The following is a 57671-nucleotide window of genomic DNA, read 5'->3' as shown; positions in this document are numbered from 1 at the left end:
AGCAATAATGCAGTCGATGCGAGTGTGCCACGTTTATCCAGTGGCAAGTCCTACACCGATATTCCCGGTTTTAATGCTCAAGGTGATATCTACGATCCAACGCTCTATGTCGAACCCCATTCAGGTGGGCAAGACTATTTTGATGACTATGCTTATCGTCTGGCTGTTGGTACCCGTCAGGAGGCATTTGATCTCATGGGGGCTTACGCTTACCGCAAGAAAGGTAACCATTTCGCAGGGAAACATCAGGATGGTTTCTACTCTCGTGGTTCGGATAATCTTCAAGACAATATGATTCCTGATATGGCCAACATCTATAAGCCAGGGGATGAACTGCCCAATACTTCAAGCGAAATGGAATCCTGGTTAGCAAAAGCCAAGTTCAAATTCAGTGATAACCACAGCCTCTCATTTGGTTACCGCGATACATCCACTACCTATGGCGAAATATTCCCGTCACGAATTTCATGGGAAAGAGCTGTCGATGAAGGTGTGCCGCAATGGCCATTAAGTGAAGTAAAAGCAAAAGCGTATAACGTCGAATACGAGCTCAACCCTGAAACCAATCGTTGGGTCGATTTGTATGCCAGTGTCTGGAGAACGGATACCGTCAGTGACACCTACACGGCAGGTGGTTACCCCAATGAACCTTATGATAACAATGCCTCGGGTAATACCACTCTTCGTAATACAGCACTAAGAAATGCCAAAGAAGATCGTCGTGGTGTCACCTTGAGCAATACCTTTGCTTTGATGGATAACCTCGATCTGACCGTGGGCGGCCGTTATCAGCATGAAAAATTACGTTCTGATGATCGTTATGATCCGACGGGTAGCTTCCGAATGTATCCCAAAGCTGGACGTCGTCAAGAAAAAGAAATGAATTTCAACTTTGCCTGGAAACCCACACACTTTCTTAGTGTGGATGCCGGCATGCGTTATTCCTCTTTCTGGACGTTTGATGATTTTCGTAAAAGCCAATTGGATGCGGGTAACACCAGCCTCAATAGTTATGCACCGACTATAGGAAGAACCATCCACGTTGAATATGACAAGGTGATTACTCAGGCTGATGTCGATCCAGAAATACAGAATTGGGAGGATAACCGTGCCTTCTGGGAGTCAATGGGGGCTGACGTAGACGCCTTCATCCAGCAGATTCAAGATACTGTAGGTACAACGGAAACAGCATCCTATGAAAGCGTCTGGAAAGTCGGTAAAGATGGCAAATATTATAGAAATAATCACCCCTGCTTAACGGCTGATGTCGATGTGACGGCTTGTCATAAGGGGGCGCAGGTCATTGGCAATGTGCAAACCATTAAAAAGGTGAAACACCTTAAAGGGGATGGTTGGGCTCCAGTTCTATCGGTTGCGATGGATCTGAATGACGATAGTCGTATCTATGCTCGCCATAGTCAGGCTTATCGTTTCCCCAGTTTATTTGAAAATACCATTAGTTTTTCAGCCTCGCTACCTAACCCGGATTACGAGTTAAAACCAGAGCATATCTATAACTACGAAATCGGCTATGTGCATAACCTGGCAGGCGTTTTTGATGCGGATTATGCCGATATCAAACTCAGTTATTTTTATAACCGCACTGAAAACGTTATCGAGCGTGACCCTAATATGAACTTTAGCAATCTCGAAAAACAAACGCTGGAAGGGATTGAGTTTCAGGGTCGCTATGACAACGGCAGCTTTTTTACCAACCTGAGCCTGGCCTATAACTTCGAAAATGAAGTCTGTGATGAGTCATCTGCTGTTGTGCTCGATTATCGATCCACCAGTAATTGTGTTGAAGATGGCTTTGTCGGTGGTTATCTGGTAAGCATGGCCATGCCGGAATACACCGCAAACTGGACGCTGGGCGGGCGATTTTTCAATCGTAAATTAGAGCTAGGAAGTCGTGTCACCTATTACTACAAACATGAAGATAAGTTTGAAAGTAACTATCGCGATCCTTCTGACATCACTTTCTTCGCCAATACACCACTGTCATGGGACACCATCCTGTTATTTGATGCCTATGCCAGCTATCAGTTAAACGACGATATCAGTGTTGAACTGACCGGTACTAATCTCAGCAATGAGTACTACATCGATCCGATGAGTCGTTCTGCTATCCCCGCCCCAGGGCGCACATTCAAACTCAGCCTCACGGCTAAATTTTAATCATGAGACAAGGAGGTGGTTTCTCAAAAAAAACAGTGTTACCGAATAACTAACTATTTTTTAAATACGAGGACAATATGATGAAAACATTACAAAAACTATCAATTCTTGCTTTAGCTTTAGGTTTTACTGGTTTGGCTCATGCCACAGAGTCTGGTCAGAGCTATTTAGGGGATATTACTGTCGGAGGAACAACAAGTACGACGCCTGATCACCCTGGCACAACAGGAGCACCAGGTGTTGGTGTTACCGATTTTCATAACGGAGCTATGGTAAGTTTTTCTGGTCTGACCAATATGGTTAGTGCTGATGGCAATGGTATCTATACGATTACACCCGCCATGATGCCACCTTCACACTCTGCTTTGGGTTATTTTGATTTCGCTAAAGTATCAGGGGAGGAGGTTTATTTCGGTGAGTGGTCACAAAATGGCACCACAAATGATCCAACGCGTGTGGTTTATTACTCTGGGGATGATACAGGCACCACCATGCCAACCACTGGTACAGCGGCCTACACCGTTAAAGGTATCAACAATTACAACGGCTCTAACTTACTGACAGGTACGCTGAATGCTAACTTCGGCACAGACAACCTATCCGGCTCAATGAGCAGAACTGGTCTTAGCATTGCTATCAACGCCTCAATTGACAGCTCGGATGCTAGCTTCTCAGGTGACGCTTTAGCTAATAGCTCAACTATGGGTACCACTGAAGGTCACTTCTATGGTGCTGATGCTGCCGCTTTAGCAGGGATTGCTAAATTTTCTAACCGTGATTATGACACTGCTTTTGGTGGTGCGAAGTAATCATTGTTAGTTCAAGGATGAAATATGGCCAGATGCTTTCGGGCATCTGGCTTTTTCCTTTTCATGAGTTTCAACATGATGTTTGATGTACACCGATCTAATTACTCCCTCACTTCAAGATGGGTAGCGTTTTTGTGCCTGACCGTTTTATCGTTAACCAGTCCGAACAGTTGGGCAGATGATAAAGACACGTCTCTTCGTTTGAATCAGGGTATTGAGTTACGCGCTGATCAACAAGAGCAGGAAATCCTGAAAGATGAGGATTATCTACGAGGAGAACGCCCCAGTTTAATCATTGATGGTCAGTCATATACTGTTCAGCACAACAGTAATGATGTGGGTCGTGCCCTGTATGTGTCATTGCAGAAAAAACAGTGGTCATCGGTGAAGTTTTTTCTAGAAGAATATGAAGAGTTTGCTGATGCAGATCCTATGCTGCTCGCTTATGCACGCGGTGCTATTGCTCGGATGGAAGGTAATCTGGAACGAGCAGAAACAGAATACCGCCAGCTTCTCGACTTAAAACCTGACTTTTTACCCGGTCAGTTAGAGCTGGCACGTGTACTGTTTGAAAATAGAAAAGATGCAGACTCTGATAAAGTATTTAGTACTATTCAACAGATACTCAACCCCGCCGATGCTCGTCAGCAAGGCGTTAGCACCACAGTGGATAGTTTTTTGCAGGCGTTAGATAGACGTCAGTCCTGGCAAGGTTCGTTTTCGATTGGCCCCACTTGGGTTGATAACTTAAACCAATCATCTGAGAGTTACAGTTGTTTACTCTATTTTGGCAATGTCTGTTTTTACGAACGCGAGACACCCGAAGCGGTGGAAGCACATGGTCTGGACTACGAAGCCACACTGAATAAACGATTTGCTTTGTCCGGTCATCATGGCCTATTTTTTCGTTCGTTATTATTTGGCCAAAGTTACAAAGACCACTCTGATTTTAATGAAAGCCAAATTACCTCACAGCTCGGTTATAGCTACCACACTCAACGCAATCAATTTTCACTAGCACCGTCTTTTGATTTCTCTCGTTATGGTCATCGATCCATGTATGGAGCCTGGGGACTACATAGTGAGTGGTTACATTATGTGTCCGATCGTGTGCTGTTTAAACTTGAAGCCGATTATAAAGATCAGCAATATCGACAAAAAGACTACGCTGCTTACAACGGTGATATTTGGTCAGCTTATGCCACCGCCTGGTATGTATTCCCTGATCAATGGACGCTATTTGGCGGGGTGGACTGGACCAAGAAAGAAGCAGAGACAGAACCCTTCGCTTATCAACAATATGGCATAAGAGCAGGTGTCTCCAAAGAGTTTAGTGACAACATCAATGCCGTCCTTTTTGCCTCTGTGCGTCAACGCAAACATGATGAATTTAACGCTTTACTGGGTGAGCAGCGTGAAGATATTGAACAGAACTACACCCTTATTGTGCGGTTCCCCGGACTGAGTTTTTATGGGCTGGAACCAAACCTTACCTTCAAACATCGCAAAGTACATAGCAATGTAAATTGGCTTTATTCCTATGATAGGAATAGCGTCAGTTTGAAATTGGAAAAACGGTTTTAAACCATTTAAAAATCAGCCAAAAGCAGAAAATAATCAGGATTATTTATGTTGATACCACCCCCATTTTTTATCTTATTGGTTTGTCTTGTTTTCAGCTCATTAAGTGTGCAAGCTGCTGAGCAAAATGAATGGCAAAAATGGCAGTCTGAAGCGTCCAGCGCCTATCAGGCGGGCAATTATGAAACCGCTGAAACAGCCATCCGCAAAGCCATTGCTCGTGCTGAAAAAGCTGATAATGGCGATATCTACAAAGCCAGTAGTCTTAATCTATTAGCCTTTATTCAGGAGGCAAAAGGTCAGCCTGAGCAAGCAATGGCCTCCTTATCAAACGCAGTGACCTTAGCCAAAAAAGCATCAGCTTCGCCTGATGAACAGCTAGCCACCTTATTATTTAATCAGGGCGTGTTATTGCAAAAAAAACATCAGCTAAATAAAGCCGATAGCGTGCTGGGTGAATCAATAGAACAATTCCAGCTCAGCCAGAGTGATGGTAACGGCAAGTTGTGGCAGGCCATTTTATTAAAGACGCAAATCCTAGTCTCACTAGGCAATCAGCAGCAGGCATTAAAACTGGTTTCAACCACGTTATCTGAATCAATGGATAAAAAAGGTGCTCAATTACCCTTATCGGTAGAAAGCGATTTAGTGATATCAGCCGCTAACATTCAATTAAAAGAGGGGCAGTATTATCAAGCCATCACCTCACTTGAACAGATGAAAAAGAAACTCAATGGTGAATCAAAACTGGCTGATAAACGGTTGTCAGAATTACTGAATTTACTCGCCATAGCCTATGACAAATCTGGTCAGACTGATAAAGCAGCTGCAATCCGAAAGCAAAGTCTCAATGCACAAAATGATGCCCCCGCCTCGATGGCAACAGTGATGCAGCTCAATGAATTAGGCTTATACCAACAGCAGCAAAATCATCTTGAGCAGGCAGCACAGTATTATCAGCAAGCCTTGTCACAACTTAAGTTATTGAACAAAGAACACAGTATTGAGCAAGCCACCATTTTAGGTAACCTCGGCGCGTTACAACTGGCGACACATGATACAAAAGCGGCTGAAGCGTCTTTATCGGAGAGCTTAGCGTTATATCAAAGTTTGCAAAAGCGGCCAGTTGAGGCAGCTGGCATCGCTGGTTATCTCGGCACTTTGTATTACAACAAACGGCAATTTGCTAAGGCCGAAACGGCTTTTCTCACCGCCGTAGAGAACTTGCAAAAGACTCAATCTGCAACAAATGAAACCCTGCTACTGGCTTTGCAAAATATACAGTCGCTTTATATCGCTTGGGATAAGCCTAGTAAAGCCGCTCAGTACAATCAAGCCATCCAGAAGATTAAACAACAACTTCAATAAAAATCAGCGGATACATTACGGAAATTGGCAACTGCTTCGGTATATCAAATAACACAGACTTTTATTTACAGGATAAACCGATGACAGATCAACTGACTCTTTCAAACGCCTTACGCAATGAAACACATGATTTACATGAAGTACTGGATAAACGCGTGATGCAACTAAATCCGTTTGCAGATAGCGAACATTATCGGGGCTTTCTGCGTATGCAATTACGCCTTCATACTGCAGCAGAACCGCTCTATCACAATACCAAGCTCTTAAACTTACTGCCTGACTTGAGTGGACGCAGCCGCCTTAATGCGGTTTTATCGGACTGTGAGGATGTCGAATTGAATAAAACGCTGATGACCGAAGATCAGCGTATAGCGAGCTATATCAGGATCGCAGATGAATATGAAGGCATTGGCTGGCTATATGCGTTGGAGGGTTCAACGCTAGGCGCGGCGATGTTACTCAAACATGTCAAAAATCAACTGAACTTATCTGAAACCTTTGGTGCCAGCCACATGGCAGCACACTCAGACGGACGCGCCACTCACTGGAAACAGTTTAAAGCAATGTTAGATCAGCTTGAGTTAACACAAGCACAACGTGAAAAAGCATTAGCGGGTGCAACACAGGCTTTTATTTTTGTCACTGATGCCGTTAACGATGTAATGATAGATGATGCTGTAGCGAGTTAAAACCATGGTTATAACGTTATTGTGGCGCCTTTTCGCACTGATTTTTCTCAGTATTGCCTTCGCAGGCTTGATATTACCGGGCTTACCTACTACCGAGTTTGTCTTGATGGCACTCTGGTGTTCGGCAAAAGGCTGGCCACAATTGCACCACTGGTTATTACATCATCCACGGTTTGGTCATCTGATTCAGCAATGGCAGCAACATCGAGCAATACCCCGTCGTGCCAAAGTGATAGCTCTAGTGTCGATGACGATAAGCTGCTGTTTACTGTTTTTAAGTGGACTACCTCTCTGGGTGAAATGTGTGAGTTCAAGCATGATGGTGGCCGTGTTGTACTGGTTAATCACCAGGCCAGAACCATCAAGCATCACGAGTTAGTCTGATGAGAGTGAGGCAGCAAGACATGTCTGCAAACCTTTGGCGATATATTTTTCCACTGAGGATACAGAGACATTTAACTGTTTAGCAATGTCCTTATAGCTCATGCCATCCAGCTGTCTCATCAATAAGGCTTGGCGCACATTGGCAGGCAGACGATGTAGTAAGCTATCAATTTGGGTTAAGGCTTCTATCATCAGTGTTTGAGTTTCAACCGAATGGGCTGTGTCCTCGGGTTGTTGTTTCAGATAGTCCAGATAGGCTTCTTCAACACGACGACGGCGAAACACATCAATCACCAGACCTTTGGCAATATGCGTCAGATATTTACGAGCATCTTTTTGCTCGGGTAATCGGCCACTCGTGAGTATACGTAGATAGGTATCCTGAATCAGGTCGGCGGTGGTTTCAGGGCACCCCATTCGGCGTTGAATAAATACCGATAACCAACCACGGTGCTCCAGGTACAGATTTTCGATAGTGTCTGTATGGGTAGCACGCATGATGATCTCCTTAAACTTAGTAAAAACTACAAATCTTAACAAGAATCATTATCATCTATAAACTAAAAAAATGCAAATGCCACTTTTAGATAATAGTTAATTGATTTTTATTGGATTTATCCCCACGTGATTGCACCCTTAGCGCTAATCCGAGTGACTTAAGTATGGATAAATTCCGTTATTCATTTTTAGCCAAGATCACCCCCTGTTTGTCGAAACATCACGGCAGTATGGTGGCAACCAGTTCTGAAGGAGTGAGTTTGAAGCGTTTTTTAAAAGCCGTAATAAAGTTTGAGGGGTGAGCATAACCGGCTATAAAGGCAGCTTCACCAATGGATTTCTTGTCGACCAATAATGCTTTTTTTGCCATATCCAGACGTCGTTGGCGACAGTAATTATTCACCGTTACCCCATAGGTCGTTTTAAACTTACGCTGTAAAGTGCTCACACTCAGCCCTATCGCTGAAGCCATTTCTGCAACGGTCATGGATTGCATCAGCATGTCATCAATTTGATGTCTCAGTTGGTTTTCCTGTGATGCAGTAGCATAGAATTGACTTGTCTCTTGTGGCCTTTCTGTTCGATGAAGTGAGGTTAGTACCTTTAAATTTTCAGCGATCAGTTGAAAGATGATCGCCTCTTTCAGTAACTCATCCTGAATAGTCGTGTGTTGGGCTTTAAATAAATAATCACTGGCCAGCTTTGCAACCACATCAGAAGCTTGCCAATGGTAAAAAGCAGCATGAGCTTGAAATAGCTGTTGAATATGCTGCCTTTCGTCTGGTGTAGTCGCTCTTTCCTCAAGCCATTGTCGTTCGATAAATATATTGAGTTTATTCACATGCATACCGCGTTCGAAACGGCGACTAAGCATTTCAGGTTGATTAATAATAAAAGCGGAACACTCCACACGGCCCTCACCAAGACAACCTAGCTGATAACGTTGCGAGCCAAGCGAAAATGACACTTTTCCATCAAATAAGATGGTCATGCTGATCGCAGGAGGCAGTTCTGCAAAACTGGTTCTATCCGCCATTTCTATTAAGTTACCGGCATGCACAGACAGACCATGTCGATCAAAATGATGATGAAAGAGGCCTTTTAAAACGACTTCATCCTGTGCCGTGTCTTCTGAAAAGCTGACGTAACGCACATTCATTCGGTTCAGCTCAGACAGATAAATCATATTATCCAGTCTCGCTGTCACCTGATTATCTTGTTTGTTTGGTGAATAGTCACTCTGTTCAGCTACTGTTAGGGCTGTTTTTTCATCATTTGATAGCACGCTTTCGACTGACTGGTGATTTTTCATAACACTATGACGTTTGCTCATAACTCTTTTTGGGAACTTGCTCTATAGCCACATTATATAATGATAATGATTTTCATTTACAAACAATAACAAGAAAATCGGTCTATGCATAATGTTAAGGGGATTTATGAACAAACATATCTTAGCCATCGCAATATCAGCCTGTATGAGTACACAAGTCTTTGCTGACGACGCGGTAAACAGCAACTCAAAACAGAGCAACCGTGTTGAGTTAGGCAGCATCACTGTTGAAGGTGAAAAACAAACACGGACTTTGAAAGACACAGCTTCTTCTGTTTCAGTCATTGATCAAGAAGCATTGAAATCAAACCAATACCACACCTTGCGTGATGCTATTTCTTCTGTACCGAATGTTGTTGTACAAACCGGTGCTGTAGCGAATGTTCGTGGTGTTTTAGGTAATGGTGCTGCAGGTGGCTTTAATGCCGTAACAGGTGGAGCCAGTGCTCGTTTTTCAACATTGATTGATGGTGTTAACCAACCTTTTATCGCTGACTTAGTCGGTGATTCTGGCTTGTGGGATATTGAGCAAATTGAAGTCTTCCGTGGCCCTCAATCTACCAATAATGGACGTAATAGTATCGCTGGTGCCATGTATATCAAGACAGCTGATCCAACGTTTGATTGGGAAGGTAAAGTGAGATTGGGCTACCGTAATAACGAACGCTATATAGACAAAGCGGTCATGCTGTCTGGTCCTGTTATTGAAGATACATTGGCATTTCGTTTTTCTGGTCAGTTAATTGATGGACAAACCGATACCAGCAACGAACCCTATGAAAGTAATCCAACCAATATTGATTTGAATGAGCTGGATACCAAACAAGGTCGCTTCAAATTACTTTGGACACCGACTGATGATTTGGAGTTAATGTTCACTCACTCTCAATACACTGAAAAAGGTGATGGAGGCCGTCGTTATTTTGAAGATACTGACACCGATGCGTATTTCAAAACCTTTTTCCGTGATATGGACACAGAAAGTGTGATGAACAGCATTGATGCACATTATCAAATCAACACGAGTACTTCTTTGGACATCAAGCTGGCTCAACTAGACTACCAATATGCGTTTGAAACCTATCAAGCGGATCCTGCTGATACACAAAATCTGGATATTGATGATAAAAGCAGAAACATTGATGTGAAGTTAAATTTTGGTGAAGGTAGTCATGATTTTAGTGGTTTCGTTGGATTAGATTTTTATAAACGCGACCAAGACATCAACAGCATCGGTACTGTCTATAGCGGCGATGACACCACTGACTCAAAAGCGCTTTATGGTGAAGTTAACTTTGGTTTAAGCGATAAATTAATTTTAACGACTGGATTACGTTATCAGGATGAGTCGCAAGAACGTGATTTTAACTATGCTGGACAACCATATGCGTTGAATGAAGACAATACGATTTTGCTACCCAAAATAGCGTTGAAATATGACATCACGCCAGAAACTCGGATCGGTGTCAGTGCAGTAAAAGGGTATAACTCTGCCGGTGGTGCACTATCACTCACGGACAATGCTTATTACTATTTTGACGAAGAAAAAGTGAAGACTTACGAGGCATTCCTTCGCACCAGCTTTGATGATAACCGCTACGAAGTCCATGCGAATGTGTTCTTCAATGACTTTGATGGTTATCAAGGTGTGAATTCGCTTCGCCGCATTGACAATATCAAGAAAGTGGAAACCTACGGAGCCGAAATAGAGGGTACAGCCTGGGTGACGGATAATCTTCAAACTCGTCTAGGAATCGGTTTATTACACACCGAAATCAAAGATGCTGGTGACGACTATACAGGGCTTGATGGTAATGAACTTAACTCAGCCCCCGATAAAACGGTCAATTTTGCCGCTACCTATTATGTGTCTGATGATTTTGATCTCGGCGGTAATATTCAATACACCAGTGGTTACTTCAGTGATGTGGAAAATACGAAAGAGCGTGAAGTCAGTGGCTTTTCTTTAATAAACTTACGTGCCAATTATCGTATTGCTGATCTGGAGTTGTCGGCATTTGTTAACAACCTGACCGATAAACGCGCTCGCCGTTCTCGTGAACCTGTTGGTGCTAGAGTCCCGGTAGCGTATGCAGACTTTGTTGAGGCGCGTAATGTCGGTATCTCTGCCACGTATTCATTCTTTTAAGCCTTAGTCACGGGTAAAACCAAGCAGCCGTTATTGACGGCTGCTTTTATTTTTAGAGATCCCAAAGTATGACCATTTATCCTTATCTTGCGCTAATGCTGTCGTTCGGCGGAAGTGTGTGTGTTTATTTAGCCTCGCGGCATCAATTTTGGTTGAGCAAGGTCTGGCCTGCATCCTATTTAAGGCGAATTGGGCTTTTATTAATGAGTATAAGCCTGATATTAGTCATCACCACCATGCAGCTCGTAGCAGGTGTGTTCATGATGCTGATATGGGTAATGCTTCTCTTGGTCTTATTCCCCTATATAGGTGCCTGGAAATCACTGAGGAGAGCACGCTAATGACAAGCACGCCATTTCGAGCAGACTGGATCAGTAAATCCCTAGCCGGCATCGTCTTAGGCTTTTTTGCTGCGATGTCGATATGCGGTTTGTTTTTTCTTTTGCCACTACAGATAGGTCGAAGTGGTGAAGCTCAATTAATCATGTGGTTACTTGGCCCTATCTGGCTCACCATTCTCAGCACCTGTTTTTTGTTTCGCTCTGGTGCTCGTGCCTGGTTTTGGCTGGGACTAACTAATGTTGTGCTGTATGCACTGTATTTTCTATTTAAATCCTTCTGAGATGACTCCCACATGAAAGTAAAAGCAGACATTATTCGTACCTATAAATCGCTGCACACCTGGGTGGGTATTATCAGCGGCATGGCCTTGTTCATCGCTTTTTATGCTGGTGCATTAACCATCTTTAAAGAACCCATTACCCATTGGGCTACACCGCCTATTCAGCAATCAGAGCGTATTGATCTAGAAAAAATACCCTCTGTGCTTGATCAGCTGGTTGAGTCAGAGCCATCCGCCGCACGAAATATACAAGTGAATTTAGACCCCGAAACACATCACACTCATCAGATCATGTGGACAGTTGAAGGTGACAAAGGCGGCGATCATGATGTGTCCTCACTGCGTTACTTCAGCGCCCATTTAGATAAACAGCAAACACTCGTCACAGAAGAAGTCAGCCCAGCCCCTGTTGCTCAATTTATTGATACCCTGCACCGGGTGGTTGGTCTGCCGGTTGATAGTGATCCTAATCGCTGGATTATGGGTGTTTTTGCCATTTTGTATGTCTTGGCACTGGTATCAGGCTTGATTATTCTGCTACCTATTCTGGTCAAAGAGCTGTTTGCGTTCCGTCTGGGAAGAAAACCAAAACGGGTCTGGCTCGATGCCCATAATGTGGTCGGTGTGACCAGTTTGCCCTTTCACTTGATTATGGCGATCACCGCTTTTGGTTTTGCCTACCATGATCTTATCTATGACGCTCAGGATAAACTCATTCATGAAGGCCAGTTACGTCAGGCGTTATTTTCAAGTGCCCCGAAGCCGAATCCTGAACAAAGTACTGATCCTGCAATGATGTTGTCACCAGAACGATTGCTGGCCACCGCCAGAGAAGTGGCGCCGTCGTTCGAACCTTATCAGCTGCAATATTCAGGTATAACCACACCACGAGCTAGTGTCATGATCTGGGGGCATGAAGCACATGCCATTGCTCCCCGGGCTCCGGGAGGCTTCATTGCGATCAATCCATATTCGGGAGAAGTGCAATCGACCGATTATTTACCAGGCCAGCAGCTGGGAGAAATGGTAGCAGTCAGTAGTTTTTTTGCTTTGCATTTTGCTACCTTTGGCGGCTCACCTATACGTTGGGCATATTTCATTCTGGGTCTAGCCGGAGCATGGCTGTTTTATACTGGTAATTTACTCTGGGTGGAAAACCGCCGTCGCCGAAGTAAGCCCGATGGAACATTATTCACTCAACGAAAAGATGTAAAAGTGATGGCCTCACTCACGGTTGGCATTTGCCTGGGCAGTGTCTGTGGCATTTCTTTGATGCTTGCCAGCAGTAAATGGTTAGCATTAGAGTCCCAGGCCACCTACGCTCATTTCCAATGGGTGTATTACTTTATGTTTTTTGCCGCAATCGCATGGAGCTTCATACGTGGTGCTGCCCGGAGTTTGGTTGAGTTGCTGTACTTAGCTTCTATGCTTACTGCTGCGATGCCACTTACCAGCTTACTGAGCATCCTCATTCCATCAACAGGGCTGTGGATGCATACTGAACTGGACACTTTGATGGTGGATAGTGTGGCACTCATGCTAGCTGTGAGTTTTATCATGCTTGCCAAAGCAACATCTCAACGCGTGTATCATAGTCAAGTCACCGACAGCGTCTGGTCATACCGTCCAGCCATTCGCTCTGTATAAAACGGGCATTTTGTCGACGTTTTCTGATCGTGTTTTCACTATTGGCATCCACTGTTTTTGTACAGTACAGTGAAGGCTTATCAAAAATAAATAGAAACACACAGAGAGAAACACTATGAGCAGACTCTATAACGAAAAACATCGGGCTCTTCAGGACTTATTCAATAGCCGGGAGATGGCCGATCGGGTCGAGGAAGTGGCGCTAGTCACAGAAATGGATGAGATGGCCAAAGACTTTATCGAAAGCCGTGATATGTTTTTTCTGACAACGGTGGATGAGCGTGGTCGGCCAACGGTGTCTTATAAAGGCGGTGAAGCCGGCAGTTTTATCAAAGTGTTGGATGAGAAAACCATTGCGTTTCCCAGCTATGACGGCAATGGTATGTACTACTCCATGGGCAATATTCAGGGCAATCCAGAAGTCGGTTTATTGTTTATTAATTTTGAGACACCGCATCGCATTCGTGTGCAGGGTACAGCAACGGCATCGAGTGACGATCCATTGATAAAAGAGTGGAAAGAAGCCGAAATGGTGGTACGCGTGACTGTTTCTGAACTATGGCAAAACTGCCCGCGCTATGTTCACCGCTATCAGAAAGTGAAAGAGTCACGTTATATTCCTAAAGAGGAATGCAAAACACCTATCGCCACCTGGAAACGTATTGATAGCCTGCAAGATGTATTACGTGAGCATGAATTAAACCAGGTAGCCGAAGAAGGTGGCACCATGCCGATTGAAGAATGGATGGAGTATATTCAGTCGGGTGATGAGAAAGCTTAACCTCTATCAAACATATTTCTTCTGAGTACAATTAGCTGCTAATAAGCCAACTCTAAATATGCGAAAAACAGATAAAAAGTTAGATAACACCATACGAGCATCGTTAACTGATGTCTGTGAGCAGGCGTTGAAAGATATAGATGGTTTTCGGTGGTTAACCCACTTGGTGAACTATGACAATTACCCAAAGAGCTTAAAGGTAGTCTGTGTGTTTGATACAAACCAGAATTTGAATAATTACCTTGAGTCTGATGAAAGTCTAAGCATAGAGTCACTTATTCATTCTGAATTTCAGGCTATGGATATCAAGCTAAAATGTTTTTCTAATCATATTTCGTACGATAGCGAAGAAGCCTGTCATCAACAGCATAATGGCAACTGGGCTATCAGACTGGATTAATAGGTCTGCCGAACTAGCCTTTTTATTTTTTCTAAAGCAGTATTTTTTGCTTACGTTTTAAGTTGTCAGTTATAGCTCAATATAAACCAACTAGCGTTATAGACACATTGATCTATGCGACTGTAGTTTATACTGCACAGTATCTTTTCTTGGATACATTTGAGTGATACACCTCGAACAATGAAAATACCAAAACAAATTCAGCCACTTGTTGATGATGGTCTTGTGGACGACGTGATTAGTCGTTTAATGAGCGGAAAGGAAGCCGATGTCTACGTTGTTCGATGTGGTGATGACATTCGCTGTGCCAAAGTTTATAAAGATGCCGTCAAGCGAAGCTTTAAAAAAGCTGCCCAATATCAGGAAGGTCGAAAGTACGTAACAGTCGCCGCGGCCGCGCCATGGAAAAAGGCTCAAAATTCGGTCGTAAACAGCAGGAAGAAACCTGGCAAAATGCCGAAGTGGATGCGCTTTTTTTGCTGGCAAGTGCCGGCGTGCGAGTGCCTCAACCTTATGATTGCTTGAATGGCGTGTTATTGATGGAGCTGATCACTGATGAGGATGGTGATGTGGCACCTCGCCTCAATGATGTGTCCATGTCTGCTGAACAAGCCATCGAAGATCATCTCCTGGTCATGCACTCGGTAAAAAAGATGCTCTGTGCTGGCTTAGTTCATGGCGACTTGTCGGAATTTAATGTGTTGGTGGATGAAAATGGCCCAGTCATTATCGACCTACCCCAAGCCGTAAATGCCGTGGCAAATAATAATGCACAAGCCATGTTAAATCGCGATGTGCAAAATATGACACGTTATTACGCCCAGTTCGCACCCGAGTTACGTCAAACCCATTACGAAAAAGAAATATGGTCATTGTTTGAGAATGTCAAGTTACAGCCCGAAACAGAACTCACAGGCCTGTTTGAAGAAAGCACTGAGGCTGCCGATGTAGATGCTGTGATGCTTGAAATTAAGGCTATTCTGGCTGAAGAACAAGAAAGAAAACTACGCTTACGTGATGAGGATGATTAATCGGCTATAGACCAATATGCCCTGTTTGATAGTTTGAAGTCTCTCCTTCAATGCAACTCAATGCCAGGGGTGAAGTCGAAAGACGCATAGCGGTGATCTTATTGCGTTCCATCAAACTCACCATTCCGACGAACCAAGCAGAAGTGTATTTAAATCTATGAAAAAAGTGACCTTATTAATTCTCTTTCTGTTGATCATCATCGGTGCCTTAAGCCTGATGCCATCGAATACCAGCATTACCTATAATGGCGAGCAAGTCACGGGACCATTAAAACATCTGATAGAAGCCGGTGGCATTGTTTTTGTGCCCATCTTATTACTTTGCATGGGTATATTGATGGCCTTCATGTTCACTGGCATTGGACTTGTCATTTTGGGTTTCCTGGTGTTTTTCTGCCTGGTCTCTTTTTCTATGATCTTCCCGTTTCTTCTGCCATTCCTCATCCTGTTGTTCATTGTCTGACTGGTTTTTGCATTCACACGCAAAGATAAAACGAAAAACGGCAGTCCCTCAGAATAGATAACTCGCTACCGACCAAAGAGAATTAAATAGCTCTATAAATAAAAAGCCATCACACTAGATGATGGCTTTTTTGGCCTCACTAAAAGTCTAATGAATAACCGACAGTTAGCGCTCTACCACGACCTTTGAAGTTACGTACGTCAGAGCCATAACTGGTTTGTGATGAGTAACTGAAATAATCCTTATTCAGCAGATTCGTTACGCCAGCATGAATCTTACCGCTAGAGAGTTTATACGCCATGGTGGCATCAATCAGGCCATAGGCTTTGAACTGCTCTTCTTTCTTACCCGCTTCTTCATCAAAGTTACGATCGAAGTTGTAACTCGCTTGTACAAATGACGATTCATATGGGTAGTGATATTGCTATGATGTGTTGAATGATAAAACAAAGGAGGCGTTTTAACACTGAGTTCAAGCTGATCTGATTGTCAATCAGAATTACATTATTCCTTAAGCCTCTCTGGGTGGATTTAGGTGAACCTACTAAAAGCATATAGAGGTTGTTCAGCACCACAGTTTGAAGCACTAACCTCTGATCAGAATCGTATTTCAGAACTGAAAACTCTGGCTAAGAAGCAGGTGTAGTTAATTGAAGAAAGGGCTACTAATTTAATAATGTAGGTCGAACCCGTACCTACACTCTGAAAGACCAGCTGAAAAGGCTTAGCACGGTGAGATTGATTTGTTCGCTGTTTGGTATGAGTCTCATTAGCTTTAATAAACAACAGCAATGTCGCTGTCAGCCGAATGTAGCCAGAATACAGTTATAGAGTCAAGTTATATAAACTATTCAGCAAAAGACATAACTGTGTAGATGGACAGTCGAACACTTGTATATCTGATGCGAGACTAAATAAAATACGAGAACTGGCTAAAACTTGAACTTCTGATTACAGTTAGTTATAAGAAATTACTATAAATGCCCATTCATTATATTATGAAATAATAGCAATATATTAAATGGACTTGAATGCATTAGCATTTGTACATGGAGCTTCAATGAAAAAGATTGAATTCAATTATTTTTATTTAATTATTTTTATCATTTTTTCACTAACGTTGAGACTATTTTTTATTGATAAAAACCCATATTGGATGGACGAATCCTATACGTCTTGGTTTACGAATCAGAGTTATTACAATTTAATTTTCTGGGTACCAACCTTCGAGTCTCACCCACCTTTCTATTACTTAGTCACTAAATTATGGAATCATTCGATAGGTCTTTTTTTCAATTTACCAGAAAGATATTTTTCATTACTCACTTCTATATTTTTATTTTATACCTCATATCAAATAAGCAGAGTTTTATGCTTTGATGATAGACAATTTTTCTTAAAATTATCAATATTTATGTTTATTGGACTTAGTCCAGTTATTGCTTGGTACTCGCTCGAGGCAAGACCGTATCTTCTATTGATGTTGTCTTATTCAATTGCAATTTATGGATTTTTTTCAATAATTTTAAACAAAGATAAAAGTTCATACAGAGCGTGGATAATACTTTCTCTAGGGACTTTAATTACAAATTGGTCTCATAGCACAGGACCTATTTATTCTTTCGTTATTTATGTTGCTTTACTTAATAACTATTACTTTAATAGAAACGGAATTCACATAAAATTTTTAGTCGGCTCTGTAATTGCTGTTTTTATTTTTTCGCTTCCTTTACTTTACATTATCATCCAACAATTGCAGGGGTGGAGTTCCAGCACTTGGATTCCTGAGCCTGATATTAACTATATCTTGAACGTTTTAAAGTTTTTATATTTTCCTCACTCTCATAGTGGCTATGGATATATAGAGGTTATTTTTAAAGCATTGATGACTGGCTTATCAATTTATGGATTGTATAAAATAACTAAGGATAAAAATTACCAGTATTTTTATTTGATATTTTTTGCTATTTCCATTCCAGTCATAAATCTCATAATATCGAAAATTGGTCCAAATATATTTCTAGATCGCACATTAAGTCCAGTGATTATTCCATATTATATTTTTCTATCAATAAGCATTACATCGATTGTTAACCGCCGAATAAGGTACGGGCTGTTTATTATTATTTTTCTATTTTTATCGGGTGCTACATATGACACTTTAAAATATCAGCAAAAAGAGCCATGGGATCAAGTTTATAATCACCTTTTACATCAAAAAGAAGAAAATTATATTGTTCTTCTACTACCTAACTCTATAGAGTTAGCTGTAGCTCACGTAAACAGCGATTACAAACAAACGTTAAATATTCATGCAATTCCACATGCTTATCCTGCAATAGGTCTGTCAACTTTTTATCCTGGAGGGACTCCGTCCGTACCGGGATTTACAAGCGCAGATGTTGATGACCTGAGGAAATTATTAAATCATAGCTATGATAAAGTTTTGTTGGTTACTAGAGTGGAATCACTTTTCGATCCTGAAGGTCTTATCCACGATTCATTGATAAGTGAAAATTTATCATTAACTTCATCAAAGCACTTCCGTGGCATCACTGTCTACGAATATCAAAACACATCAAAAGGGTTGGGAAATGAGCATTAGTTCTACTGAGTTATCACTTTTACTGCCAGTTTTCAATGAAGAAGATGTTCTTGAGCCATTTATCTCCAAAGTAAGTGCTATTTTGACCGATAGAGACATTACCTTTGAACTTATATTCATCAACGATGGAAGTACAGACAATACACTTCAAATTTTAAAAGAACAATTAGAGTTAAATAAAAGTATCAAGATCATTAATCTATCTAGAAATTTCGGAAAAGAACAGGCTTTGTCTGCCGGCCTTGATTTTGCTTCTGGTCAAGCAGCGATCCCTATAGATTGTGATTTTCAAGATCCCCCTGAATTGATTATTGATATGTACGAAAAATGGAAAGAAGGCTTTGATGTGGTACTAGCTAAACGCATTGACAGATCTTCTGATACCAGTATGAAGAGGTGGTCTTCAAGTTTATTTTACAGCATCATCGAGAAAATATCTGATGTAGTAATTCCAAAAAATGTCGGTGATTTTCGTCTAATTGATAGAAAAGTAATTGATGTATTAAAAAACTATCCAGAGAGAACACGTTTTATGAAAGGTATTTTTGCATCTGTTGGTTTTCGACAAACCACTGTTGAGTATATAAGACCTGAGCGAGCTGCTGGAAATACAAGCTGGAATTATTTCAGTCTGTATAAGCTTGCTTTAGAGGGAATTGTATCCTTTACATCATTGCCATTGAAGGTTTGGTCTTACCTAGGCTCATTGATATCAATATTTTCATTTATGTATGGATTCTATCTAATTATAAAAACAATCATATTTGGTGTTGATATGCCGGGTTATGCCTCACTTATGGTCGTCATTCTATTTATGTCCGGTTTAGTTTTATTGAGTTTGGGCGTGATTGGAGAGTATCTTTCTAGAATATTTATAGAAATTAAACAAAGGCCAATTTATATAGTTATGGATAAATTCGGTTTTGATGAGTAACAGCTGTGCTAGTAGATAGATTACTCAAGCAAAGATCATTTAAATTCGTTAGTGTGGGATTGCTTGCCACTTTAGTTCACGCATTAATATTTTTAATTTTTTTAGAAAAATTTAGAATAAATGAGCAAATATCTAATTTAATTGGTTTTATATTTGCATTTATTGTTTCTTACACTGGGCAGAGGAAATGGACTTTTTCAGAAAGAATTGTTACACATAAAATTAAGTCTCAAGTTAAATTTTTCCTTTCCAGTTTATTGTCACTCATTTTAAATATGTTGTGGGTTTATATTACAGTTCATATATTAGGGCTTCATGCTAGTTATGCCACGTTGGGTATGATATTTATAACTCCAATCATCATTTATATGATCCTAAACTATTGGGTTTTTATTTAAAATTAATTTTATATTTAAACCCAAGAAAATTATTCATTGGTGTAAGTTTAATTTTAGGATCTGCTCCTAGGCAGTATCAATAAAGCCTATAAAGTTTATCATTAAAAAAATATTTAACTGTAGAACCTATCCCTCACGAAAACTACTTAGTTGAACTGGTGCTATCATTAGAACGTCATATTTTGCTGAGCTCGTATATTGGGTTTGTAATCCCGTTCTGGTTTTAAGACATTCAATCTCTTTACTGTAAATAAAAAAGCCATCACAACATGTGATGGCTTTTTTTGGGTCTCACTAAAAATCTAATGAGTAACCGACGGTCAGCGTTCTACCACGACCTTTGAAATTACGTACGTCAGAACCATAACTGGTCTGTGATGAGTAACTGAAATAATCCTTATTCAGCAGATTCGTTACACCAGCATGAATCTTACCGGTAGAGAGTTTATAGGCCATGGTGGCATCAATCAGTCCATAGGCCTTGAATTGCTCTTCGTCCTTCCCGGGCTCTTCATCAAAGTTACGATCGAAGTTGTAACTCGCTTGTACAAATGATGATAATTATGGCGTCCACTCTGCCTGCCAGCTGGCGATTAATCGGTTAGGCGGAATATTTTGACCATTGAGATCAGTATCGATCTTTGCCATCATCATTGCTGTCGTAACGGCCACGAATATAGGAATAAGCCAAGTTGAGTTTATGGTCATCATTCACTTTCCAGCCTAAGTTAGCTTCGGCACCATTGATTTCAGTTTTTTCACGATTCACAAAATATTCTGTTTTATCGGCATTAGCAGAGAGACGCGAGCCCAAGTCAGAGTCTGACTCGTAGTAGCTGATCTCAAAGTCAACCGTGTCCCAGTCAAACCGTAAACCAATTTCTCTATTGGTCGTCAGGATGGGTTCTAGATCCAGCAAACTATCCACACTCAGGCCAGCGACACTCACACCGCGTAAGACACGCCCCACATCCGGCATACCAAACCCTTCTGAAGTAATTCGCAAACACACTCATCCAGGACAGAGGACTAACAACGATACCACCATTAAACAAGGTCTCACTGAAATCAGGATTCCCCCCTTTGACATCAACACTGCCCTTGCCATAAACAGTAGTGAAGTCATCGACGTCCAGCTCCGAGTGCTCATAACGAACCCCAGCATGTAATACAACGGCGTCTATAGGTTGCAACTGTAGTTGCAGGAAAGGTGCATAATTTTTATAGACCACTTCCGGTACATAATTACGGTTTGTCATGGCCAGATTTTGTAATGAGCTGTCCTCAATCAAATCCAAACCAGTCGTGACTTTCAATCTGTCTTCCAATAAACCATCTTTAACAAAGGTGAATTTTGCCCCTTTCTTCACTGACTCAATCTGCGTTTGATCAATGCTATCAGGCGCCAAAACAGGATCTTCAAAACTACTGGATGCTAGTGCCCCATATAAAGCTTCAAACTCCTGGCGATAGGCCTGGGCGGTAAACTCCATTCCTGCTAAATCATAATTTTGATATTTCAGACTGGTGGTTAATACTCTGTTATATGGCGCATCGCCGACTGGGGTTCCCCTGACTGAGGTAGTGGGTATACCTTTCTCAATATCACCGTCGACGCTAATGTAATCATTGCCACCTTTGACTTGATAACGATTTAGAGAAGCTTCTATATGCTGATCATCATTTATCCAGTAACCCAGCTTAGTGAACAGGTCGTAACTCTTGGAATTCATAATGTCGCCCTGCACATTATCGACACCAATTTCGGTACCATCGGCATCCAGAAACACACCTTGTCTTTCGTAACTTAGGCCAAGCGTATATTCGAAATAATTTTTGCTGCCACTCAGATTGTAATCTGTACGGTAACCCGACGTTTCATCACCAAACTCGCCGGTTGGTGTGGTCATTTGCACATTCAGACTTTGTTTGAGTGAATCCTGACTTGGGCGGCGGGTAATAAAGTTGATAATGCCACCCGTTGTGCCAAGCCCATGAATAGCACTGGCACCGTGAATCACTTCAACGCGCTCCACCATGGACATATCAATGGTGTGACCATCACGCTGACCATCACGTAGTGGGTTACTCTGAGGCACACCATCAATCAAAAATAACGGCGAACGACCACGGAAGGTTTCACCACCACTGGTGAGCTTCTGACGGCTGGGTGAAAATGAAGGTAACAAATTACTTAAAATTTGAGAGCTATCACTGCTCATTTCCATCTGCTGTTCAATCTGCTCACGATTAATCACTGTGACCACTTGTGGCGAATCTTTGAGCTGGGTGTCAGAACGTGTCGAGGTAATCAATAGATCGTCCAGCTCAACACTCTGTTTCTGCTTGGGTGTGACAGCAACGGGGGCTGATTTTCTGACGATAGAGTAACTGCCATTGGATAGTAAGGTCGCCTCTAAGCCTGTATTAGCTAATAGTTCACTCAATAACGAGGATGGCGCTTTAGTCCCTTGGTAAGCTGAGGTCTGGATGCCTGCCACTACATCGGGGCTAAACGAGACGGTAATCCCACTCTGCACAGAAAATTGATTGAGTGCCGACTCGAGTGAGCCTGCTTGAATATGAAAGCTTTGTTGCTGAGTCACACTGTCTGCATAGCTGATGTTGGTTGTGAGATCAGTGCTCACCATGGCGGTCGTTAACATCCCTGCCATGATGAGTTGTCGGCTTAATGGCGACAACGTTAAAGGTAAGAAAGTGGTGTGTTTCATCACTAGTCCTGTTAGTTAATGGATATTAGCGTTGCGATAACGCTGCTATCTAACAGGCCGAACGACACAGCAGAATCGTTAACCCCCTTAAACAAAAAAATATTCAGACAGGTTCAACTTGTGCCCAGAAACGCGTGAAATAACGGACTTTGACTGGCAAAGTGCTACTGAGATTTTCTAATACCGCACGGGTGTCATTGATATTAAATGCCCCAGAGATACGAAGTGATGAAACGCCAGCATCACAATGTAATGTTCCTTTGTGATAACGGCCGAGTTCGTTTAAAAATTGATCCAGTCGCCAGTTGCTGACAATCAACATCCCCTGTGTCCAGGCATCCATATTGACGGGCATCAAACTCAACGAACCGTGTTTCAATGTGTTAAAACGCATGCAGTGGCCGGCTTGAACTTTGACGGCTTTACTGGCTTTTTCCGGCATAACTTCCACCGCATGTTGGCTAACGCCGACCCAGGTTGTATCATCATGACATCTAACCTGAAAGCCGGTGCCGAGCGCTTTGACTGTTCCTTGTGCCGTTTTTACAATAAAGTCTTGCTCAGGCATCTGTTTGCCTGTTTCAACAAGAATCTCACCACGATAGAGTGTTAACTCTCTGGCATGCTCACTGATATTCACATCCAGAGCCGTATCGGTATTAAGTGATACTTGGCTACCATCTGCCAGCTGTATTGTTTTACGTTCACCCGTCCCCGTACGATATTGTGCCATCCAAGTAGAAAAAGTTCGTTGTTTATAGGCCACGCCACTAGCACCACCCACGCTTAAAACGACAACCAATGTTTTGATTAATTGACGACGAGACTGACGTGCCTTTTCCAGCGTGCTCTGTCTGATTTCATTGGGGACAATTTTCAATTGTTTTTGTAAACGTTCCACCCGTTTCCAGGCATCATAATGTCGACTATCAGCAGCAAGCCAGGCCTGATGTGCTTCATAAATAGCATCACCCGGTTGTGCACTTCGAAGATCCACAAACCAACTGGCGGCCTGCGTTAAGATATCTTCGGTGAGTTTCATGGTGAGTCCTCAACCAATAACAAACACTGCGCCATCGCTCGAATAAAATGCTTACGAACAGTCGCCACGGAAACATTTAAGCGCCGACTGATTTCAGCAAATGACAGCCCATCCAGCTGAGCGAGTAGGAAAATTTGTCGTCCGCGCTCACTCATCTCATCCAGCATATGTTCAATCTGTAACAAGGTATCGATAATGAGATGGTGTTGCTCTGCAGACATCGTATGTTGCTCTGGTTCTATTTCCAGCGCATCGAGATAAGCCTGCTCTACTGTACGACGACGAAAAAAATCCACCAGCAAACCACGCGCAATACTGCTTAAGTATGCTCTAGGTGAGTTCAACTCATGCTCACGCCCCTTCATCAATATCTTGATAAAGGTTTCCTGCGTTAAATCTTGCGCGTGCTCAACATGATTTAAACGAGAACGGATCCAGCCCTGAAGCCAGTCTTGATGTTCTGTATAAAGCGATTCCAGCGATTGCACAGCCATTATGAATAGAATTACGTGACAATTGATAATGAGATACATTATCGTTTTGGAAGTAATTTAGCAATAATAAAAATAACGGGCTGTTTGATTTATAAGGATTATTTTAAAAAAGCATGAAGTATAATTGGGCTGTTATAGCCTTAACTGGCTTCGCCAACAACTTTGAGCTTAGTAGCAATAAAGTCTTTGTGGGAAACGTATAACAAACTGGCGAGCTTACGAATCACATGTTCTTCAATATCTTGTAGTTCATGATCGGCCCAGGCTATTTGCCAAAGCATTTCGATGAGTTCGATTTTCTCTTGTTCGTTATATTGCTGATTAATATCGGCTGTGAAGTGATAAAAGTCAGTGGCTTCATTGTGTGCTGCTTCAGCTTCGGCAATCAATTTCTCAGCGTCGCTATCTTTGACATCAAATTGACTTGCCAGGATCTGCCGCAGCATGGCCTTTTCTGTCTCATGCTCTTCATCATCGACCGCAATAATTTCAATCATTAATGCTACCGCCGCCAGCACTTTAGACTGCTGTTGATTCGCTAAATAGACATCGGTGTTATCACCCAAGGTGGATGAAAACATTTGTTTTAGTTTTTCGATCATAGTTATCCCCTGCAAGCAAAACCGACTGCCAGCAGTGAAGTAAAGTTCATTTCTTATTGGATGGGCTGACAATGACAGCAGCTTGATAACGGGGTTTGCCGTAGCCAATCATACGGTTAAATTCTTTATGTGTAACGGGAATATAACCACTATCTGTCACACTTTTATTATCATCCCAATCCACATCCGGATCATGGAAATATACAAAGGTGTCAGAAACAGACACGACCAAAATCCAGTGGGGGGATTTACTTTGGTTCAGACGATATGAGCTTATCAAGACAAGCGCCAGTGCCCCTTTAGATAGATACTCGCTTAATAACGCCGCATCAACCGGTGCTTTGATTTGTTGAATATCAGATTCAGCTATTTTTTCGATAAAATCTTGGTGCACACATTCAATAACCGACTTCTTTTCTTCACTGCGTACACCATTAATAAAGGGAATGTCATCTGAGTTACAGACAAGGGTTGTTTTCAAACCTCGCTGATTGGCTGCTAAAGCCAAGCCTTGTGGACTGCAGCCACCATGACCGGAGGTCATAAAAATTGTTGTGGCTTCGCGCCATAACTGCAATTCAAGTTGACGAGTGAGTGCTAACTCACCATCCATGCTTTTCATTGCCATCATTAGGCAAGCAGGCCCACAGGTAAAGTCGGTTGACTGAGAGTAGTGAGCAACCTCTGGGTGTGTGACTTCAGGCACATGATGCAGCACTTTCATCATGCGAATAGCATCAGCATGATCTTCATAAAAGTCAGTGACAATATCAAACGGTTGATAGCCGAGTTTTTCATATAACTTAATGGCGCCGAGATTATCAGGTCGCACTTCCAGACGCAGAAAGCTTCGCCCATCATCCAGCGCCTGTGTTTCAGCTTCCTGCATTAATTTAGCGGCGATACCGGCTTTTCGATAATTCGCATCAACCGCTAATGAATATACCCGGCCAAGTGACGTTCCTTGTGAGTAAAGTAACAACACATAAGCCACCAGAGTGTCATTGGTAGTCGCCACCAACAACAAGCTGTGACCTTTTTTGATCATCCATTTAAAACTGCGTCTTGAAATACGATCCGTTTCAAAGCACGTTTCTTCTAACTCACTGAGCGCGTTAACGTCATCAAGTGTTGCTTCACGCAGCAAAAACTCAGCGGGAGTTTTGATTGGCATGTTCAGTTAATCCGTCTAACGCCATTTCAATAACCTGACGACCACGGAACAATACTAATTCCTGCCACTGTTTTTGATCAGGGCAGAAGAAATCTTGCATAGCGTGTTTTACATCCATCGTGGCATCATCAGACCAGTCAATCTTGCCTTTCTGTTGTAGTTTTTGATCATCCGATAACACTTGCAACATCTGCTGAGTACCAAACGTACCAAACTCCAAGGTTAAAAAGCACACATTATCGCCTTGCTGATGCCAGAAATAATCATGCAAACCGAGTTTTGTTCCAGAGCTGGATGTCCCCAGTGAAGGTTCAGTGACTGTTGCACCAAATAACTCGACAGCATATTGGTGACCCTGACTGTTAACAGGATGATCACAGATAAGCTCACCAAAACCATAGGGGCCCAATCCACTGTGAATATCAATCACGATCACTTGTTTACGTTTGGCAGGTTTAATTTGTGCGGCCAACTGTTCAATAAGCTGACGTGACCATGTGGGTTCGCTGCCGCCATAATAAGGTGCTGAAGCTTGTTCGTATTGACCTTCTGACAATAAATCAAACTTTTCCCTGTCCTGAGCGACGGTGGCAATATCGGCTTTACCTTGTTCCAGTTCTTGCCAGATTTTTGCTGCTTTTGAGGCCGGTAACTCACTGTTGAAATCAACAAAGTTACGGTTCACATCCACACCTTGATCATCACCACGACTGGCCCAGGCAAATCCCCATGGATTGATCGCATGAACCAGGACCACACAGACATCCTGAGGCAGACGACGATAACGTGTCACAAAATCTGCTTGAATTGCTGAGCCAGCGCCACCTTCCACACCGTGTAGTCCGGACACTAATACAATAATATTTTCTGCTTTTGGATTACCCGCCCAGGCAATATCACAAAATAACTTTTCGTTTTTCGGGCCTTTAAGTGGATGAGGATGATGCGTTAGTCTTTCAATAATCGAGCTGGTTTCGACATTATTGATGAATTTATCTCTTGCGCTGGAATAGCGCTGCGAAAATACGCTTAAAACGGCATCTGCATACATTTTAATGGGCCTCCTGTGCAAAATTTTCGCGAAGGATATGTGAGTTTTGCCATTTTGACCAGCAAATAAAAAGGGATGCAAAATTTTTTATTACATCACCTGTCTATTCACTTTATGATTCGCTTTTAGAAAGCCTTTTGACACTACCATCATCAAGGACAAGACATGACTAAGCATTTGATAATAGTTGAAAATATTGATGACTGGAGTCCTTACTTTCCCAGCGAACAAGTGATCGATGTTGATACCTATCTACAATCCTTATCGCAAAATACTCATGCCCCTGCGCAAATTCTTAATTTATGTCGAAGTCTGGATTATCTCAGTCGCGGCTATTATTGCTCGATGGTGGCAGAAGCCAGAGGGCACCGTGTTTTGCCCGGACTTCGCACTATTAATGACTTATCTCGCAAAAGCCTTTATGCCTACGACTTGTCGGATTTATCCACTCAGCTTGATAAACAGCTCAGCATGGCTTCAGGTGAAAGCTTCGTGCTGAAGATCTGTTTTGGGCAAACACCTATCAGCTCTTTACAGAAGCTGGCCCGACAAATCTTTGAACAATTCCCCTGCCCGATACTGGAGGTGGAATTTAGCTTTAATGGTCACTGGATTATCAGCCAGATAAAAGCCGGTGCGATTAATAGGCTCACAGAAACCGAGCAAGATTTTTTTGCAGAAGCTTTAGATAACTTCAGCCATCGCTTATGGCGGAAGCCGGCTAAGCGTCGCCAGTTTCGATATGACATGGCCATTTTGCATAATCCTAAAGAAACCATGCCGCCGAGTGATATGGCCGCATTGAAGAAATTCATCAGTAGTGGACGTCGCATTGGTATTGATGTGGAGCTGATTACCCCCAAAGATTACATTCGCCTAGCAGAATATGACGCCTTATTTATTCGTGAAACTACCGCTACACATAATCACACCTACAAATTTGCCCGTCGTGCAGAAAGTGAAGGTTTAGTAGTGATTGACGACCCCACATCCATTATTCGCTGCACGAATAAAATTTATTTAAAAGAACTGCTATCCACCAATAATCTACCTATGCCGGATTCACACCTGCTATATCGTAATGATACCGCTGGTCTGGACAAACTTTGTGAAACAGCCACCTTTCCATTGGTGATGAAAATTCCGGACGGTGCCTTTTCAAAAGGTGTGATTAAGGTCAACAATGCAGACGAGCTTCGAGAGCAAGCGCCTGCCTTTTTCCAACAGTCAGCCATTATTCTCTTGCAAGAGTTTATGTATACCGACTACGACTGGCGTATTGGTATGTTTAACAACAAGCCTATCTATGCCTGCCAGTACTTTATGAGCAAAGGCCATTGGCAAATCTACAACCACAACACCAAAAAAGGTACCTCCAGTGGTAAGTCTTCCGCCATCCCGATGAGCGAAGTACCAGAAAAAGTGCTGAAAATTGCGACAAAAGCAGCGAAATTGATAGGAAATGGTCTATACGGCTTGGATATCAAACAAAGCGGTAACCGTATTGTCATTATTGAAATTAATGACAACCCCAGCATTGATAGCGGTGTCGAAGATCATTATCTCGGCATGGCTTTATACGATGACATTATGCGAGAGTTTTTAAGGCGCTTAGAAGAGCGCCGGGCAGCGAGTCATTAATCTTTTTTCCATGCAAATAAAAAGGCGCTGATCATCAGCGCCTTTTTAACACACCGAATTCCGTTTAGAAGCTGTAACTTGCTCCAATCTGGAAGTTACGTTTCTGCCCAGGGAAGAAACGATAACTTCCAAAGGCATAATCAGCTCGATCAGCGTATTCCTCATTTAGAATATTTTTGACCTGTCCATGTAAAGTCAGCTTTTCAGTCACTTTTGTTTCTACACGCAAATTCAGTAGATCATGACCATCATATTTGTGCTCATTTGAAGGTTCTAAATAGTAATCCCCCATGTGTTGCCACTCTAGTTCAGCTCGGCTGTGTGGATTAACATCCCATCCAAGGCGGACATTAGCGATATGTCTTGGTGCAGTATCAATGTCATTGCCAGAAAAAACTTCACTTGCTGTATTAGTAAAGTCATATGTGTGTCTGGCATAAGTGTAGTTAGCACCTAAATCAAATTGTTCAAATAACGGCATTGATAGTGCCACTTCTAGACCACGATGTTTTGTCTTACCATCAGTTACATTTAGTCCATCCGAGTCACGGAAGAAGAAGTTTTTCTTTTTCATATAAAACAAACTTACTTCGTAGTCGATGATAGCTACCGTTCCACGTGAACCCACTTCTATACTATCCAACTTCTCAGAATCCATATCTCCAACGGTTTGCTGGTTCTGTAATCGATATAAGTCCGTTGTTTGAGGTGCACGATTACCTCGAGAGTAATTAGCGAACAAGCTGTGAGCTTGGTTTAGTTCATACACGATACCAAACTTAGGACTCCAGTCATTGTATGTATCTTCTCTATTTGCAGGTCTCAGATATAAACATTCTGATGGTGATGCAAAACATGAGCTTCCATCAGCTTCACCTGTACCAGCAGCAACATTGTTGTCATAATCATAATTAACATGCTCAAACCGTAAACCTGTTGTTGCACGCCATTTCTCTGCTAACTGCCATTCAGCATGGATATAAGGAGCGATAGTTGTCGCCGCAACGTCATAATCGTAGTGAACTCCTTGTTGCCGATTTTTATCAAAGGCAGTATAGCTAGCACGCTGTTGCGTCTGTTTCAGACTGCCATCGGTGTACTCTAAATCTGTACCGAAAATCACTTTATGACCACCATCCAAGTCCATATAGTAGGCAATCTGAGTTCCTACACTTGTGTGTTCATTTTCCTCAATGGCTCGTGAAGGTAGATAATGCTGCCTAAATTTCATACGGTTATCACGAAAATATGGCGTAATACTCAATGTATCGCCATTCGCCATGACATGATCCCAACGTGTATGTAGCCGAACAGAGTGCCAATCACGGAATGCATCAGGATCATCATTAGTTTTCATCAATGAACTATCTTCATAAGCCTTTTCATCATCCGACTCTACAAAACCTGCTGTTTCCTGATTTAGGTTAAAGGCTGAGAAAACGGTTGTGAACGTATCGCCATTGTCTGCGTAGTAATCGTGACGTGCTGTAATTTTTTGTTGACCATACTCTGAATCATCTCGCCAACCACCAAAGTCAGTGCCACTAAAACTGACACGATACCCATGTTTCCCAACAGTATCACTGACAGTACCTTTCAACTTATAAAGGTCATCCGATCCGACGGTGACATCAAGAATCCTCTCTAGATCGAGTGATGGAGGTCTGGAAAGCACATTTATCAGACCATGTACCGCATTAGACCCATACAACGCGCTACCGGGACCTCTAACAACTTCAATGCTGTCTGCCCACTCATAACCGGCTTCAGCTAAGCCATTATTATTGGCAAATCCGGCTGCTCGTAATGGAATACCATCTTCCATAAAGAGAAAAGCACCCGCAGCACCGGGACCGGTTAATACTGGTGAACGGATAGCGACTAATGATTCGGCGCCATTCCCGCGTTGAATATTCACACCGCTTACGCGTGCGAGAGTTTCTTCAATATGGTCAGCATTTATAAGATCAATCTCTTGCTCAGAGACTTTGCCAGTGTTACCAGCTAACTCTCTGAGTGAGGTTTCTGATCTTGTACCTGTGACTACCATCTCTCCTAAGGAAATATCATCTTCGCTAGTTTCTTCAGCAAAAGCGGGGTGCCACATTGTGGTCGCCGCAGCCGCCACCATCAATGTGAGTTGTTTTTTTGAAAACATAATCCAATTCTCTCTTTATAAATATTCATTAATCCCGTAAGTGGGGAAAATTCTCCCATACAGGCTGTTTTAATTCATCAGAAAAATCCCTAAACCCATTGAAAACAGACATTGAAATCCCCAATTACATGATCAAGATCAATTTCAGGTAATGAATCCATTTATGGAATACAAAGACTATTACAAAATTTTGGGCGTCGCCCGTGATGCTTCTCAGGACGAGATAAAAAAAGCCTATCGAAAACTGGCCAGAAAATATCACCCTGATGTCAGTAAAGAAGCCAATGCCGAAGACAAATTTAAGGAAGTAGGTGAAGCCTACGAAGTCTTACGTGACGAACAAAAACGAGCACAATACGACCAGTTTGGTAGTAATTATCGTCATGGTCAATCCTTTAACCCACCACCTGGTTGGGATGATCATGCTGGTTTTGGTGGCGGTAACTTTAGCAGCTTCTTTGAAAACATGTTTGGCGGCATGGGAGGAATGGGCGGCGGCATGGGTGATAATTTCTTCGCCCGTGGTGAAGATGTTAACGCCAAAATTACCATCTCACTGGAAGATGCATTCAACGGTGCCACCAAGACTATCCGTCGTCCTGCTGGCGCCAGTCAGTCCGGCACCATTAACGTAAAAATACCAGCCGGTATTGCCTCTGGTAAAAAAATTCGTTTGTCCGGTCAGGGAAAATCTGGCGGTGGCGGTAAGTCAGGTGATTTATATCTCGAAGTGAATGTAGCACCACATCGTTACTTCCGTCTGGAAGAAAAAGATGTATATCTCGACTTACCTATTGCACCATGGGAAGCGGCATTAGGTGCAAAAATTACTGTGCCCACACTCGCTGGCAAAATTAATCTGACCATTCCTGCAGGTGCACGCAGTGGTCAAAAAATGCGACTAAAAGGTCGTGGATTACCAGGCAAAGAACCTGGCGATGAATTTGTGGTCTTGCAGATAATAGTGCCGCCTGCTGACTCTGATAAAGCGAAAAAACTCTATCAACAAATGGCAGAAGAAATGGCATTTAACCCACGTGAGTCATTGGAATAGAGTATCAGGAGGCATTGTGAAGTTCAGCTTTAAATCATCCATTGTCTGGTTAGCCGCTTTTGTTTTGATTGCTCAAGTCGCATCAGCTGCCCTTCCACTTAACTGGTTTTCTGATAAAGGTGAAATGCCCACATTGGCGCCAATGCTAGATCGCAGTAAACCTGCTGTGGTCAACATTGCGACAAAGAGTGAAGTCAGAGTTCAAGATAACCCTTTCATGAATGACCCTTTTTTTAGGCACTTTTTTAATGTGCCCGAGCAGCCAAGGGTCAGACAACGTCAAAGTCTGGGGTCAGGCGTCATTATTGATGCCAAAGAAGGCTTAGTCATTACTAATAACCACGTCATACGCGGCGCCGATGAAGTGACGGTCTCACTGAATGATGGCAGGACTTTCCAGGCTGAGATTGTTGGTAGCGATCCTGCCACCGATGTGGCACTCATTAAAATTCCAGATGACAACTTATCTGCCCTACCTTTGGCAGACTCCGACTCACTACGCGTTGGTGATTTTGTTGTCGCCATCGGTAACCCATTCGGTCTGGGACAAACAGTCACCTCAGGTATTGTTAGTGCCTTGGGAAGAAGTGGCCTCGGGATTGAAGGCTATGAGAACTTTATCCAAACAGATGCCTCCATTAACCCTGGTAACTCAGGTGGTGCATTAGTTAACCTGCGTGGCGAACTGGTAGGTATCAATACCGCTATTTTTTCACCAGGTGGTGCTTCATCTGGCAATATCGGTATCGGCTTTGCTATTCCCAGTAACCTCGTTAAACAAATTACCGATCAGCTCTTAGAACATGGTGAAGTGCAGCGTGCTTACTTAGGTGTTCAAATGCAGGATATTACGCCTGAATTAGCACAAGCCTTTAATATTGAGCGTCAACAAGGCGCCGTTGTGAGTCATGTGATTCCTGATTCAGCTGCCGCGGATGCCGGCTTGAAAGTCGGTGATGTGATCACAGCAGTCGATGACACGCCATTGCTGAATGCGGATAGCCTAAGAAATACCATTGGTTTGATGGTTGTTGGTCAAACTGTGAAGCTCGATATTATTCGCAATGGCAAAGCCAAAACCATTAAAGCAACAGTAAAACAAACGCGTAAGACAGCATCTGATGGGTTAGTGCATCCTAAGCTTTCTGGTGCCACCTTTGGTGATATTGAGCAGGACTCGCCCTATTACGGTCAGATTGAAGGCGTGGTGGTGTATTCAGTCAAGCGTGGCAGCCCCGCCTGGAAAGCAGGCCTAAGACCTGATGACATTATCACCTCGGTCAACCGCCAGCCAGTCACTGCACTAGAGCAGTTCAAGCCAATGGTGAGTAATGCGAAGGAATTATTATTTAATATTGTTCGCGGCCGCCGTGCGATGTTCTTGTTACTTAAATAAGTCAAAAAAGAGCCTGACTATTCAGGCTCTTTTTTTAATTTCTGGTGAGATTAAGCTTCTGAGTAAAAACGTAGACTCCGTTAGTAAACAATGACCATTCTACATAGAGCTCATCATCATTAGGCGCATCAATGGTAATCATATACTCTAAATAACGAACACCAGCATTAGGACCATTCGAAGCAAACTCACGTTGATTCGCCTCAATATGTCGACCGTTTGCACTCAGTCCATACAAACTTTCGATATTAATCAGACCTAAGGTCTCCGAACGACTGACACGCTCTGCCGGAAACACTTTTTCTAAACGTGCTCTAAACAACACAATACTGCTTTCTTCAACATCTGCTTCGACTTGCATTTGTTTATGTAGTTTTTGTGGGTTGTTATCCGAACCTTTACAGGAAATTTCCTCGCCAGTGCCTGTCCATTGTCCTTTCAGTTGTTTGAGAAACTGGAGCGCTTCTTCATTTTTATCTATGACAAGGCTTTTATCATTATTACGGTATTCCTCTTCCAAAGACTCGACTGTAGGAGAAGGTTGATAACAGTCATAGGCAGCCGCAACAGGTGAATGTAAACACCACCCCAACACCCACATCAAAACATACGATTTTCTCATTATAAAAGGTCCATTTGCGTCGTGATTAACTATGATCAAATGCTTTTCATTATGTGTTGTCAATCGAAACGGACAAATTTACATGCCAGCGTAATTTGCTAAAGTAGAAAACTCACCCGTATATTGAGTGTCAGTAGCAGAAGCACTCACTATTTGTCTGTCTTCATTTACTCAACAACAGGATATAAGCCGAGAACAATGGAATCTATTTATCAGCAAATTATCAGTCGTAACCCGGGCGAACCAGAATTTCATCAAGCCCTGTATGAGGTTTTGGAAACATTAACACCGGTGTTAGAACGTCACCCTGAGTATCACCAAGAAAAAATTATCGAGCGCTTATGTGAGCCAGAGCGACAAGTGATATTTCGTGTGCCTTGGGAAGATGATAATGGCGAACTCCATATCAACAGAGGTTTTCGCGTTGGTTTTAATAGTTCATTAGGTCCATACAAGGGTGGCTTGCGTTTTCACCCCAGTGTCACGCTTGGCACAATCAAATTTCTCGCCTTTGAACAAACTTTCAAAAATGCGTTAACAGGCCTGCCTATTGGTAGTGGCAAAGGCGGAGCAGACTTTGACCCCAGAGGTAAATCTGATCGTGAGGTCATGCGTTTTTGTCAGAGTTTTATGACCAGCCTTTATCGTCATATTGGTGAGTCTACCGACGTACCTGCTGGTGATATTGGTGTTGGTAGTAGAGAAATTGGTTATCTGTTTGGTCAATACAAGCGTATTACGCAACGTTATGAAGCGGGCGTAATCACAGGTAAAAGTCCAAGCTGGGGTGGCACATTAATTCGTAAAAAAGCCACCGGCTATGGTGCCGTCTTTTTCTGTGAAGATATGCTCAGAGCTGTTCATGATGAGGAATTGAAGGACAAAGTCGCCTTGGTTTCGGGCTCAGGCAATGTGGCGACTTATGCTATGGAAAAACTGCGGGCTTCTGGTGCAAAAGTCATTGCCTGTTCAGATTCTGGTGGTGTCATCGTGCATGAACAAGGTATTGATGTTGATGCCATTATTCGTATAAAGGAAGTAGAAAGACAGCGAATCTACACTTATCTCGATATTCATCCTGACGCCAAATACATTGAAAATGGCAATATCTGGGATATTCCGTGTGATATTGCATTCCCCTGCGCTACTCAAAATGAATTGGAAGAAGAAGACGCACAAACCTTAGTCAAAAACGGTTGTATTGCTGTCTGTGAAGGTGCCAATATGCCCAGTACACCAGAAGCGATTAAAGTCTTTCAGACGAATAATGTCGCTTTTGCTCCAGGCAAAGCCGCCAATGCGGGGGGCGTGGCTTCATCCGCCTTAGAAATGCAGCTCAATGCCACTCACAGCAGTAGTTATGAATACAATGAAGATCGTCTGCATGAAATCATGAACCACATTCATAAAGCTTGTTGCCAAACCGCTGAAGAGTTTGGTGAACCACACAATTATGTACTGGGTGCCAATATTGCCGGCTTCAGACGTGTGGCGAATGCCATGTTAGCCTTTGGTCTGATATAGAAAAACGGGCCAGCCTGAATTGGGGCTGGCCCATCTTTTTAAAACAATTTCTTCATGCCAGTCACAATGGATAACACCATCACACCCGCAATCAGGCCAACACCACCATTAAATAACACAGGCATCATAACGGTCATGACTGCACCCATTGATGCATTCAAACCCTCTAATAGATGATGTAAAAAAGGGAGTCCATGCACCAGAATACCGCCACCGACTAAAAACATGGCGATCATGCCCACCACCGATAGAAACTTCATCAACTTGGGCGCGAGAAATAAAATGACCTGACCCAGCTTACGCTGGAAACCATCAAAGCGGCTATCGCCCTGTCCGGCTTTGACTAAAGCCAAACCGGCATCATCGAATTTCACAATACCCGCTACCAGGCCATATACGCCTGAGGTCATCACAATGGCTATTAAAGACACCACGATGGCTTGCGTCGGTAGACTTTCACCCTGAGCCACACCAAGTGCGATCACAATAATCTCTGCGGAAAGAATAAAATCTGTTCTGATCGCCCCTTTTATTTTTTTACGTTCATAAGCTTTGATATCAATATCTTCATCTGCCGTTGCTGCAGCCAGTTTTTTCTTATGCTCGTCATCACTTTCTTCATGTGGTAACCATTTATGAGCCAGTTTTTCCATGCCTTCGTAACAAAGAAATAAACCACCAAGCATCAATAAAATCGTCACACCAATCGGAAAAACAGCACTGATGATCAAAGCCAAAGGAACAAGTATCAGTTTATTAAGAAATGAACCTTTCGCTACCGCCCATACGACAGGTAACTCTCTTTTGGGATCAACACCTGTTACTTGTTGTGCATTAAGTGCAAGATCGTCACCTAATACGCCCGCCGTTTTTTTTGCCGCCACCTTTGTCATCACTGATACATCATCAAGTAATGATGCAATATCATCGACCAGAGCTAATAAACCTACACTTGCCATAGTTTTTATTCCTATATGATTTGCAGGTAGCGTATTTGTTTGCTTTCCTGCTGTCTACCTGACTTTTTCTAAGACAAAAAAGTCAGGATTTTATTGTGGATGAAGTCTATATCTCGTTTATATAAATAAAGCTAAGAATGGCTCGAGCAAATACATTAGTACAGAAATCAGAGCGGTTAAGAGAACGAGCCAAAGATCACCTAAAGTCTTCGCTAACAATTTAATAGTGAGTTTATTCGGGTTATTTCGCGACCCAAACGACCTCCTCGCTTTCCAGTAATTTTGTTAAGTCTGGATAAATGACATAAATGCTTTTGCTGCTGGACTGGGCCTTGATGACCAAATCATATACAAAGCACGCTTTGGGGCTTCTTTTATGGGTATAGCCACAGCATCTGAGAATTGTTCAGACAAAGGCTTCGGAACGATGGCATAAGCCAGGCCAGACGCAACTAACTGCTCAATTAAACTGATGTGGTCAACCACAAACTTTACTTTAGATACCAGTCCCTGACTTGCAAAGGCTTCATCAGTCTGTCTTCGAGCACTACTTTCTTTTGGGTAGTTAACCATCGGCTCAGAGGCAAGTTGATGTAATGACAACAGCTGATTCTTTGCCAAGTGATGTTTGCATGGAAGCACGGCGACCAGAGGCTCTTCAGCCAGTTGAGTATATTCCACCCCAGATATGGATTCATCGACCCATAAGCCAATCAAAGCTATATCGAGACGATGGTTTGTCACATCGGTAATTAATACTTCACTACCTGCTGTTTTTAAACCAATATCAACCTCTGGATAATTTTGGTGAAACTCTGCAAAGACATCTACGATATTGACTATAGTCATTGCTGAAATCATCCCGACATTAAGGCGGCCAGAAACAAGCCCCGTTGTTGCTGTCACGTCAGTGTAAATTTTTTGCACTGAATCTAAGGTATGTTTAGCCTGCTCCACAAACGACTGTCCCGCCAGCGTTAGAGAGACCTTTCTTGAAGTACGTTCAAAAAGGGATACGCCTAACTCCTCTTCTAGCTTTGTAATCTGATGACTTAATGCCGACTGAACGGTGTGGCAGCGTCTAGCTGCCAGGGTAAAACTTGATTCTTCGGCTACAGCTACGACATATTCAATTTGTCTTAGATTCATTGATCTATCTCATTTAAAGATAGCTTCAATGATAACAATGCATTTGAATCATTAATACTTACATCGCATAGTATGGCTAATTCACTCTCTGAAATGCCTTATGACAAAACAACAAACCGTACTTACGCAAGGCTTAGTTTTACTGATGGCAACCGCCACCGGCATTGCCGTAGCAAGTAATTACTACGCCCAACCATTACTCGATACCATAGCCAATGAATTCAGGCTAAGTCACTCCCTGGCCGGCAATATCGTCACCACAGCTCAGCTGAGTTACGGCATAGGCTTGTTGTTTTTAGTGCCGTTGGCAGACAGGCTAGAGCGCCGTCAACTTATTGTTGTCATGAGCCTATTCGCAACCGTTGGTTTGTTAATAAGTGGCTTTGCTGGAAGTTTGCCATGGTTATTACTCGGCACAGCCATAACAGGCCTTAGCTCTGTTGTCGCGCAAGTATTACTGCCACTGGGCGCCACACTGGCCTCAGAACAACACCGAGGCAAAGTCATTGGCACAATCATGGGCGGACTTTTGCTGGGCATATTGTTGGCTCGTGTTGTGGCGGGCGGCTTATCCAGCCTGGGTAGCTGGCGATACATTTATTGGTTTGCTGCTGTTGCTATGTTCATTACAACACTGGCTTTGGCTCGTTATTTACCGACTTACCATAACAATAACGATATGAGCTACAAGCAGATATTAGGCTCTGTTATGGGCCTGTTTATCAAAGAACCAATACTTCGTTATCGATCCATTTTGGGGATGTTGTCATTTGTCTTGTTTAGTATGTTTTGGACGCCCCTCGCCTTCCTATTAGCCGAGCCTCCCTATGAATATAGCGACGCTACTATCGGCTTGTTTGGTCTTGTTGGTGTGGCAGGTGTATTTGCTGCGTCATGGGCTGGTAAATTAGCCGATGCCGGAAAAGGCGATCTTGGTACTCGTTTAGGTTTATCAGTATTACTACTTAGCTGGCTACTGCTCTTTAAGGCGCCAAGTTCACTTATTGCGCTTCTAGTCGGCGTATTATTGTTGGATTTGGCTGTACAGTTAGTGCATGTCAGCAATCAAAATAAAATTTATTCATTACACCCTGACATCAGGAATAGGCTCACTTCAGCCTATATGACCTGTTATTTTATCGGTGGTGCATTTGGGTCCTGGTTCTCAGTTTTGCTTTACCAGCATTATGCTTGGCATGGAGTTGTTATAGGCGCCTGTAGTATTGCTATCATCGCCTGCTTTTTTGGGTTCAGATCAAAAAAGTATTAAAAGTGTAAACACTCACTCACAATTGAGGCTCAATATCCAGGTGTAGACCATAGGTACATACTGGCCTGTTTATTTAATATAGATAGAGAATACACAGCATCACAAGCTCGCCCAGCAGCACCATAACAAACATGAAGGGGTAACAGATGTTCTTCTCTGGGGTGACAATAGCGTGCGTGAGGCGCTTCATCCCAGTGTTGCAAACGCACCTTCCTATCTTGCTCGCTGATATTAGCACTTGAGCACGTCTCAGCGAGCCAGTCTTCAAAAGACTGATTCATTTGTGCATGAGTCGGATCGTCTTTGCTAAAAAAAGCGCGCATATTATGAAATGAAAAACCCGAACCAATAATAAGCACATCTTCAGCCAGAGTGTCATTCAGTACTTCTCCGATCTTTAGATGAAGCTCAGGATCCAACCCATTGACTAAAGAAAGCTGAATACAGGGAATATCTGCATCTGGATACATAATGGTTAGCGGCACAAACACCCCATGATCCAGTCCCCGCTCTTCCTCAAGCTCCGCAGCTATATTGGCGGCATTAAGTTTTTTCACTATCTGTTCAGCTAACTCAGGTGCACCTTCGCAAGGGTATTTAAACGCATAAGAAGCCTCAGGAAAGCCATAATAGTCATAGAGCAAACCAGGCTGTTTTTGATGTGTGATGCGGACATGATTTGCTTCCCAGTGCGCACTGATCACAATAATCGCTTTTGGTTTTTTTATCTGTGTTGAGAGGGTAGTCAGTGTGTCAACTAACTCTTGATGTGAAGGGTCACCTAATAGCGGTAAAGGCCCACCTCCATGGGAAATGAATACGATATCTGCCATCATTTCACCTCGATAAACCACTTTGGCTTCATTCGGCCAAAGTCTGTTCTGATAGGTGATTTCAAACGTCTGGCAGAATCAATGACCACAGCATTGTCGCCATCACGCGTAAACACCGCCCAATGCCAAAATGGCTTTCCTTGCTCCCTATGCCACTTTAGAGCGATAAGCGCTCTATCAGGCAATCTGTCCCATGACACAAAAGTCGTTTGCTTATTACTGACTGAGATATGCAATGCAGAGAGTAACTGCCTGACATGGCAAGTCTCGGACCAAAGCGTTTTATCCTCGGCAAAGATACCCCATGAATTGGCTAGCTGTTTGGCTTCGGCATAGCTTATCTGGGCTAAATTAGCACAGGCAGCGATACCACAGCCTGAAGGCTCTTCTTGAACTACTGCCCAACCGCTCACTTGTGTTTTCATTTGCTACTTCAAACTCACGATGCTGAACATATAAACGGTAAACATGACTGCCATCTCAACAGCAACACTTCTACTGACATAGCAATAATATTCCCTTAAATAAGAGCGAGCTAATAAGATCTATACATGGCAGGCTATGAAAAGTATCAGGCTTTTTTAACAAACTCAGATTTGAGTTTCATGGCGCCAATACCATCAATTTTACAATCGATATCATGATCACCACCGACCAAACGGATATTTTTTACTTTGGTACCTACCTTCACCACAGCCGAAGATCCTTTTACTTTCAGATCTTTAATCACCGTAACCGTGTCACCATCCTCCAAGACATTACCGTTTGAATCACGAATAACATCATCATCAGCCGCTGTACTATTCTCACCTTCCTGCCACTCATGCGCACACTCAGGACAGACAAACATATCTTGATCTTGATAGGTGTATTCAGAACCACAGGCAGGACAATTCGGCAGATCGCTCATTTCAATTCCAGATAAACAAAAGGGTTATTCTAACCGATATACGTGTTAAAACCTGTTTTATCTGCATAAAAAAGGCCCCTTTCGGAGCCTTTTTAATTCTAAGAAATGCTGATTAGAAGTGGTAACGAACATTCCCTGTAATATTACGACGCTGTGCATAACCACAATCTTGTCCAGCCCCTCGACACCATGCTGTATAGACTTCGTCAGTCACATTCTGGGCATTAACTGTAAAGTCCCAATTTTGGTAAGAATATCCAAGCATCGCATCGACCAAAATCTCTGATGGAATATAGGGTGCGCCACCTGAGCCAGTTCTACTACCCAGATAGCGAACACCGGCACCTAAACGCCAATTAGTGCCAATGTAGAATTTATTCCACCACGAAGCATTCCGTTCTGCTACAGAGCCAAGACGTTTACCGTTCGCGTCATCAGCGTGGAGCTGCGTGTAGGCTAACTGCGTTTCGAAATTATCCCAGCGTTTATTGGCCTGAATTTCCCAACCATCAACTGTAGCACCCGTTTGCGAAACGCCCCCCGGTGTTGAACCCTGCTCTACACGATTTTGTTGGGTAATATCAAAGTAAGCTGCTGTGATAGCTAAACTACGATCATCAGATAAATATTTGACACCGTACTCGCGTTGCACACCTGTCGTTGGCTCTAGTGTGCCACCAGCCCCATCTGTGCCCAAGTTCATGACAAAGGCTTCGGTGTAACTGGCATATGGTGAAATACCATTATCAAAACGGTACATTAATCCAATCCTTCCAGTATTCACTTTCTCATTACTTTCTGTATCTGGACCAGTTTCTGCGAGAGAGATATTTTTTGCCCAATCATGACGTAATGCAGCAGAGATAACTACGGGACCAATTTCCATTGAGTCGGCGACATAAACCCCTGTTTGTTCAATACGATTATCATCGGGGTTTGAGTATGAAATAACACCACTTTGTAAGTTACCGTATTGAGGATTATAGACATTAATGGTGCCGCCTAAGCCAGTACCGTAAAAGTAGTTATCTTCTTCGTAGGTAGCCTCTTGACGATCAACACCAACTACGAAGGTATGATTTGTCATACCTACATCAAACATACCTTCCAATCTGGCATCAAAATTAAGTGCTCGTACTTCTTTATCTACGGTGTAAATAGTACGATTTACCGTGCCATCAGCGGCTGGTATAGATGGAATATCAACCCAATGTTCGCGCGTCCAGCTTTGTGATTCTAAATAACGAGCAACCGCAGAAAATTTCCAGCTATCATTAAAGCGATGGTCAAACATCGTGGTGAATGATGTCATCTCGGTATCGTATCGGTCCCACCCCGGCTCACCAACAAAGGTATCAGTATCGATATGACCTAATGGGCCATCGTATAAAGTACCGACAGAAGGTAAAAACTGAGTAGACACCACACTATCTGTTTTCTGTCTGGTAAATAACACCGATAAATTTGTATCGTCACTAATCCGCCAGGTCAGAGAAGGCATAATCAAAAAGCTATCGTCATTCACATGATCAACCTGTGTGTCACTATCGCGGGTAACCCCTACGAATCGATATAGAAGTTGACCATCCTCATCCACAGGGCCAGTTACATCAACACCCAATTGTTTACGATTATGCGAACCATATTGAGCCCAAACTTCGCCTTGCTGCTCAGCTTTAGGCATCTTTGAGTTCATATTCACAATACCGCCCAAGTCACCTTGGCCATACAGTGTTGCTGATGGCCCTTTTAATACTTCTATATTTTCAAGTGTATAAGGGTGGATTCGCACCGTATTGTAGTAACCATAGTTATACCGTAAGCCATCAACATAGGATGAAGGATCTAAGCCACGAACTTTTGCTGAATCAATACGCGTATCGAAACTCCCCCCCACATAAATACCAGAGGTATAGCCTAATGCATCTTGTATGGAATTTGCCCCAAGATCTTCCATAAAGTCATCTGAAATGGTGGCAATAGAAAAAGGCGTGTTTTCTGCTGAGACACTCATTTTCCCCACTTGTGGTTCCTTTTCCAGATCAATATAACCATTACTTTCTTTATATTGATTAGATGTCACTTCCACTCGCGGAAGATCCACGCTGTCATCTGCATGAACAGGCAAGCTTGCCAAAATCAGACTGCTTAACAATAGGAGAGATGAGCCTGGCCGAATAGCCTGACTATTTGCTTGATTCATTTTATGCCCCGTAAACTAAATAACAATGATTATTATTTGTAATAATTTACGGAAATTAGCGTTTTATGTCAAAACAAAACTCAGGAATGACGACGTTAAAAAAGGCGAGTAAGCGCTGTTAAATCATCCAACCTTCATATTCCTAAGCCATCGCCTCAGTTAAGGTGTTATAAAAACTCATATTTTTCTGATACTGCTCAAAAGACATCATATTGTGGTTGTATTGATACTCCACACTTTCAATAATCTCTGAAACCGCCGCACCATACTCATAGTCTGCACTTGCATAAGGATTAACCCAGTTAGGATCACCAGGTTCACGACCGATATTGGCTAAGCCAACCGCAAGAATCATATGCGTTGGAATGTCCATTACCGACCGCCCTTCGGATGCTTTTTCCCAAGCCGCTTTAAACGAAGCGGGAGCATTTTCAGGAGGGAACGTAAACATATGACCTTCACCAATGGTGGTGAGTCCATCATTATTTAAATCGTGGGTATGGCCTGGAGCATTCAATAGATTAGCTGCGCCTTCGTCAGATAACACCGAAATGTTAATGGACCCAGCCAAGCTATGAGCTTGTCTGACCACATCAAGCTCTTCAGCAGACAAGCTCCTCAATGCGGCTTTGGGATCATGAATTTCTTGTACTTTTTGTAAGATATTCTGAAAAGTTGTCACAGCTTCATCAGACATGCTGCGTTGGTGCATTAAAGCCACCGATTTGTCTGACAAGGCGGTAATATTTGCCGTTAGGTCACGTGCTGATTGGCTGGAAATCGTCATCTTATGTCCTCATCCTGAAGTTCAATGATGACGTAGCAATCTCAATGCCAAGACATTAGTGCTGAACAGGACTCGACGCCACCTCGATAGCATCCAGATGGTGTAGTACAAGATTCGGATTGTAGCCACGCACCACGTGTTTATTGACGACTAATAAAGGTACGCCACCACCGCCTAGAGCATCAAAATTACGTTTTGCCTGAGCTGACTTTTCAATATCCAGATCATCATAAGCGATATTTCTTCGCTCCATAAATGCCCGCATTTTTGCACAGTAGCCACACCATTGCGTGGAATACATCGTGACGTAGGTGGCAGGTAAATAAGCATAATCTTTCGGTGGATAAAAGAAGTCTTTCACGGTATGCCACTGCTGCACCAGCACAAACACTGCTACAAATAACAGAAACTTCTTCATTTTCCAGCCTGATTATTCATTGGATAACCGGAACTTTCGCCTGCCAGCTTGCCGGTAAATGTCTCACAAGCTGATAACGTGCTTTGTGCCAAAAACCGGACAGCAGCAGTAAGGAAAACCCAATAAATACGCCGACATACGCAAAGCTGTCACCCGCCAGTCCATAGGTATCTAATAACTTGGTTAGGGCCACCAGCACATAGACCAAGGCAGAGACCATAAAGGCACGACGATCAATGACTAATGAGACCAAGGTCAGCAGCAGATATAAGCCCATAATCAAAGCTAAGCTTGCACTACTGTGTTGACCATCAAAAATACCCAGCGTGGAAAAGATCGGATGCACAATCAAAGGCGCTGCAGTTAAATGTAACCAGAAGGCCACGTCAGACTTGCCTGTTACACGTTTTAGATCGGCGGCGTCCCAACGCATCGCGACAATAAACACCACCAGACCGCCACCAAACATTAGCCAACTTAAATAACTTTTTAATGAAGGGAATAGTGAGACCAGTAGTGACACGATAAAAACCACGGCTGAGGCTGTGCCAGCAGCCACAGTGATCGGCACTTTAAAGCGCTTCCAATGACACCATGCCGCAACAGCAGCTACTGAACCTGCCAGCATAAAGCCATTTTCAGATGGCCAACCGATGGTGAGCATCACAGCAGCAAATATACTGCCGACAAAACTCACCAGTAAGAAGATGCCGGGCAAAGCCATTTTTCTTTTTAACACAAAAAACTCGGCCAGTCCCCATGAAAGTCCAGCAACTACAAGCGCTGCTAATGCAGGACTTGCAGCCTGTAGTACCCATCCTGTCGATAGCAGTAATAAAGCACAAGCCATCAACACAAAGATATCATTAAAACTTGAGACCAGTTTGAAGTCTTCTTCGTCAGCAAAATGCGTATTGTGTCTTTGCAACCTGTCTATACGAAATTGCTCTACAGCTGAAGCAGTGAAGATGCCTTTTTCTACCGCCTGCTGTAAATCATCATCTGTATACATTTTTTTCCTTTAACTTGGATTAGCTTCGTTAAGCTGACAATACACTTTCAGTTTATTTCCCAGACGATTGCTCATCATGGGCTTGCTGGGCCTCAATCACTCTCTCAATATTGTTTTCAGACCAATGCGTTATATTCTCTAATAAGGTGATGAGGGTACGCCCAAGTGGTGTCAAAGAATATTCAACTTTGGGGGGCACTGTTGGATACACCTGACGCTGAATCACGCCGTCTCGCTCCAGTCCGCGTAATGTCTGTGTCAACATTTTCTGTGAGATACCATCAAGCTCGCGTTGTAACTGACTAAAACGTTTTGTCTCTTTTGCCAAGGCACCAACAGTAAGAACGGTCCATTTATCAGCAATGCGATCCAGCACTAAACGTGTCGGACAATTTTTATTGTAAACATCCCATGTCATCATTTTCTTAGCTTACTCATCATCAGCTCATGTCCCCCGAGATAATCATTTGGCGTTATAACCAGCCTTTACGTTTGAAATAAAAGTAAGGTGCCATGCCAGCAGCGACCATCAGGCCGATGGCCATAGGGTAGCCGAACTCCCAGTCCAGCTCTGGCATGACATGAAAGTTCATACCATAAATACTCGCCACCAATGTGGGTGGTAAAAACACGACGGCGGCAATCGAGAAGGTTTTAATGATCTGGGCTTGTTGAATATTGATAAAGCCCTGAGTCGAATCCATCAGGAAGTTAATTTTATCGAACAGGAACGTGGTATGAGACATCAACGTTTCCAGATCTCGCAGGATCTCATATAAAGTTTCACGTGACTCAGTCGCCTCACGTAGATTTCTGAGCAGAAAGGAAATATCACGCTGCGTATCCATCAAACACAGACGAATCTTTCCGTTACTGTCTTCCAGCCTGGCCAACTGGCTGATGCAATCTTCCAAATCAGCCGCTTCATCTTCCAAAACTAAATGGCTGACTCGTTCCAGTTCACGATGGATATCTTCCAGATTATCCGCATGGTTTTCGACCTTTTGTTCCATCAAGGTGATGAGTAACTCACGTGGTGTTTTGCAGCTGATTTGCCCACGACGGGCACGCATACGCAGCAAACGGAAGTCACTCAACTCACCATCACGAATCGCCACCAAGCGATCTTCTTGCAAGATAAAAGCGACAGAAACAGTATGATGTCGACCTTCTGAATAACCAAGGAATAAGGAATGCACATGCAAACCGTCCTGATCCGTAAAACAGCGTGCTGACGCTTCGATTTCTTCGACATCATCCACATCAGGCACTTCATCACTAAACAAGGTACCCAGTAACGCCCGTTCGTCATCATCTGGTTCAAGCGCATCAATCCAATCAGCCTCTCGCAATTGCGCGGCAGAAATCTCTCCCTCAACCGGAATTTCTTTGATTAGACCTTTTGCGATTTTGTACAGACGAAGCATGCGAACTCCTCTTTGCTAGTGTAACTGGCGGGTGAGCTTGGCATTGTATCGTAACGAATGCTTCATGCCGATGACTAATCCATCTATCGCAGTTTAAATAACTCCTGATGAAACTGATCAGGGTGTAATCCATGCTGAATGAAGTCCTTGCGTAAGGCTTCACCAAAAGCTGATGGCCCACAAAACCAGATACTGGCCTCTTGCCAGTCTGGAACAGCTGCACGAATTCGTTCTGCATCGAGGTGGCCATCTTCATCATCCACCATTAAGTGTAGCGTGACGTTTGAGGCTTCTACATCAGCGGATAACTTTTGTCTGACGACATCATTAATCTGTGACGTGGGATGAAAAAAGTCGATGATTTTACCATCCCTCTCATCCGCTAAACGTTTCATGCGAGCAATAAATGGCGTGACGCCGATTCCCGCACCAATCCAGATCTGTCTTGGCTTATCATCCGTAAAGTTAAACTCACCATAGGGTCCTTCCATCATGACCGGCATACTCACTGACAAACGTTGCTTTAATCGTGCCGTATGATCACCCAGCTCTTTAATCACAAAACGAATCAAACGCGTGTCCGGATTCCAGGCTGAAGCGATAGTGTAGGGATGAGCACCTTCTTTTTTATCTGACATCGCAAAAGCAAACTGTCCGGCATTATGCCCAGGCCAGCCTTTATCCATTTTTACCGTTACTTCCATCACTCGCATATCCGAGTGATATTCCAGCTCAGTAATATGGCCCCTTATTTTACGCTTAGCACCCACTCGCCCCATCAACACCAAGACTGCAGAGATAGTCCCACCTAGGAGTAATACGGCCATCAACCAACCTATAGACTGAGACCAATATTCGAATCGCAGTAATATCACTGCATGAAAAACAAATAGCAGATAAGTAATCGCTAATAAATTATGCGTCTTAGCAAATAAGCGATAAGGAAAACGTTTAATTAAAGCCAGCACAATCAACAAAGCAGCAACATAAAAAGCCCACTCACCAATAGTCTCAGCTAAGCCACGCTGTGAACGAAATAAGCCTTCCCAGAAACCTAACTCTGGCTGCGCGCCTCTGGGGCCACGCTCAGGTTTAACTAGCCAACCCCAGCCCACCATCCATTTCGTGCCTTTTGCAAACCACCAATGTGATACCGCAAATACCAGCGCACTGATACCCAGCCATTTATGCAAACGGTACATCTTGTCCAGACCATGAAAAAAAGGCTCAACAATCTTTGGTCTCAATGCCAACAACATCGCGATACTCATTACGGCTATGGCGATGACACCACTGTATTGAACAAATACAGCCCTAAACGAAAAGTAAGTAAACGGAGCTGGCCATAAATTATCGGCCATCAACCACAACGCAGTGGGCAATAACAGTGCTGTGAGAAAGGCATATTTAATCTTTTTCATGAGTCTCTGATGAAGTGATGGAATTCTTACGGCTAATTTAACCCAACAAAAGTTAAGGCAACGTTAACGTCATAATCAGATCTGCATGGTCTGACTAGTTTGATTACAATGACAACAAACGCACATCAAAAACAGCGTGTTTTTAGCACATACAAAACAGGATCAGCATATGAAAGGCAGCCCAAAAGTTATTGAACTTCTCAATACATTACTCGCAGGCGAACTGACCGCTATGGATCAATACTTCATTCACTCACGTATGTATGAAGACTGGGGACTGACTCGCCTCTATAATCGCATCGCTCACGAAATGCAGGACGAAACCGAACACGCCGACCAAATGATCAAACGCATTTTGTTTCTGGAAGGCATGCCCGACCTGACACACCGCGAACCACTTCATGTTGGTCACACCGTCAAAGAGATGCTACAAAATGACCTCGACTTGGAATACGCCGTCGTCAAAAACCTGCGTGATGGAATTGCTCTTTGCGAAGCCGAAAAAGACTATGAAACCCGTAAAATGCTCAAACAACAGCTGGAAGATACCGAGCTGGATCACACCCACTGGTTAGAACAACAGCTTGGCCTGATTGACAAAATGGGACTGGAAAATTATCTGCAAGCCATGACATTGGCCGAAGCGGAGTAGTTCTCGTTAGGCTGGATACGCTCTCCAAGCTCGTCAATTTCGCCTTGATGGTGAGTTAGGGAAATGTTTGCCCATTTCCCTAACAACCCTAGGGCACCCCACCGTGCTGGCCTGCGGCTCCACTGCGTTGCTCGCTTTATCTGGTGATTAGTCAAAACTCCCTTCGGTCAGACACTGACCAATCATGATCCAGATAAACCTCCGCTACTCGTCAGCACAAACGGGGGATTTGAAAATAACCTTTTGCAGAAAGAATTTAACCGCCTTTTGCGCTGCCGAGCATCGCAAATTAATTTGGATAAAACACAATGAGTGTCTGAGCGTAGCGAGTTTTCATTGTGTTCCAAATTGATTGAGAAGCACAGGGAACCCGCAGGGCAAGCTTGGGCTGGCCTTTTTTGGTTCGTTTTTTGGCCAAGCAAAAAATGAACGCCCCAGCGGCAGTGCCTGATGTGAAAAAGTAAATCATCTATAGGATTTCACCCCTAGCCCCAAGCAAATGCTTGAAAACGACACCTCCCCCCCCATTTAATCCTCAACCAACTGCAACAAGCAGTTTCCACTAACACCATTAAATAGCGGCCAAAAAGCTAAACGAAGAAACCATGAGCAAACAAGAACTCTTATACCGCATCGAATTCATCCAAGCTGGCCAACGTTACGAACTGTACGCCCGCGAACTCAGCCAGGGCGGCTTATTTGGTTTTATCGAAATTGGTGATTTTGTCTGGGATACTCACACCTCAGTAGTACTAGACCCCAGCCACGAAAAACTGAAAGACGAATTTGCTGATGTGACACGCACCTACATTCCGATGCATGCGGTGCTGAGAATTGATTCGGTGACTAAAAAAGGCTTAGCCAAGATCACCGAATTTGATGGCAAAGTTACACACTTCCCAAGCCCGATTTATACGCCAAGCAATAAATAAAGTTGCTTAAAAAAGTAGGTTGGGTTGAGCTTGTTAACCCCAACAAACATAACCTCAATCTTGTACCTTGAGTTTAGTGCCTCTCCCCAACCTACCCGAGTCATTATTTCGCCTTAATGGCGAGTCAGGGGAATGCGTGCCCATTTCCCTAACAACCCTAAGGCACCCCACAGTGCTGGCCTGCGGCTCCACTCGTCATAACATTGATTCAGGCAGTCGGCTAAAACTCGCTACGCTCACAAATTTGTCTGGAACAAATTTGGACGCCGGAGGCGCCCAAAGGGTGAGTGGCATGAATGCCACGAATCAAACACTAACCAGCCGTTATCCATACAAAGCTGCGCTACTCGTCAGCACAAACGGGGGATTTGAAAAGCTCCCACTCTTCCCGTCTATTGCCATCAAACAAGCTTAATTTTTGGATCAAAGGCAATTTCGGGTGCCCTTTTGTTTGGTTCATTTATTTTGGGCATGCAAAATAAATGAACGCCCAGCGGTAGCGTATGAAAGAAAGTAAATCATCATCAATACTCGAAGGCTTATCTTAGATAATGTCATTAATTTCGCCTTAATGGCGAGTCAGGGAAATGCGTGCCCATTTCCCTAACAACCCTAGGGCACCCCACCGCGCTGGCCTACGGCTCCACTGCGTTGCTCAATTTGTCTGGCGTCTGGTTAAAACTCGCTAACGCTCAAACACTAACCAGCCGTTATCCAGACAAACCTGCGCTACTCGTCAGCACAGACGGGGGACTAAAAAGCACCTCTCCGTGCATAAAAAAGTGCCTTTATTTCAACGGTAAATAAATATCGGTAATCAATTCATGCTCATCCACTTCTGGAAACATATTGATATAGTGAAAGAAAACAGGGAAATCACGTAGCTCTTCATCTGTTTCCGGTAACCACTGACCGTAAAGATAATAAATCGGTGTATCAATATCATCCCGTGAGCCAAAATGTCTTACTTTGGCACATCGCCCAGCCGGAATTATTTTTGTTATTAGACCTTGTTCATTTTCTGGAATATCAGCCAGGACAGAACCACAAAGGTCAAACTCAAACTCATCAGCACTGACAACATTGGGATCGTTATATGGCACACCATACGTATCACTCGTCTTTACCGGTGATAAACCACTTTGCTTACGCCAATCAATAAATTTACTAATGGAATCATTCAGCACATTCGGTGAACCACGGTGTTCTAATACTGCTACTTTTGTTTCCACAAACTCCACAATTTCTACATTCATTATCATTGACCTCTCAATTCTTGTTAATTTAATCAGTTCATTCCAAATTTCCCACTTGGGCATTTGTTTGAATTGAGAAGGACTCTGCTGACAGTAATTTTTGAATGCACGCGAAAATGACTCTGGACTTTCAAAACCTGCTTGTAAGGCAATATCAATCACACGTAACTTAGGCTCAAACACTAACTGATAAGCTGCACGTTTCAACCGAGAAATCTGAATGTATCTAGCGACATTAATGCCGACAAAGTCAGCAAACTGACGGTGAAAGTGATACCTCGAAAAATGTGCAATCTGGCTCAGCGAATCGACGGATAAATCATCATAAAGGTGTGACTGAATATACTCACACACCTTCATCATTCTATTTTCATACTTGCTCATGATTTACCCATCCCCTCAATTCGAGAGACAGTATCGTTGTATTTAAGAAATGAAGCCTGACAGAAATTGCTCTTTTAATATTGCCATTATTTGGTCTTGATGACGAATCAGGGAAATGTGTGCCAATTTTAAATGTAGGTTGGGTTGAACCTGTGAAACCCAACAAATCCTGAGTCTTGATATATATTGGGTTTCGTTCCTCTACCCAACCTACCCAAGTCATTATTTCGCCTTGAAGGCGAGTCAGGGAAGTGCGTGCCCATTTCCCTAACAACCCTAGGGCACCCCACCGTGCTGGCCTGCGGCTCCACTCGTCATAACATTGATTCAGGTGGTCGGCTAAAACTCGCTGCGCTCACAAATTTGTCTGGAACAAATTTGGACGCCGGAGGCGCCCATAGGGGGAGTGGCATGGATGCCACGAATAAAACACTAGCCGCCCTCAGACCTGAATAAATGTCATTCCTCGTCAGCACAAACGTGGAAATAGGGATCGCTTTTCGTCCCGTCTATTGCCGCTAAAAATTCGCTGTATTTTATGGATTAAGTGGGCACGTGTTTGAGCGTAGCGAGTTGGTGTCCACGCCATAAAATACAGTGAATCTTTAGAGATAGGCAATATCGGGTGCCCTTTTGTTTGGTTCGTTTATTTTGGGCATGCAAAATAAATGAACGCCTCAGCGGCAGCGTATGAGGTAAGAATATAATTCCATATTGGACTTATTCGATCTTATCGCTCTTCTGTATGTTGTGCCTTGCACACAATAGCTGAATATTTTCAGCCTTCAGTGAGGTACCACCTTTGGAGTATGGAAGAATGTGATCAAAATGCAATTCATCAGTTGAGCCACACATGGTGCATTTACCACCATCTCGCTTCCATACTTCTAGCTTAACGTGGGTGGGAATGATTCTGCGATGTTTGGAGTCTTTAAACTCTGTGTCTACCGGAGCAGAACTGTCCTGGAGTTCTTCTATAGCTTCGAGACGAAACTTAAAGACCTCACGATTACCATCATCTTCTCTCCATGAATCTGTGAGATGAAATAATCCATTATATCCCCAGATTCCTTTTCGCAATTTTTCATAGACACGAATTAAATCAGGCGCTTTAGTGCCAGCCTTGAAAGCTTGTGCAGCTCTGTGAAATTTGCCATTCTCGGTCAAATTACCACTTGGCAGAAACTCTGGTTGATCGACTAGTTTTGGCATTGGCACTTCTGGTGTACGTGAATGGTCATGGCCTTCGTAAATCAAAACGGCACCATCATCCAAAACCGCATCTTGATAAGGAGCGTTAGTCTGGACAGACATAAGAAATACAGAGTGACCACCATGAATCCTAAAGTTCATTCCTCTTTGCAGTGAAGAGCCTTCCCGTCGACACATTTCAAAGTAAGAAATAATCTCATTTTCAGCAGCCATAAAATCCCTTCAAGCCATTTACTTTTTCTTCACCGGCCTCTGCCACCCACTAACCGTCTTCTGCTTAGACACCGTCAACGTTAACTCACCAGCCGGCGCGGTTTTGCGAATCGTAGACCCAGCCCCAATCGTCGCCCCATCCTCAATATTCACCGGAGCAACCAACTGCGTATCCGATCCAACAAACACCCGATCACCAATCACAGTACGATGTTTATTGGCTCCATCATAATTACAGGTAATCGTACCGGCACCAATATTCACATCGGCGCCCATATCGGTATCACCAATATAACTTAAATGATTGATTTTAGAACCTAATCCGATATTGGCATTTTTGACTTCAACGAAGTTACCGACTTTGGCTTTAGCCGCTAAACGGCTACCCGGACGTAAACGTGCATAAGGCCCAACGGAACAGTTAGCGCCCACTTCGGCATTTTCTATAATGCTATTAGGTAAGATTTCAGCACCTTCATGAATCACGCTATTGATGATGATGCAGTTGGCGCCGATCGTGACATCATTTGCCAATGTATTATTACCTTCAAAAATCACATTCACATCAACCGTAATGTCTTGTCCTACCGTCAGTTCACCACGAATATCGACACGAGCCGGATCACGCATGGTGACGCCTGCCATCATTAATTCAGTCGCTTTTTTCTGCTGGTAATAACTTTCCAGCTCAGCGATTTGGACACGGTTATTGACGCCTGCAACTTCCTGTTCATCCTCACAAGTAATCGAATCAATATCTATACCTTCTTCAACGGCTTTAGCAATCAGATCCGTCAGGTAATATTCGCCTTGGGCATTATTATTATCAAGTTGTGATAAGGCTGTGTTTAACCATTTAGCTGGAATACACATAATGCCGGTATTCACTTCGTTGATCTCACGGGTTTCTTCGTTAGCGTCTTTTTCTTCCGTGATCATCAGCATACGACCAGTGACATCACGCACGATGCGTCCATAGCCTGTTGGGTCATCCAATACCGTGGTCAGTACTTTGAGTGTGCTGGCATCACCTTCATGAATCAGTGCCTCAAGGGTTGCGTTTTCAATTAGCGGTACATCACCGTATAGCACTAATACTTGGTCACTATCCTGATAAAAAGCTTTAGCCTGTTCAACAGCATGGCCTGTCCCTTTTTGCTCTAACTGCATGGCCGTATCGATACCTTGCTGTTCAAGATAAGGCATGACCTCATCTGCACCACTGCCACACACAACGGCTAGTTGACTGGGATTGAGTTGTTTAGCGGTATCAATCACGTGTTGCAGTAAAGGTTTGTTGGCCAATGTGTGCATGACTTTGGGTTTTGCTGATTTCATGCGTGTGCCTTTACCGGCAGCGAGGATGATAATGCTCAGGCTCATAGGGTATTCCGTATTGGTAATAATGGGTTAAGTTTAGCAGACAATAGATAAAAAAAAGGCCGTCACGAGGACAGCCTTTTTTATTTTTTGCAGTGAAAGACTAGCGTCCTTTACTGTTCGATCTTAGTCGCTCGATTGCACGCAGTTGCGCCATTGCTTCAGCCAGTTCTTTCTGAGCTTCTGCAAAGTCACGTTTCGCTGAGCCATCGTTGATTGCTTTTTCTGCATCCGCTTTCGCTTGTAATGCAGCCGCTTCATCAACGTCAGCCGCACGTAATGCCGAGTCAGCCAACACAGTAACAACGTGTGGTTGAACTTCCAGCATGCCGCCAGAAACGTAGTACTGCTCTTCTTCGCCGTTCTCTTTCAAGACACGAACTTCACCTGGTTTAAGGCGAGTCAGCATAGGAGTGTGACGTGGGTAGATACCCACTTCACCCAACACAGCTGATGCAAAGACAGCTTGTGCCAGACCTGAAAAGATCTGATTCTCTGCGCTTACGATATCAACATGGATAGTCATAGCCATGTTTACCTCCCAGGGGATTAGTACTTCTTAGCTTTCTCGACAGCTTCTTCGATGCTACCTACCATGTAGAACGCTTGTTCTGGTAGTGAATCGTAGTCGCCATTCAGAATGCCTTGGAAGCCAGCAATCGTGTCTTTCAGAGAGACGTATTTACCAGGTGCACCAGTAAAGACTTCTGCTACGAAGAACGGTTGTGACAAGAAACGCTGAATCTTACGAGCACGAGATACAGTCAGTTTGTCTTCTTCTGACAGTTCGTCCATACCCAAGATCGCGATAATGTCTTTCAGTTCTTTATAACGTTGCAATGTACCTTGAACGCCACGTGCCACTTCATAGTGCTCGTTACCAACCACTAATGGATCAAGCTGACGTGAAGTTGAATCTAACGGGTCAATCGCTGGGTAGATACCTAATTCAGCAATTGAACGTGATAATACAACTGTCGCGTCTAAGTGAGCGAAAGTGGTAGCTGGTGATGGGTCAGTCAAGTCATCCGCAGGTACGTATACCGCTTGGATAGAGGTGATAGAACCTGTCTTAGTTGACGTGATACGTTCTTGCAGAACACCCATTTCTTCAGCCAGTGTCGGTTGGTAACCTACCGCAGAAGGCATACGACCTAACAGAGCTGATACTTCAGTACCGGCCAGTGTGTAACGGTAGATGTTATCAACGAAGAACAGTACGTCACGACCTTCGTCACGGAAGTATTCCGCCATGGTCAGACCAGTCAACGCAACACGTAGACGGTTACCAGGTGGCTCATTCATCTGACCATATACCAGTGATACTTTGTCGATAACGTTTGAATCTGTCATTTCATGATAGAAGTCGTTACCTTCACGAGTACGTTCACCAACACCGGCGAATACTGAGTAACCGCTATGCTCGATCGCGATGTTACGAATCAGTTCCATCATGTTAACGGTTTTACCTACACCAGCACCACCGAACAGACCAACTTTACCACCTTTCGCGAATGGGCAAACCAGGTCGATAACTTTGATACCTGTTTCAAGTAATTCATTACTTGCTGCTAATTCGTCAAAAGTCGGTGCAGAACGATGGATACCCCAACGTGCTTCTTCACCGATGTCGCCTTTTTCGTCAATAGGGTTACCTAAGACGTCCATGATACGACCTAATGTTTGTTTACCAACCGGTACGCTAATCGCTTTACCTGTGTTAGAAACTGCTAAGTCACGCTTCAGACCATCAGTTGTACCCATGGCAATCGCGCGAACAACACCGTCACCTAATTGTTGTTGAACTTCCAGCGTTAAGCCAGCTTCATCAACCATGAGGGCGTCATATACTTTAGGCAGGCTGTCACGTGGGAATTCCACGTCGACGACCGCGCCGATAATTTGAACAATCTTTCCAGAGCTCATCTCGCTTCCTCTTAATATCTTCTATATCAGTTATACCGCAGCGGCACCTGCAACAATCTCGGAGATCTCTTGCGTAATCGCAGCTTGTCGAGCTTTGTTGTAAACCAATTGCAAGTCATCAATAAGATCACCTGCATTGTCGCTCGCATTTTTCATTGCGATCATTCGAGATGCTTGCTCGCAGGCAATATTCTCGACAACACCTTGGTAAACTAATGATTCGATGTAACGAACGAGCAGGTCGTCAAGTACATCTTTTGCATCAGGTTCGTAAATGTAATCCCAGTGATGGGAAAGCTCTTCGCTCGGCTTCTCAGGCTTGGCCGGTAACAACCGTACAATTTTGTTGTCTTGAGTCATGGTGTTCACGAACTCGTTATAAACAAAATATAGGCTGTCAATCTGACCTTCGTTGTAAGCATCCAGCATAACCTTAACAGTACCAATCAGTTCATGCGCTTGTGGCGCATCACCTAATTGCACTTTCTGACTGACAAGGTTGACGGGCAGTCGTTTAAAGAAAGTAGACGCTTTCTGGCCGATAGCACAGACATCTACTTCCAAACCTGCATCCAATTTTGTTTTGATATCTTTCAAAACGGATTTAAACAGGTTGTTATTCAGACCGCCACAAAGTCCGCGATCAGACGAGACCACAATGTAGCCAACACGTTTGCTTTCTTCACGATCTTGTAAGTACGGATGTTTGTACTCTGGATGTGCAAAAGCTAAATGCTGAATAACGTTGTAAATCTTGTCTGAATAAGGACGTGTCGCTGCCATGCGATCTTGAGCCTTACGCATTTTACTCGCTGCAACCATCTCCATAGCAGAAGTAATTTTCTGCGTATTTTTGATGCTGCCAATTTGAGTCCGTATCTCTTTACCGCTAGCCATGACTTATGCTCCGATTACCAGCTACCAGTTTTTTTAAAGCTCTCAATTGCAGTTTTCATTTGCGCTGCAATGTCGTCATTAAAGTTACCGGTTTCGTTAATAGTTGCCATCAAGTCAGCTTGGTTTGAATGCATATTCGCTAATAAAGCGGCTTCAAAGTCGCCCACTTTATTGACTTCAACATCATCCAGGAAACCTTCGTTAGCTGCGAACAGCGATACCGCCATTTCAGCCACTGACAGAGGTTGATATTGTTTCTGTTTCATCAGTTCAGTAACACGTTGACCACGGTTAATCTGTGCACGTGTCGCTTCATCAAGGTCAGAAGCAAACTGAGCGAACGCTGCCAATTCACGATACTGAGCTAAGTCTAGACGAATACCACCGCCCAGTTTCTTGATGATTTTAGTCTGAGCCGCACCACCAACACGAGATACCGATAGACCCGCGTTAATCGCAGGACGGATACCTGAGTTGAATAAGTCAGTTTCTAGGAAGATCTGACCGTCAGTGATCGAAATTACGTTAGTCGGAACGAATGCAGAAACGTCACCCGCTTGTGTTTCGATGATTGGTAATGCGGTTAATGAACCTGTTTTACCAGTTACAGCACCGTTAGTTTCTTTTTCAACGTAGTCTGCGTTAACACGTGCAGCACGTTCTAACAGACGTGAGTGAAGGTAGAAAACGTCACCAGGGTATGCTTCACGACCAGGTGGACGACGTAACAACAGAGATACCTGACGGTAGGCCCATGCTTGTTTAGTTAAGTCATCATAGATGATCAGTGCATCTTCACCCTTATCACGGAAGTACTCACCCATCGAGCAACCTGCATAAGGAGCAATAAATTGCAGTGCAGCAGAATCTGATGCAGAAGCCGCAACGATGATGGTGTGATCTAATGCACCATGCTCTTCTAATTTACGAACAACGTTAGCAATAGAAGACGCTTTTTGACCAACAGCCACATAGATACATTTAACGCCTGTACCTTTTTGGTTGATGATGGTGTCTATAGCAATCGCTGTTTTACCCGTTTGACGGTCACCGATGATCAGCTCACGCTG

The 57671-nt window shown here is 43.3% G+C and carries 55 protein-coding genes and 1 pseudogene (1 of these 56 running past the window's edge); 24 read left to right on the top strand and 32 right to left on the bottom strand.

The genetic code is table 11. The features are described from left to right. The 6 genes from B3V56_RS04310 to B3V56_RS04285 form a co-directional block, all read left to right on the top strand. Window positions 1-2178: the 3' portion of a TonB-dependent receptor gene (locus B3V56_RS04310; protein WP_289284000.1), read on the top strand. 861 nt of this gene lie to the left of the window's left edge; 2178 of the gene's 3039 nt are visible here — the last part of the coding sequence; its start codon lies off the left edge, out of view; it ends in the stop codon at window positions 2176-2178. 80 nt (window positions 2179-2258) lie between these two features. Next, window positions 2259-2987, top strand: a complete 729-nt coding sequence (locus B3V56_RS04305) for a Slam-dependent surface lipoprotein (protein ID WP_289282585.1) — start codon at window positions 2259-2261, stop codon at window positions 2985-2987. 75 nt (window positions 2988-3062) lie between these two features. Further along, complete coding sequence (locus B3V56_RS04300) at window positions 3063-4571, top strand: surface lipoprotein assembly modifier (protein WP_289283999.1); 1509 nt, start codon at window positions 3063-3065, stop codon at window positions 4569-4571. Between the two features lie 45 nt (window positions 4572-4616). After that, entirely contained in the window at window positions 4617-5936 is a 1320-nt protein-coding gene (locus tag B3V56_RS04295) for a tetratricopeptide repeat protein (RefSeq protein ID WP_289283998.1), read from the top strand. Between the two features lie 80 nt (window positions 5937-6016). Beyond that, entirely contained in the window at window positions 6017-6625 is a 609-nt protein-coding gene (locus B3V56_RS04290) for a biliverdin-producing heme oxygenase (protein ID WP_289282582.1), read from the top strand. A 4-nt stretch (window positions 6626-6629) separates the two neighbouring features. Beyond that, on the top strand, window positions 6630-7004 hold the full coding sequence (locus B3V56_RS04285) for a YbaN family protein (RefSeq protein WP_289282581.1): 375 nt from the start codon (window positions 6630-6632) through the stop codon (window positions 7002-7004). On the opposite strand, the gene B3V56_RS04280 is transcribed toward B3V56_RS04285, so the two are convergent. Both B3V56_RS04280 and B3V56_RS04275 read right to left on the bottom strand, forming a co-directional pair. Further along, a complete protein-coding gene (locus tag B3V56_RS04280; protein ID WP_289282580.1) occupies window positions 7001-7507 on the bottom strand; it encodes a sigma-70 family RNA polymerase sigma factor in 507 nt (168 codons plus the stop codon). The two genes, B3V56_RS04285 and B3V56_RS04280, sit on opposite strands and share 4 nt — an antisense overlap. Window positions 7508-7727: 220 nt before the next feature. After that, on the bottom strand, window positions 7728-8840 hold the full coding sequence (locus B3V56_RS04275; RefSeq protein WP_289283997.1) for a helix-turn-helix transcriptional regulator: 1113 nt from the start codon (window positions 8838-8840) through the stop codon (window positions 7728-7730). A 106-nt stretch (window positions 8841-8946) separates the two neighbouring features. Between B3V56_RS04275 and B3V56_RS04270 the strand changes: the two genes are divergently transcribed. From B3V56_RS04270 to B3V56_RS04240, 7 genes and pseudogenes are all read left to right on the top strand, one after another. After that, a complete protein-coding gene (locus tag B3V56_RS04270) occupies window positions 8947-10989 on the top strand; it encodes a TonB-dependent receptor (protein WP_289283996.1) in 2043 nt (680 codons plus the stop codon). A gap of 340 nt (window positions 10990-11329) precedes the next feature. Continuing rightward, window positions 11330-11611, top strand: a complete 282-nt coding sequence (locus tag B3V56_RS04265; RefSeq protein ID WP_286303341.1) for a hypothetical protein — start codon at window positions 11330-11332, stop codon at window positions 11609-11611. A gap of 12 nt (window positions 11612-11623) precedes the next feature. Beyond that, window positions 11624-13258: a PepSY-associated TM helix domain-containing protein gene (locus B3V56_RS04260; protein ID WP_289283140.1), complete on the top strand. Its 1635-nt coding sequence runs from the start codon at window positions 11624-11626 to the stop codon at window positions 13256-13258. Between the two features lie 115 nt (window positions 13259-13373). Continuing rightward, window positions 13374-14039, top strand: a complete 666-nt coding sequence (locus tag B3V56_RS04255) for a pyridoxamine 5'-phosphate oxidase family protein (protein WP_289283139.1) — start codon at window positions 13374-13376, stop codon at window positions 14037-14039. A gap of 58 nt (window positions 14040-14097) precedes the next feature. Next, entirely contained in the window at window positions 14098-14439 is a 342-nt protein-coding gene (locus B3V56_RS04250; protein WP_289283138.1) for a Fis family transcriptional regulator, read from the top strand. Window positions 14440-14619: 180 nt separating this feature from the next. Next, window positions 14620-15470: pseudogene (locus tag B3V56_RS04245) on the top strand (PA4780 family RIO1-like protein kinase). A 157-nt stretch (window positions 15471-15627) separates the two neighbouring features. Continuing rightward, window positions 15628-15933, top strand: a complete 306-nt coding sequence (locus B3V56_RS04240; protein WP_289283136.1) for a hypothetical protein — start codon at window positions 15628-15630, stop codon at window positions 15931-15933. A 139-nt stretch (window positions 15934-16072) separates the two neighbouring features. Here B3V56_RS04240 and B3V56_RS04235 read toward each other — a convergent pair whose 3' ends face one another. Further along, window positions 16073-16234 (bottom strand): hypothetical protein, encoded by a 162-nt coding sequence (locus tag B3V56_RS04235; protein WP_339608419.1) that lies wholly within the window; start codon window positions 16232-16234, stop codon window positions 16073-16075. 759 nt (window positions 16235-16993) lie between these two features. Between B3V56_RS04235 and B3V56_RS04230 the strand changes: the two genes are divergently transcribed. Genes B3V56_RS04230 through B3V56_RS14720 form a run of 3 tightly spaced genes read left to right on the top strand, consistent with a single transcriptional unit; the run spans window position 16994 to window position 19870 of the window. Then, on the top strand, window positions 16994-18538 hold the full coding sequence (locus B3V56_RS04230; protein WP_289283995.1) for a glycosyltransferase family 39 protein: 1545 nt from the start codon (window positions 16994-16996) through the stop codon (window positions 18536-18538). After that, window positions 18528-19472: a glycosyltransferase family 2 protein gene (locus tag B3V56_RS04225; RefSeq protein WP_289283134.1), complete on the top strand. Its 945-nt coding sequence runs from the start codon at window positions 18528-18530 to the stop codon at window positions 19470-19472. The genes B3V56_RS04230 and B3V56_RS04225 overlap by 11 nt, the downstream gene beginning before the upstream one ends. A 5-nt stretch (window positions 19473-19477) precedes the next feature. After that, window positions 19478-19870: a GtrA family protein gene (locus B3V56_RS14720; protein WP_289283133.1), complete on the top strand. Its 393-nt coding sequence runs from the start codon at window positions 19478-19480 to the stop codon at window positions 19868-19870. Window positions 19871-20164: 294 nt separating this feature from the next. Here B3V56_RS14720 and B3V56_RS04220 read toward each other — a convergent pair whose 3' ends face one another. The 8 genes from B3V56_RS04220 to B3V56_RS04185 all read right to left on the bottom strand — a co-directional run bounded on the left by B3V56_RS04220 (window position 20165) and on the right by B3V56_RS04185 (window position 26965). Continuing rightward, window positions 20165-20326 carry a hypothetical protein gene (locus B3V56_RS04220; RefSeq protein WP_339608421.1) on the bottom strand — a complete coding sequence of 54 codons (162 nt, stop codon included), beginning with the start codon at window positions 20324-20326 and terminating at the stop codon, window positions 20165-20167. A 172-nt stretch (window positions 20327-20498) separates the two neighbouring features. After that, the gene (locus B3V56_RS04215; protein ID WP_289283994.1) at window positions 20499-20876 is read right to left on the bottom strand and encodes a TonB-dependent receptor domain-containing protein; all 378 of its coding nucleotides are present in this window, start codon (window positions 20874-20876) and stop codon (window positions 20499-20501) included. Then, complete coding sequence (locus tag B3V56_RS04210; protein ID WP_289283993.1) at window positions 20791-22602, bottom strand: TonB-dependent receptor domain-containing protein; 1812 nt, start codon at window positions 22600-22602, stop codon at window positions 20791-20793. Before B3V56_RS04210 ends, B3V56_RS04215 begins: the two co-directional genes overlap by 86 nt. 103 nt (window positions 22603-22705) lie before the next feature. Continuing rightward, complete coding sequence (locus B3V56_RS04205) at window positions 22706-23644, bottom strand: FecR domain-containing protein (RefSeq protein WP_289283992.1); 939 nt, start codon at window positions 23642-23644, stop codon at window positions 22706-22708. Further along, a complete protein-coding gene (locus B3V56_RS04200; RefSeq protein WP_289283991.1) occupies window positions 23641-24138 on the bottom strand; it encodes a sigma-70 family RNA polymerase sigma factor in 498 nt (165 codons plus the stop codon). The genes B3V56_RS04205 and B3V56_RS04200 overlap by 4 nt, the downstream gene beginning before the upstream one ends. Window positions 24139-24278: 140 nt before the next feature. After that, window positions 24279-24740, bottom strand: a complete 462-nt coding sequence (locus B3V56_RS04195) for a TerB family tellurite resistance protein (protein ID WP_289283128.1) — start codon at window positions 24738-24740, stop codon at window positions 24279-24281. A gap of 46 nt (window positions 24741-24786) precedes the next feature. Continuing rightward, window positions 24787-25914, bottom strand: coding sequence for a GNAT family N-acetyltransferase/peptidase C39 family protein (locus B3V56_RS04190; protein WP_289283127.1), 1128 nt, complete (start codon window positions 25912-25914; stop codon window positions 24787-24789). Then, window positions 25892-26965, bottom strand: a complete 1074-nt coding sequence (locus tag B3V56_RS04185; protein WP_289283126.1) for a DUF2817 domain-containing protein — start codon at window positions 26963-26965, stop codon at window positions 25892-25894. The genes B3V56_RS04190 and B3V56_RS04185 overlap by 23 nt, the downstream gene beginning before the upstream one ends. Window positions 26966-27130: 165 nt before the next feature. On the opposite strand from B3V56_RS04185, the gene B3V56_RS04180 reads away from it, so the two are divergent. Further along, window positions 27131-28606: a RimK family protein gene (locus B3V56_RS04180; RefSeq protein ID WP_289283125.1), complete on the top strand. Its 1476-nt coding sequence runs from the start codon at window positions 27131-27133 to the stop codon at window positions 28604-28606. 64 nt (window positions 28607-28670) lie between these two features. Here the strand turns inward: B3V56_RS04180 and B3V56_RS04175 are convergent, their stop codons facing one another. Then, window positions 28671-30764, bottom strand: coding sequence for a TonB-dependent receptor (locus B3V56_RS04175; protein ID WP_289283124.1), 2094 nt, complete (start codon window positions 30762-30764; stop codon window positions 28671-28673). Between the two features lie 163 nt (window positions 30765-30927). Between B3V56_RS04175 and B3V56_RS04170 the strand changes: the two genes are divergently transcribed. Together B3V56_RS04170 and B3V56_RS04165 are read left to right on the top strand one after the other, a co-directional pair. Further along, on the top strand, window positions 30928-31818 hold the full coding sequence (locus tag B3V56_RS04170) for a DnaJ C-terminal domain-containing protein (protein ID WP_289283990.1): 891 nt from the start codon (window positions 30928-30930) through the stop codon (window positions 31816-31818). Window positions 31819-31834: 16 nt separating this feature from the next. After that, a complete protein-coding gene (locus tag B3V56_RS04165) occupies window positions 31835-33214 on the top strand; it encodes a DegQ family serine endoprotease (RefSeq protein ID WP_289283989.1) in 1380 nt (459 codons plus the stop codon). 34 nt (window positions 33215-33248) lie between these two features. Here the strand turns inward: B3V56_RS04165 and B3V56_RS04160 are convergent, their stop codons facing one another. After that, window positions 33249-33836, bottom strand: coding sequence for a hypothetical protein (locus B3V56_RS04160; protein WP_289283121.1), 588 nt, complete (start codon window positions 33834-33836; stop codon window positions 33249-33251). Between the two features lie 198 nt (window positions 33837-34034). Between B3V56_RS04160 and gdhA the strand changes: the two genes are divergently transcribed. After that, window positions 34035-35360: an NADP-specific glutamate dehydrogenase gene (gene gdhA / locus B3V56_RS04155; protein WP_289283120.1), complete on the top strand. Its 1326-nt coding sequence runs from the start codon at window positions 34035-34037 to the stop codon at window positions 35358-35360. A 38-nt stretch (window positions 35361-35398) separates the two neighbouring features. Here gdhA and B3V56_RS04150 read toward each other — a convergent pair whose 3' ends face one another. Continuing rightward, window positions 35399-36319, bottom strand: a complete 921-nt coding sequence (locus tag B3V56_RS04150; protein WP_289283119.1) for a DUF808 domain-containing protein — start codon at window positions 36317-36319, stop codon at window positions 35399-35401. A gap of 285 nt (window positions 36320-36604) precedes the next feature. Continuing rightward, the gene (locus tag B3V56_RS04145; RefSeq protein ID WP_289283118.1) at window positions 36605-37468 is read right to left on the bottom strand and encodes a LysR family transcriptional regulator; all 864 of its coding nucleotides are present in this window, start codon (window positions 37466-37468) and stop codon (window positions 36605-36607) included. A 100-nt stretch (window positions 37469-37568) separates the two neighbouring features. Between B3V56_RS04145 and B3V56_RS04140 the strand changes: the two genes are divergently transcribed. After that, window positions 37569-38738, top strand: coding sequence for an MFS transporter (locus B3V56_RS04140; protein ID WP_289283117.1), 1170 nt, complete (start codon window positions 37569-37571; stop codon window positions 38736-38738). Window positions 38739-38767: 29 nt separating this feature from the next. Here B3V56_RS04140 and B3V56_RS04135 read toward each other — a convergent pair whose 3' ends face one another. The 10 genes from B3V56_RS04135 to B3V56_RS04090 all read right to left on the bottom strand — a co-directional run bounded on the left by B3V56_RS04135 (window position 38768) and on the right by B3V56_RS04090 (window position 47749). Beyond that, window positions 38768-39571 carry a DODA-type extradiol aromatic ring-opening family dioxygenase gene (locus B3V56_RS04135; RefSeq protein WP_289283116.1) on the bottom strand — a complete coding sequence of 268 codons (804 nt, stop codon included), beginning with the start codon at window positions 39569-39571 and terminating at the stop codon, window positions 38768-38770. Next, window positions 39571-39996: a hypothetical protein gene (locus B3V56_RS04130; RefSeq protein WP_289283115.1), complete on the bottom strand. Its 426-nt coding sequence runs from the start codon at window positions 39994-39996 to the stop codon at window positions 39571-39573. The genes B3V56_RS04135 and B3V56_RS04130 overlap by 1 nt, the downstream gene beginning before the upstream one ends. 146 nt (window positions 39997-40142) lie before the next feature. Beyond that, the gene (locus B3V56_RS04125; RefSeq protein WP_289283114.1) at window positions 40143-40481 is read right to left on the bottom strand and encodes a zinc ribbon domain-containing protein YjdM; all 339 of its coding nucleotides are present in this window, start codon (window positions 40479-40481) and stop codon (window positions 40143-40145) included. Window positions 40482-40593: 112 nt separating this feature from the next. After that, entirely contained in the window at window positions 40594-42684 is a 2091-nt protein-coding gene (locus tag B3V56_RS04120) for a TonB-dependent siderophore receptor (protein ID WP_289283988.1), read from the bottom strand. A gap of 142 nt (window positions 42685-42826) precedes the next feature. Then, window positions 42827-43471, bottom strand: a complete 645-nt coding sequence (locus tag B3V56_RS04115) for a hypothetical protein (protein WP_289282852.1) — start codon at window positions 43469-43471, stop codon at window positions 42827-42829. 55 nt (window positions 43472-43526) lie between these two features. Then, a complete protein-coding gene (locus B3V56_RS04110) occupies window positions 43527-43889 on the bottom strand; it encodes a glutaredoxin family protein (protein ID WP_286306043.1) in 363 nt (120 codons plus the stop codon). A 16-nt stretch (window positions 43890-43905) separates the two neighbouring features. Further along, window positions 43906-44901: a hypothetical protein gene (locus B3V56_RS04105; RefSeq protein WP_289282853.1), complete on the bottom strand. Its 996-nt coding sequence runs from the start codon at window positions 44899-44901 to the stop codon at window positions 43906-43908. Window positions 44902-44953: 52 nt separating this feature from the next. After that, window positions 44954-45322: a winged helix-turn-helix transcriptional regulator gene (locus B3V56_RS04100; protein ID WP_289282854.1), complete on the bottom strand. Its 369-nt coding sequence runs from the start codon at window positions 45320-45322 to the stop codon at window positions 44954-44956. A gap of 52 nt (window positions 45323-45374) precedes the next feature. Continuing rightward, window positions 45375-46328, bottom strand: a complete 954-nt coding sequence (gene corA / locus B3V56_RS04095) for a magnesium/cobalt transporter CorA (protein ID WP_289243529.1) — start codon at window positions 46326-46328, stop codon at window positions 45375-45377. A gap of 83 nt (window positions 46329-46411) precedes the next feature. Then, window positions 46412-47749 (bottom strand): ferredoxin reductase family protein, encoded by a 1338-nt coding sequence (locus tag B3V56_RS04090; protein ID WP_289282855.1) that lies wholly within the window; start codon window positions 47747-47749, stop codon window positions 46412-46414. Window positions 47750-47918: 169 nt separating this feature from the next. Here B3V56_RS04090 and bfr point away from each other — a divergent pair, with 169 nt between their 5' ends. From bfr to B3V56_RS04075, 3 genes are all read left to right on the top strand, one after another. Then, window positions 47919-48401, top strand: a complete 483-nt coding sequence (gene bfr, locus B3V56_RS04085) for a bacterioferritin (protein WP_289243531.1) — start codon at window positions 47919-47921, stop codon at window positions 48399-48401. A gap of 605 nt (window positions 48402-49006) precedes the next feature. Further along, window positions 49007-49333 carry a DUF1820 family protein gene (locus B3V56_RS04080; RefSeq protein WP_289282856.1) on the top strand — a complete coding sequence of 109 codons (327 nt, stop codon included), beginning with the start codon at window positions 49007-49009 and terminating at the stop codon, window positions 49331-49333. A 292-nt stretch (window positions 49334-49625) separates the two neighbouring features. Further along, window positions 49626-49748 (top strand): hypothetical protein, encoded by a 123-nt coding sequence (locus tag B3V56_RS04075; protein WP_289282857.1) that lies wholly within the window; start codon window positions 49626-49628, stop codon window positions 49746-49748. A 373-nt stretch (window positions 49749-50121) separates the two neighbouring features. Here the strand turns inward: B3V56_RS04075 and B3V56_RS04070 are convergent, their stop codons facing one another. From B3V56_RS04070 to atpA, 7 genes are all read right to left on the bottom strand, one after another. After that, complete coding sequence (locus tag B3V56_RS04070; RefSeq protein WP_289282858.1) at window positions 50122-50973, bottom strand: AraC family transcriptional regulator; 852 nt, start codon at window positions 50971-50973, stop codon at window positions 50122-50124. A gap of 720 nt (window positions 50974-51693) precedes the next feature. After that, window positions 51694-52398 carry an HNH endonuclease gene (locus B3V56_RS04065; RefSeq protein WP_289282859.1) on the bottom strand — a complete coding sequence of 235 codons (705 nt, stop codon included), beginning with the start codon at window positions 52396-52398 and terminating at the stop codon, window positions 51694-51696. Between the two features lie 18 nt (window positions 52399-52416). After that, window positions 52417-53781, bottom strand: coding sequence for a bifunctional UDP-N-acetylglucosamine diphosphorylase/glucosamine-1-phosphate N-acetyltransferase GlmU (gene glmU / locus B3V56_RS04060; protein ID WP_289282860.1), 1365 nt, complete (start codon window positions 53779-53781; stop codon window positions 52417-52419). A gap of 100 nt (window positions 53782-53881) precedes the next feature. After that, window positions 53882-54310 (bottom strand): F0F1 ATP synthase subunit epsilon, encoded by a 429-nt coding sequence (locus B3V56_RS04055; RefSeq protein WP_286306031.1) that lies wholly within the window; start codon window positions 54308-54310, stop codon window positions 53882-53884. 17 nt (window positions 54311-54327) lie between these two features. Beyond that, window positions 54328-55704 carry a F0F1 ATP synthase subunit beta gene (gene atpD / locus B3V56_RS04050; RefSeq protein WP_286306030.1) on the bottom strand — a complete coding sequence of 459 codons (1377 nt, stop codon included), beginning with the start codon at window positions 55702-55704 and terminating at the stop codon, window positions 54328-54330. A gap of 30 nt (window positions 55705-55734) precedes the next feature. Next, window positions 55735-56601 (bottom strand): F0F1 ATP synthase subunit gamma, encoded by an 867-nt coding sequence (gene atpG / locus B3V56_RS04045; protein ID WP_286306029.1) that lies wholly within the window; start codon window positions 56599-56601, stop codon window positions 55735-55737. A 14-nt stretch (window positions 56602-56615) separates the two neighbouring features. Continuing rightward, on the bottom strand, window positions 56616-57671 hold a 1056-nt coding region (gene atpA, locus B3V56_RS04040), incomplete at its 5' end, for a F0F1 ATP synthase subunit alpha (RefSeq protein ID WP_289283987.1).

Origin of the sequence: Methylophaga sp. UBA2513 (assembly GCF_002341285.1) — a bacterium.
In the GTDB taxonomy this organism is placed as follows: Bacteria; Pseudomonadota; Gammaproteobacteria; order Nitrosococcales; family Methylophagaceae; genus Methylophaga; species Methylophaga marina.
Note: the sequence above shows the minus strand (reverse complement) of the source record. Positions and strands in the feature narration are given on the sequence as shown.

Excerpts from the sequence above, each read along its gene's own strand:
- B3V56_RS04070 (WP_289282858.1), bottom strand. The coding sequence starts at position 50,973 with ATGAGCAAGTATGAAAATAGAATGATGAAGGTGTGTGAGTATATTCAG.
- B3V56_RS04130 (WP_289283115.1), bottom strand. The coding sequence starts at position 39,996 with ATGAAAACACAAGTGAGCGGTTGGGCAGTAGTTCAAGAAGAGCCTTCA.
- B3V56_RS04285 (WP_289282581.1), top strand. The coding sequence starts at position 6,630 with ATGGTTATAACGTTATTGTGGCGCCTTTTCGCACTGATTTTTCTCAGT.
- B3V56_RS04210 (WP_289283993.1), bottom strand. The coding sequence starts at position 22,602 with ATGAAACACACCACTTTCTTACCTTTAACGTTGTCGCCATTAAGCCGA.
- B3V56_RS04150 (WP_289283119.1), bottom strand. The coding sequence starts at position 36,319 with ATGGCAAGTGTAGGTTTATTAGCTCTGGTCGATGATATTGCATCATTA.
- B3V56_RS04140 (WP_289283117.1), top strand. The coding sequence starts at position 37,569 with ATGACAAAACAACAAACCGTACTTACGCAAGGCTTAGTTTTACTGATG.
- B3V56_RS04275 (WP_289283997.1), bottom strand. The coding sequence starts at position 8,840 with ATGAGCAAACGTCATAGTGTTATGAAAAATCACCAGTCAGTCGAAAGC.
- B3V56_RS04125 (WP_289283114.1), bottom strand. The coding sequence starts at position 40,481 with ATGAGCGATCTGCCGAATTGTCCTGCCTGTGGTTCTGAATACACCTAT.
- bfr (WP_289243531.1), top strand. The coding sequence starts at position 47,919 with ATGAAAGGCAGCCCAAAAGTTATTGAACTTCTCAATACATTACTCGCA.
- B3V56_RS04235 (WP_339608419.1), bottom strand. The coding sequence starts at position 16,234 with ATGGCGTATAAACTCTCTAGCGGTAAGATTCATGCTGGCGTAACGAAT.
- B3V56_RS04200 (WP_289283991.1), bottom strand. The coding sequence starts at position 24,138 with ATGGCTGTGCAATCGCTGGAATCGCTTTATACAGAACATCAAGACTGG.
- B3V56_RS04305 (WP_289282585.1), top strand. The coding sequence starts at position 2,259 with ATGAAAACATTACAAAAACTATCAATTCTTGCTTTAGCTTTAGGTTTT.
- atpD (WP_286306030.1), bottom strand. The coding sequence starts at position 55,704 with ATGAGCTCTGGAAAGATTGTTCAAATTATCGGCGCGGTCGTCGACGTG.
- B3V56_RS04075 (WP_289282857.1), top strand. The coding sequence starts at position 49,626 with ATGAATGCCACGAATCAAACACTAACCAGCCGTTATCCATACAAAGCT.
- B3V56_RS04180 (WP_289283125.1), top strand. The coding sequence starts at position 27,131 with ATGACTAAGCATTTGATAATAGTTGAAAATATTGATGACTGGAGTCCT.
- B3V56_RS04055 (WP_286306031.1), bottom strand. The coding sequence starts at position 54,310 with ATGGCTATGACTATCCATGTTGATATCGTAAGCGCAGAGAATCAGATC.
- B3V56_RS04250 (WP_289283138.1), top strand. The coding sequence starts at position 14,098 with ATGCGAAAAACAGATAAAAAGTTAGATAACACCATACGAGCATCGTTA.
- glmU (WP_289282860.1), bottom strand. The coding sequence starts at position 53,781 with ATGAGCCTGAGCATTATCATCCTCGCTGCCGGTAAAGGCACACGCATG.
- B3V56_RS04220 (WP_339608421.1), bottom strand. The coding sequence starts at position 20,326 with ATGGCCTATAAACTCTCTACCGGTAAGATTCATGCTGGTGTAACGAAT.
- B3V56_RS04135 (WP_289283116.1), bottom strand. The coding sequence starts at position 39,571 with ATGGCAGATATCGTATTCATTTCCCATGGAGGTGGGCCTTTACCGCTA.
- B3V56_RS04195 (WP_289283128.1), bottom strand. The coding sequence starts at position 24,740 with ATGATCGAAAAACTAAAACAAATGTTTTCATCCACCTTGGGTGATAAC.
- B3V56_RS04090 (WP_289282855.1), bottom strand. The coding sequence starts at position 47,749 with ATGAAAAAGATTAAATATGCCTTTCTCACAGCACTGTTATTGCCCACT.
- B3V56_RS04100 (WP_289282854.1), bottom strand. The coding sequence starts at position 45,322 with ATGATGACATGGGATGTTTACAATAAAAATTGTCCGACACGTTTAGTG.
- B3V56_RS04265 (WP_286303341.1), top strand. The coding sequence starts at position 11,330 with ATGACAAGCACGCCATTTCGAGCAGACTGGATCAGTAAATCCCTAGCC.
- B3V56_RS04145 (WP_289283118.1), bottom strand. The coding sequence starts at position 37,468 with ATGAATCTAAGACAAATTGAATATGTCGTAGCTGTAGCCGAAGAATCA.
- B3V56_RS04230 (WP_289283995.1), top strand. The coding sequence starts at position 16,994 with ATGAAAAAGATTGAATTCAATTATTTTTATTTAATTATTTTTATCATT.
- B3V56_RS04170 (WP_289283990.1), top strand. The coding sequence starts at position 30,928 with ATGGAATACAAAGACTATTACAAAATTTTGGGCGTCGCCCGTGATGCT.
- B3V56_RS04105 (WP_289282853.1), bottom strand. The coding sequence starts at position 44,901 with ATGTATACAGATGATGATTTACAGCAGGCGGTAGAAAAAGGCATCTTC.
- corA (WP_289243529.1), bottom strand. The coding sequence starts at position 46,328 with ATGCTTCGTCTGTACAAAATCGCAAAAGGTCTAATCAAAGAAATTCCG.
- B3V56_RS04110 (WP_286306043.1), bottom strand. The coding sequence starts at position 43,889 with ATGAAGAAGTTTCTGTTATTTGTAGCAGTGTTTGTGCTGGTGCAGCAG.
- B3V56_RS04255 (WP_289283139.1), top strand. The coding sequence starts at position 13,374 with ATGAGCAGACTCTATAACGAAAAACATCGGGCTCTTCAGGACTTATTC.
- B3V56_RS04175 (WP_289283124.1), bottom strand. The coding sequence starts at position 30,764 with ATGTTTTCAAAAAAACAACTCACATTGATGGTGGCGGCTGCGGCGACC.
- B3V56_RS04120 (WP_289283988.1), bottom strand. The coding sequence starts at position 42,684 with ATGAATCAAGCAAATAGTCAGGCTATTCGGCCAGGCTCATCTCTCCTA.
- B3V56_RS04295 (WP_289283998.1), top strand. The coding sequence starts at position 4,617 with ATGTTGATACCACCCCCATTTTTTATCTTATTGGTTTGTCTTGTTTTC.
- B3V56_RS04260 (WP_289283140.1), top strand. The coding sequence starts at position 11,624 with ATGAAAGTAAAAGCAGACATTATTCGTACCTATAAATCGCTGCACACC.
- B3V56_RS04270 (WP_289283996.1), top strand. The coding sequence starts at position 8,947 with ATGAACAAACATATCTTAGCCATCGCAATATCAGCCTGTATGAGTACA.
- B3V56_RS04185 (WP_289283126.1), bottom strand. The coding sequence starts at position 26,965 with ATGTATGCAGATGCCGTTTTAAGCGTATTTTCGCAGCGCTATTCCAGC.
- B3V56_RS04240 (WP_289283136.1), top strand. The coding sequence starts at position 15,628 with ATGAAAAAAGTGACCTTATTAATTCTCTTTCTGTTGATCATCATCGGT.
- B3V56_RS04080 (WP_289282856.1), top strand. The coding sequence starts at position 49,007 with ATGAGCAAACAAGAACTCTTATACCGCATCGAATTCATCCAAGCTGGC.
- B3V56_RS04225 (WP_289283134.1), top strand. The coding sequence starts at position 18,528 with ATGAGCATTAGTTCTACTGAGTTATCACTTTTACTGCCAGTTTTCAAT.
- B3V56_RS04205 (WP_289283992.1), bottom strand. The coding sequence starts at position 23,644 with ATGAAACTCACCGAAGATATCTTAACGCAGGCCGCCAGTTGGTTTGTG.
- B3V56_RS04290 (WP_289282582.1), top strand. The coding sequence starts at position 6,017 with ATGACAGATCAACTGACTCTTTCAAACGCCTTACGCAATGAAACACAT.
- B3V56_RS04280 (WP_289282580.1), bottom strand. The coding sequence starts at position 7,507 with ATGCGTGCTACCCATACAGACACTATCGAAAATCTGTACCTGGAGCAC.
- B3V56_RS04300 (WP_289283999.1), top strand. The coding sequence starts at position 3,063 with ATGATGTTTGATGTACACCGATCTAATTACTCCCTCACTTCAAGATGG.
- B3V56_RS04065 (WP_289282859.1), bottom strand. The coding sequence starts at position 52,398 with ATGGCTGCTGAAAATGAGATTATTTCTTACTTTGAAATGTGTCGACGG.
- B3V56_RS04160 (WP_289283121.1), bottom strand. The coding sequence starts at position 33,836 with ATGAGAAAATCGTATGTTTTGATGTGGGTGTTGGGGTGGTGTTTACAT.
- atpG (WP_286306029.1), bottom strand. The coding sequence starts at position 56,601 with ATGGCTAGCGGTAAAGAGATACGGACTCAAATTGGCAGCATCAAAAAT.
- B3V56_RS04190 (WP_289283127.1), bottom strand. The coding sequence starts at position 25,914 with ATGCCAATCAAAACTCCCGCTGAGTTTTTGCTGCGTGAAGCAACACTT.
- gdhA (WP_289283120.1), top strand. The coding sequence starts at position 34,035 with ATGGAATCTATTTATCAGCAAATTATCAGTCGTAACCCGGGCGAACCA.
- B3V56_RS04115 (WP_289282852.1), bottom strand. The coding sequence starts at position 43,471 with ATGACGATTTCCAGCCAATCAGCACGTGACCTAACGGCAAATATTACC.